The 57,671-nt window shown below is 41.4% G+C and carries 51 protein-coding genes, 4 tRNA genes and 1 pseudogene (1 of these 56 running past the window's edge); 29 read left to right on the top strand and 27 right to left on the bottom strand.

The genetic code is table 11. From position 1 onward, the window contains the following. On the bottom strand, positions 1 to 1,325 hold the 5' portion of the coding sequence (locus V7K55_RS01110; RefSeq protein ID WP_334827297.1) for an aminotransferase class I/II-fold pyridoxal phosphate-dependent enzyme. 142 nt of this gene lie to the left of the window's left edge; 1,325 of the gene's 1,467 nt are visible here — the first part of the coding sequence; it begins with the start codon at positions 1,323 to 1,325; its stop codon lies off the left edge, out of view. 109 nt (positions 1,326 to 1,434) lie between these two features. Here V7K55_RS01110 and V7K55_RS01105 point away from each other — a divergent pair, with 109 nt between their 5' ends. Beyond that, positions 1,435 to 2,142: a M15 family metallopeptidase gene (locus V7K55_RS01105; RefSeq protein WP_334827295.1), complete on the top strand. Its 708-nt coding sequence runs from the start codon at positions 1,435 to 1,437 to the stop codon at positions 2,140 to 2,142. A 73-nt stretch (positions 2,143 to 2,215) separates the two neighbouring features. Here V7K55_RS01105 and V7K55_RS01100 read toward each other — a convergent pair whose 3' ends face one another. Both V7K55_RS01100 and V7K55_RS01095 read right to left on the bottom strand, forming a co-directional pair. Next, positions 2,216 to 2,689 carry a TspO/MBR family protein gene (locus V7K55_RS01100; protein ID WP_334827293.1) on the bottom strand — a complete coding sequence of 158 codons (474 nt, stop codon included), beginning with the start codon at positions 2,687 to 2,689 and terminating at the stop codon, positions 2,216 to 2,218. Between the two features lie 383 nt (positions 2,690 to 3,072). Next, positions 3,073 to 3,513, bottom strand: a complete 441-nt coding sequence (locus tag V7K55_RS01095; RefSeq protein WP_334827291.1) for a hypothetical protein — start codon at positions 3,511 to 3,513, stop codon at positions 3,073 to 3,075. 328 nt (positions 3,514 to 3,841) lie between these two features. Between V7K55_RS01095 and V7K55_RS01090 the strand changes: the two genes are divergently transcribed. After that, on the top strand, positions 3,842 to 4,081 hold the full coding sequence (locus V7K55_RS01090; RefSeq protein WP_334827289.1) for a hypothetical protein: 240 nt from the start codon (positions 3,842 to 3,844) through the stop codon (positions 4,079 to 4,081). Between the two features lie 161 nt (positions 4,082 to 4,242). Here the strand turns inward: V7K55_RS01090 and V7K55_RS01085 are convergent, their stop codons facing one another. Then, entirely contained in the window at positions 4,243 to 4,920 is a 678-nt protein-coding gene (locus V7K55_RS01085; RefSeq protein WP_334827287.1) for a response regulator transcription factor, read from the bottom strand. A 94-nt stretch (positions 4,921 to 5,014) separates the two neighbouring features. After that, positions 5,015 to 5,989, bottom strand: a complete 975-nt coding sequence (gene era, locus V7K55_RS01080; RefSeq protein WP_334827284.1) for a GTPase Era — start codon at positions 5,987 to 5,989, stop codon at positions 5,015 to 5,017. A gap of 179 nt (positions 5,990 to 6,168) precedes the next feature. On the opposite strand from era, the pseudogene V7K55_RS01075 reads away from it, so the two are divergent. Then, a pseudogene (locus V7K55_RS01075) lies at positions 6,169 to 6,398 on the top strand (6-phosphofructokinase); the annotation flags it as partial. Here the strand turns inward: V7K55_RS01075 and V7K55_RS01070 are convergent. After that, entirely contained in the window at positions 6,390 to 7,529 is a 1,140-nt protein-coding gene (locus V7K55_RS01070; RefSeq protein WP_334827282.1) for a succinylglutamate desuccinylase/aspartoacylase family protein, read from the bottom strand. The pseudogene V7K55_RS01075 and the gene V7K55_RS01070 overlap by 9 nt on opposite strands. 254 nt (positions 7,530 to 7,783) lie before the next feature. Between V7K55_RS01070 and V7K55_RS01065 the strand changes: the two genes are divergently transcribed. From V7K55_RS01065 to V7K55_RS01055, 3 genes are all read left to right on the top strand, one after another. After that, positions 7,784 to 11,476, top strand: coding sequence for a tetratricopeptide repeat protein (locus V7K55_RS01065; protein WP_334827280.1), 3,693 nt, complete (start codon positions 7,784 to 7,786; stop codon positions 11,474 to 11,476). A gap of 342 nt (positions 11,477 to 11,818) precedes the next feature. Then, positions 11,819 to 11,980 carry a hypothetical protein gene (locus V7K55_RS01060; RefSeq protein ID WP_167315538.1) on the top strand — a complete coding sequence of 54 codons (162 nt, stop codon included), beginning with the start codon at positions 11,819 to 11,821 and terminating at the stop codon, positions 11,978 to 11,980. 46 nt (positions 11,981 to 12,026) lie between these two features. After that, entirely contained in the window at positions 12,027 to 12,485 is a 459-nt protein-coding gene (locus V7K55_RS01055) for a hypothetical protein (protein WP_334827276.1), read from the top strand. Between the two features lie 34 nt (positions 12,486 to 12,519). Here the strand turns inward: V7K55_RS01055 and V7K55_RS01050 are convergent, their stop codons facing one another. From V7K55_RS01050 to V7K55_RS01040, 3 genes are all read right to left on the bottom strand, one after another. Beyond that, positions 12,520 to 13,158 (bottom strand): histidine phosphatase family protein, encoded by a 639-nt coding sequence (locus V7K55_RS01050; protein WP_334827274.1) that lies wholly within the window; start codon positions 13,156 to 13,158, stop codon positions 12,520 to 12,522. A 632-nt stretch (positions 13,159 to 13,790) separates the two neighbouring features. Then, positions 13,791 to 13,973 (bottom strand): CsbD family protein, encoded by a 183-nt coding sequence (locus V7K55_RS01045; RefSeq protein WP_334827272.1) that lies wholly within the window; start codon positions 13,971 to 13,973, stop codon positions 13,791 to 13,793. A 328-nt stretch (positions 13,974 to 14,301) separates the two neighbouring features. After that, positions 14,302 to 14,763, bottom strand: coding sequence for a hypothetical protein (locus tag V7K55_RS01040; protein WP_334827270.1), 462 nt, complete (start codon positions 14,761 to 14,763; stop codon positions 14,302 to 14,304). 253 nt (positions 14,764 to 15,016) lie between these two features. Between V7K55_RS01040 and uvrB the strand changes: the two genes are divergently transcribed. From uvrB to V7K55_RS01025, 3 genes are all read left to right on the top strand, one after another. Continuing rightward, positions 15,017 to 17,014 carry an excinuclease ABC subunit UvrB gene (gene uvrB / locus V7K55_RS01035; RefSeq protein ID WP_334827268.1) on the top strand — a complete coding sequence of 666 codons (1,998 nt, stop codon included), beginning with the start codon at positions 15,017 to 15,019 and terminating at the stop codon, positions 17,012 to 17,014. Positions 17,015 to 17,024: 10 nt separating this feature from the next. After that, positions 17,025 to 17,585 (top strand): Uma2 family endonuclease, encoded by a 561-nt coding sequence (locus V7K55_RS01030; protein WP_334827266.1) that lies wholly within the window; start codon positions 17,025 to 17,027, stop codon positions 17,583 to 17,585. A gap of 84 nt (positions 17,586 to 17,669) precedes the next feature. Continuing rightward, positions 17,670 to 17,846 carry a hypothetical protein gene (locus V7K55_RS01025; RefSeq protein ID WP_334827264.1) on the top strand — a complete coding sequence of 59 codons (177 nt, stop codon included), beginning with the start codon at positions 17,670 to 17,672 and terminating at the stop codon, positions 17,844 to 17,846. 30 nt (positions 17,847 to 17,876) lie between these two features. Here V7K55_RS01025 and V7K55_RS01020 read toward each other — a convergent pair whose 3' ends face one another. From V7K55_RS01020 to V7K55_RS01005, 4 genes are all read right to left on the bottom strand, one after another. Continuing rightward, complete coding sequence (locus tag V7K55_RS01020; protein ID WP_334827262.1) at positions 17,877 to 19,355, bottom strand: ABC transporter ATP-binding protein/permease; 1,479 nt, start codon at positions 19,353 to 19,355, stop codon at positions 17,877 to 17,879. 36 nt (positions 19,356 to 19,391) lie between these two features. Then, positions 19,392 to 19,820: a hypothetical protein gene (locus V7K55_RS01015; RefSeq protein ID WP_334827261.1), complete on the bottom strand. Its 429-nt coding sequence runs from the start codon at positions 19,818 to 19,820 to the stop codon at positions 19,392 to 19,394. 63 nt (positions 19,821 to 19,883) lie between these two features. After that, entirely contained in the window at positions 19,884 to 20,396 is a 513-nt protein-coding gene (locus V7K55_RS01010; protein WP_334827259.1) for a hypothetical protein, read from the bottom strand. 302 nt (positions 20,397 to 20,698) lie between these two features. Continuing rightward, positions 20,699 to 21,319, bottom strand: a complete 621-nt coding sequence (locus V7K55_RS01005) for a tetratricopeptide repeat protein (RefSeq protein WP_334827257.1) — start codon at positions 21,317 to 21,319, stop codon at positions 20,699 to 20,701. Between the two features lie 137 nt (positions 21,320 to 21,456). Here V7K55_RS01005 and V7K55_RS01000 point away from each other — a divergent pair, with 137 nt between their 5' ends. From V7K55_RS01000 to V7K55_RS00990, 3 genes are all read left to right on the top strand, one after another. Continuing rightward, entirely contained in the window at positions 21,457 to 22,245 is a 789-nt protein-coding gene (locus tag V7K55_RS01000; protein WP_334827460.1) for an SDR family oxidoreductase, read from the top strand. A 93-nt stretch (positions 22,246 to 22,338) separates the two neighbouring features. Continuing rightward, positions 22,339 to 23,052 carry a rhomboid family intramembrane serine protease gene (locus V7K55_RS00995; protein WP_334827255.1) on the top strand — a complete coding sequence of 238 codons (714 nt, stop codon included), beginning with the start codon at positions 22,339 to 22,341 and terminating at the stop codon, positions 23,050 to 23,052. 114 nt (positions 23,053 to 23,166) lie between these two features. Continuing rightward, on the top strand, positions 23,167 to 23,838 hold the full coding sequence (locus V7K55_RS00990) for a rhomboid family intramembrane serine protease (protein ID WP_334827458.1): 672 nt from the start codon (positions 23,167 to 23,169) through the stop codon (positions 23,836 to 23,838). Between the two features lie 34 nt (positions 23,839 to 23,872). On the opposite strand, the gene V7K55_RS00985 is transcribed toward V7K55_RS00990, so the two are convergent. The 5 genes from V7K55_RS00985 to V7K55_RS00965 form a co-directional block, all read right to left on the bottom strand. Beyond that, positions 23,873 to 26,053 (bottom strand): GumC family protein, encoded by a 2,181-nt coding sequence (locus V7K55_RS00985; RefSeq protein ID WP_334827253.1) that lies wholly within the window; start codon positions 26,051 to 26,053, stop codon positions 23,873 to 23,875. A gap of 249 nt (positions 26,054 to 26,302) precedes the next feature. Next, the gene (locus tag V7K55_RS00980) at positions 26,303 to 27,664 is read right to left on the bottom strand and encodes a polysaccharide biosynthesis/export family protein (protein WP_334827251.1); all 1,362 of its coding nucleotides are present in this window, start codon (positions 27,662 to 27,664) and stop codon (positions 26,303 to 26,305) included. 310 nt (positions 27,665 to 27,974) lie between these two features. Continuing rightward, positions 27,975 to 28,697, bottom strand: coding sequence for a cyanoexosortase B system-associated protein (locus V7K55_RS00975; protein ID WP_334827249.1), 723 nt, complete (start codon positions 28,695 to 28,697; stop codon positions 27,975 to 27,977). Positions 28,698 to 28,833: 136 nt separating this feature from the next. After that, entirely contained in the window at positions 28,834 to 29,727 is an 894-nt protein-coding gene (gene crtB, locus V7K55_RS00970) for a cyanoexosortase B (RefSeq protein ID WP_334827247.1), read from the bottom strand. 115 nt (positions 29,728 to 29,842) lie between these two features. Beyond that, on the bottom strand, positions 29,843 to 31,036 hold the full coding sequence (locus V7K55_RS00965) for a DegT/DnrJ/EryC1/StrS family aminotransferase (protein WP_334827245.1): 1,194 nt from the start codon (positions 31,034 to 31,036) through the stop codon (positions 29,843 to 29,845). Between the two features lie 540 nt (positions 31,037 to 31,576). Here V7K55_RS00965 and V7K55_RS00960 point away from each other — a divergent pair. Together V7K55_RS00960 and V7K55_RS00955 are read left to right on the top strand one after the other, a co-directional pair. Next, positions 31,577 to 33,130: a GAF domain-containing sensor histidine kinase gene (locus V7K55_RS00960; protein WP_334827243.1), complete on the top strand. Its 1,554-nt coding sequence runs from the start codon at positions 31,577 to 31,579 to the stop codon at positions 33,128 to 33,130. Between the two features lie 236 nt (positions 33,131 to 33,366). After that, positions 33,367 to 34,785 carry an IctB family putative bicarbonate transporter gene (locus V7K55_RS00955; RefSeq protein ID WP_334827241.1) on the top strand — a complete coding sequence of 473 codons (1,419 nt, stop codon included), beginning with the start codon at positions 33,367 to 33,369 and terminating at the stop codon, positions 34,783 to 34,785. Positions 34,786 to 34,895: 110 nt separating this feature from the next. Here V7K55_RS00955 and V7K55_RS00950 read toward each other — a convergent pair. Further along, positions 34,896 to 34,968: transfer RNA gene (locus V7K55_RS00950), tRNA-Val, on the bottom strand. Between the two features lie 143 nt (positions 34,969 to 35,111). On the opposite strand from V7K55_RS00950, the gene V7K55_RS00945 reads away from it, so the two are divergent. From V7K55_RS00945 to V7K55_RS00935, 3 genes are all read left to right on the top strand, one after another. Continuing rightward, positions 35,112 to 35,732 carry a metal-binding protein gene (locus tag V7K55_RS00945; protein WP_334827239.1) on the top strand — a complete coding sequence of 207 codons (621 nt, stop codon included), beginning with the start codon at positions 35,112 to 35,114 and terminating at the stop codon, positions 35,730 to 35,732. A gap of 3 nt (positions 35,733 to 35,735) precedes the next feature. Continuing rightward, on the top strand, positions 35,736 to 36,563 hold the full coding sequence (gene mazG / locus V7K55_RS00940; RefSeq protein WP_334827237.1) for a nucleoside triphosphate pyrophosphohydrolase: 828 nt from the start codon (positions 35,736 to 35,738) through the stop codon (positions 36,561 to 36,563). 351 nt (positions 36,564 to 36,914) lie between these two features. Then, positions 36,915 to 39,200 carry a PAS domain-containing hybrid sensor histidine kinase/response regulator gene (locus V7K55_RS00935; RefSeq protein WP_334827234.1) on the top strand — a complete coding sequence of 762 codons (2,286 nt, stop codon included), beginning with the start codon at positions 36,915 to 36,917 and terminating at the stop codon, positions 39,198 to 39,200. A 193-nt stretch (positions 39,201 to 39,393) separates the two neighbouring features. Here the strand turns inward: V7K55_RS00935 and V7K55_RS00930 are convergent, their stop codons facing one another. Next, entirely contained in the window at positions 39,394 to 41,385 is a 1,992-nt protein-coding gene (locus tag V7K55_RS00930; RefSeq protein WP_334827232.1) for a zinc metalloprotease HtpX, read from the bottom strand. 411 nt (positions 41,386 to 41,796) lie between these two features. Between V7K55_RS00930 and V7K55_RS00925 the strand changes: the two genes are divergently transcribed. Both V7K55_RS00925 and V7K55_RS00920 read left to right on the top strand, forming a co-directional pair. Then, positions 41,797 to 43,104, top strand: coding sequence for a glutamate-5-semialdehyde dehydrogenase (locus V7K55_RS00925; protein WP_334827230.1), 1,308 nt, complete (start codon positions 41,797 to 41,799; stop codon positions 43,102 to 43,104). A 147-nt stretch (positions 43,105 to 43,251) separates the two neighbouring features. Beyond that, positions 43,252 to 44,202, top strand: coding sequence for an L-lactate dehydrogenase (locus V7K55_RS00920; RefSeq protein WP_334827228.1), 951 nt, complete (start codon positions 43,252 to 43,254; stop codon positions 44,200 to 44,202). A gap of 58 nt (positions 44,203 to 44,260) precedes the next feature. On the opposite strand, the gene V7K55_RS00915 is transcribed toward V7K55_RS00920, so the two are convergent. Then, positions 44,261 to 45,676 (bottom strand): isochorismate synthase, encoded by a 1,416-nt coding sequence (locus V7K55_RS00915; protein WP_334827226.1) that lies wholly within the window; start codon positions 45,674 to 45,676, stop codon positions 44,261 to 44,263. A gap of 309 nt (positions 45,677 to 45,985) precedes the next feature. Between V7K55_RS00915 and menA the strand changes: the two genes are divergently transcribed. The 3 genes from menA to V7K55_RS00900 are packed head-to-tail and all read left to right on the top strand — an operon-like array spanning position 45,986 to position 49,279. Continuing rightward, on the top strand, positions 45,986 to 46,882 hold the full coding sequence (menA, locus tag V7K55_RS00910; RefSeq protein ID WP_334827456.1) for a 2-carboxy-1,4-naphthoquinone phytyltransferase: 897 nt from the start codon (positions 45,986 to 45,988) through the stop codon (positions 46,880 to 46,882). Positions 46,883 to 46,922: 40 nt separating this feature from the next. Continuing rightward, entirely contained in the window at positions 46,923 to 47,906 is a 984-nt protein-coding gene (locus V7K55_RS00905; RefSeq protein WP_334827224.1) for an o-succinylbenzoate synthase, read from the top strand. Further along, positions 47,891 to 49,279, top strand: a complete 1,389-nt coding sequence (locus tag V7K55_RS00900; protein ID WP_334827222.1) for a 2-succinylbenzoate--CoA ligase — start codon at positions 47,891 to 47,893, stop codon at positions 49,277 to 49,279. The genes V7K55_RS00905 and V7K55_RS00900 overlap by 16 nt, the downstream gene beginning before the upstream one ends. 40 nt (positions 49,280 to 49,319) lie before the next feature. Here V7K55_RS00900 and V7K55_RS00895 read toward each other — a convergent pair whose 3' ends face one another. Genes V7K55_RS00895 through V7K55_RS00885 form a run of 3 tightly spaced genes read right to left on the bottom strand, consistent with a single transcriptional unit; the run spans position 49,320 to position 50,504 of the window. Next, positions 49,320 to 49,763, bottom strand: a complete 444-nt coding sequence (locus tag V7K55_RS00895; protein ID WP_334827220.1) for an acyl-CoA thioesterase — start codon at positions 49,761 to 49,763, stop codon at positions 49,320 to 49,322. A gap of 16 nt (positions 49,764 to 49,779) precedes the next feature. Further along, complete coding sequence (locus tag V7K55_RS00890) at positions 49,780 to 50,241, bottom strand: type II toxin-antitoxin system VapC family toxin (RefSeq protein WP_334827218.1); 462 nt, start codon at positions 50,239 to 50,241, stop codon at positions 49,780 to 49,782. Then, positions 50,238 to 50,504, bottom strand: coding sequence for a FitA-like ribbon-helix-helix domain-containing protein (locus V7K55_RS00885; RefSeq protein ID WP_334827216.1), 267 nt, complete (start codon positions 50,502 to 50,504; stop codon positions 50,238 to 50,240). The genes V7K55_RS00890 and V7K55_RS00885 overlap by 4 nt, the downstream gene beginning before the upstream one ends. Positions 50,505 to 50,683: 179 nt before the next feature. On the opposite strand from V7K55_RS00885, the gene V7K55_RS00880 reads away from it, so the two are divergent. The 3 genes from V7K55_RS00880 to V7K55_RS00870 are packed head-to-tail and all read left to right on the top strand — an operon-like array spanning position 50,684 to position 52,965. Beyond that, the gene (locus V7K55_RS00880) at positions 50,684 to 51,820 is read left to right on the top strand and encodes a hypothetical protein (protein WP_334827214.1); all 1,137 of its coding nucleotides are present in this window, start codon (positions 50,684 to 50,686) and stop codon (positions 51,818 to 51,820) included. A 4-nt stretch (positions 51,821 to 51,824) separates the two neighbouring features. After that, the gene (locus V7K55_RS00875) at positions 51,825 to 52,190 is read left to right on the top strand and encodes a hypothetical protein (protein WP_334827212.1); all 366 of its coding nucleotides are present in this window, start codon (positions 51,825 to 51,827) and stop codon (positions 52,188 to 52,190) included. Between the two features lie 7 nt (positions 52,191 to 52,197). Further along, positions 52,198 to 52,965 carry a hypothetical protein gene (locus V7K55_RS00870; RefSeq protein ID WP_334827210.1) on the top strand — a complete coding sequence of 256 codons (768 nt, stop codon included), beginning with the start codon at positions 52,198 to 52,200 and terminating at the stop codon, positions 52,963 to 52,965. Positions 52,966 to 53,038: 73 nt separating this feature from the next. Here V7K55_RS00870 and V7K55_RS00865 read toward each other — a convergent pair. Further along, positions 53,039 to 53,123 (bottom strand) — tRNA-Ser (locus tag V7K55_RS00865). Between the two features lie 100 nt (positions 53,124 to 53,223). Beyond that, complete coding sequence (locus tag V7K55_RS00860; protein ID WP_334827208.1) at positions 53,224 to 54,153, bottom strand: TIGR04168 family protein; 930 nt, start codon at positions 54,151 to 54,153, stop codon at positions 53,224 to 53,226. 149 nt (positions 54,154 to 54,302) lie between these two features. Here V7K55_RS00860 and nadA point away from each other — a divergent pair, with 149 nt between their 5' ends. The 4 genes from nadA (at position 54,303) to V7K55_RS00840 (ending at position 56,462) form a co-directional block, all read left to right on the top strand. After that, positions 54,303 to 55,277, top strand: a complete 975-nt coding sequence (gene nadA / locus V7K55_RS00855) for a quinolinate synthase NadA (RefSeq protein WP_334827206.1) — start codon at positions 54,303 to 54,305, stop codon at positions 55,275 to 55,277. 123 nt (positions 55,278 to 55,400) lie between these two features. After that, positions 55,401 to 55,486 (top strand) — tRNA-Tyr (locus V7K55_RS00850). Positions 55,487 to 55,574: 88 nt separating this feature from the next. Next, positions 55,575 to 55,646 (top strand) — tRNA-Thr (locus V7K55_RS00845). Positions 55,647 to 55,898: 252 nt separating this feature from the next. After that, positions 55,899 to 56,462 carry a PmeII family type II restriction endonuclease gene (locus V7K55_RS00840; RefSeq protein WP_334827204.1) on the top strand — a complete coding sequence of 188 codons (564 nt, stop codon included), beginning with the start codon at positions 55,899 to 55,901 and terminating at the stop codon, positions 56,460 to 56,462. A gap of 427 nt (positions 56,463 to 56,889) precedes the next feature. On the opposite strand, the gene V7K55_RS00835 is transcribed toward V7K55_RS00840, so the two are convergent. After that, the gene (locus tag V7K55_RS00835) at positions 56,890 to 57,150 is read right to left on the bottom strand and encodes a chlororespiratory reduction protein 7 (RefSeq protein WP_094331675.1); all 261 of its coding nucleotides are present in this window, start codon (positions 57,148 to 57,150) and stop codon (positions 56,890 to 56,892) included. Positions 57,151 to 57,671 lie beyond the last annotated feature (521 nt).

Below are 57,671 nucleotides of genomic sequence, written 5' to 3'. Positions count from 1 at the left end.
TAAGGACAGACGATTTCAGCACAGATGCGATCGCTTGTTTGTGCTAAAGGCAATGTTTCACTGACAGCAAAAAAGGCTTCACGGGGAGAAAAATGTAAAGTATAACCCTGTGTAGTTAAAATATTTTGCAAATTAGAACTTGTAACATTCAAATTGGTTCGTCGATATTCTTTAGCAAGAGTGGTAAAACTTTGTACTAATTGCTCAATATCGGCTGGGGTGTTGCCCAAACTAATGATAAAGGTGAGGTGTTGCAGTGAGGCGAATTCAGCAGTGACAGCAAATTTTTCATCTAGAATTTCCTCTGCCTCAAATCCGGTTAAGCCTAAACCAGAAACGGTTACTGTTAATCGCGTTTCGTCTAAAGTCACAAAGCCGGGAGATTCCCCCAACCCTACAAATAGTAAAGATAATCCAGGAATTTGACTGATTTTTGTTCTCGCTTCATTGGCAAGTTGCAATGTGCGAGACATCAGCATTTTTCCGTGGAGTGCCATTTGCTGACGCGCTGCATCTAAAGAAGCTAAAAGTAAATAACTAGGACTGGTAGATTGTACGAGTTGCAAAGCTTTACTGATGCGATCGCAATCTATCCTGTCACCTTGAATATGCAGCATCGATGCCTGTGTCATTGCACCGAGTACTTTGTGGATAGATTGTACAGTTAAATCAGCACCTGCGGCTAAAGCTGGAGTAGGTAATTCGGGATGAAAGGCAAAGTGTGCGCCGTGTGCCTCATCTACGAGTAAAGGAATATTGTATTGATGGGTGATATTGGCGATCGCACTCAAATCTCCGCAAACGCCGTAATATGTCGGGTAAACTATCAATACTGCTTTCGCATCGGGATGTTGTTGGAGTGCAGATTGTACAGCATTGGGCGTGATGCTGTGGGCAATATCTAAAACTGGATCGTATTCAGGATTGAGAAAAATTGGGATTGCACCAGAGAGAATTAAACCTGCGATCGCAGAAGAATGGACATTCCGAGGCAAAATGATTTTATCGCCTGTGCCACAGGTAGCGAGAATTGCCGCTTCAATCCCACAGGTAGAACCGTTGACAAGGAACCATGTTTGCGAAGCGCCAAATACCTCAGCCGCCAGTTGTTGCGCTGCTTGAATAACTCCTTGGGGTGAAAAGAGATTATCTAAATCTGCTAATTCTGTTAAATCAGCGCGAAAGATTTTTGTACCAAGTAAATCAGCCAAGGGTTGAGAAATTCCCTCACCTTGTTTATGCCCTGGAGTGTAAAAGGGAGCGTGAGAGCGGTCAGCACAAGCTTTTAAAGCATCTAATAAGGGTGTTTGGTTTTGATTGAGCATTTTTGGAGAAATAAACCGCAGAGGCGCAAAGGACACGGAGGAAGAAGAGACTCGTTACACAGAATGCTATGCTTGCGTTAAAATCCGTAAGTTCTATGTGGCTGACTAGATGAGACCTTATCATCAAATCCCGATATTTGAGTCTGGTGAACCCCTAATTAAGATTCCTTTAGAATTATTTGCAGTGGAATCTCCTCATCCTTATGAAAAATTAGGTGCGCCTTATGGCGAACACTCTCCTTATTATCTCCGTCAAAGGGTTATTGAAAATTTGAGCCAAGCGCAAAATTATCTTGATTTGTTGCATCCTAACTGGCATATCCAAATTTTTGATGCTTATCGCCCGATCGCAGTCCAGCAGTTTATGGTAGATTACAGCTTTGCTCAAGCAGTGCAAGACAGGGGATTAACTAACGTGGAGTTATCCCCAAACCAACGTCAAGAGGTTTGGGAAGCGGTTTATGCAATTTGGGCTGTACCAAGTTTTGATGAAAAAACTCCGCCTCCTCATAGTACAGGTGCGGCGGTGGATGTGACGCTAGTAGATGATGGTGGGCAAATAGTAAATATGGGTTCGCCCATTGATGAAATGTCAGAGCGATCGCATCCCGATTATTATGCCAATAGCGATCGCCCAGAAGCACAACAGTATCATGCTCACCGTCAGTTGTTGCGAGATGTAATGTTAAAAGTCGGCTTTCAACGCAATCCTAGAGAGTGGTGGCATTTTTCTGTTGGCGATCAAATGTGGGCTTGGCTAAATAATCAATCTAATCCAGCTAATCCTGTCACAGCAAGGTATGGGCGGATTGCATAGATGCGTTAAAGAGGCAGAAGAATTTTAGATTTTGGATTATTCAATCTAGTTGAATCATTCCTTGGTGCGAATCTTAGACATCTTGAGGATTGAGACTAGCCATCTGCCAAGTGGTATAAGTACCGATGGGACTCCAGAGCAAATAAGGAACTAATAGCAATGCTGCCCAACCAGAAAAACCTAAAACTGCAAGTATCAATAAAGCACTAATTATAAAACCTGTGCCACCGAGAATTGTGCCCACTTTCAGACTGCGAAGCCGAAACATTACAGGCGTATAGGCAATGGTCACAATTTCTAACAGCAAGTATAAACCCATGATTAACCAGGTTGAGTTGCTTCCTGGATCTTTTTCCCAGACAATATAAGCCGACCAAGCACCGCAAATAAATATTACAATCCAGATAATGGGAATTGCCCCCTCAAAAGTTAGCCATCTCGGTCGTTGTAAGCGCTTGAACCATTGGCGATCGCTAGGTGTAATCACGTTAGCGGCTAAAGCAACCAAGAAAGCCACGCCCCCAATCACCATCCAAGATTTAATCATGCCCGTTAGTCCTTTACAAGCGCTATCTATCGCTTAATATCACTCTTTATAGTGTGATTTTGTCAATTTAATTGCTAATTCTTCATCGTCCCTGAGTTTGAAACCTTTACATCGTTTGGCAGGATTTTAAATTTTGGGCATTGGGCATTGCTTATTTATTTCTCCCTTGTCTCCATTTATTCACCAATATATTGAGGTGATTATGTCTAGGGGTGGGGGTATGGGGCGAAGCGTAGAAATATTCTTGGCAGTAGAGGGATTAAGGTAATTTATATGCAAATAGAGTCAGAAGTGCGATCGCCTCTAAAACGGTAGCGATCGCACTACGATTTCTGAACCCTACCGGATCTTACTACAGCATAAAATTCGACACACTTCAGCTTTTATGAGCCAACAGTGACTGGGTAAGACAACAGAAAGGGCTTGAAATTAGCTCCAGGTTTTGGAGTACCGCTTAACTCCAAATCATAAGCTCCTACTTTGGGAAATACGATGTCGGCTCCAGGAATGCTTTTATATTGTTTGGTTGATACGCTATGTAAACTTGGCTTCAGCAATGGGGTATCAGTTTTGGCGTGAGGTTGAGGATAGACAGCCAACTGACAGTTACATTGTGTCAGGGGAATTATTCGCCCGCCTCTATGGGTGAGAATAATCCAAGCATGAGCGGTTTTGCCAGCTTGAGGATTGTCCTGGGGTTCAATATGCAGCATCCCGCCCACATCTTCTGATACCTTTTCGGTGTGGGCATTAACTGGTGTGGCAATCAAAACCGAAATTAATAATAGCCATCCTAAATTCTTCTCTAGGGTAAAGTGGTACATAGAGTTTTTTAGAGTAAGTGGAGTAGAGCAGATTAACTGGGGAAAGGCAATTAAAGGAAAATTAAAAAATATTTTTGATGCTATTTTCCACCAGATATTTAAGAACGATAATTTTAAAAGAATAGTTGCGTCAAAAGACAACCTGTCAAACTTTACCCAAAAATTCCTTACTAACTACTAAGACTCAATTCCAACTAAAAAGTCGTTGACTGCTGAACTTTTAACTAAATATCTAACTTAAAGCTATATCAGCTTATTACTTGTGATAGTTACTCAAACTCACTTGGATGAGTGAGAGTAAATATACTTAGTAACTGAGGTTCAAAGCATGAACTCAACAGTTGACGTTCAAACTGTGGATTCGTCCTGGTCTCTTCCACTGCCGTTGAAAGAGTATGCAATGAGCCGAGTAACTGTCTACTTTTATAGCGACAGATGGGTTCCGATTAAATATTGTTTTTTGGAAAAGGCTATTTTGCTTTACCATAAGGCTAATTTAGAAGGCAAGGAAATATTATTATTTCCTGATAATGTAGACCCTAATCAATTCTCAAACTCTTTTAACTAAAATGCATTGAGGTAGACTATTTTTCAAACATCTCGGCAACAAATAAATCTCTGATAAAGGCGTACTTTTGTACGCCTTTACTTATAAATGGGATTAAAATATTGACTCAAGTCATATTGTCTACGTCAAAGAGCGATCGCGTATTTTGCTGCATTTATTTTCTAAACCAACCCAGAACGCAGTGCCACAACGGCTGCTTGCACGCGATCGTCTACTGCTAATTTATTCATAATCCCCCGGACGTGAGTTTTGATGGTGTTGGGACTGAGATAGAGTTTTTCGGCAATCTCTGGGTTGCTCAACCCGTCTACCATGAGTTTCAAAACTTCTAATTCGCGCCCAGATAAGTTGGCGTTGTTGCTGGTGGGTGCTGGCGGTTTGAGATTATCAATTACTCGCCGCGCAATTTGAGGATCGAGATAGGCTGCACCATCAACTGCGGCTGCGATCGCACTTAACAATCGTTCTACACTTGCACCTTTAATACAATACGCATCTGCACCGCTAGATAGTGCCGCAATAATTTCTGTCTCTGTTTGATGAGATGTCAGCATTACTACATGAGTTGCTGGTAACGCCGCCTTAATTTGCTGTGTCGCGGCAATCCCATCCAATCGTGGCAACCCTATATCCATAACTACTAAGTCGGGCTTCAGTTGCAGCGCTGCTTGGACTCCCAAATAACCATCTTCGGCTTGTCCAACTATCTCTAACTGAGGATGAGCCATTAATGATTGCTCTAATCCCAATTGCATCATCGGATCGTCTTCGACAATTAACACGCGCAACGGCGGAGCATTGACAGGTAAATTTAAGGGATAGCGAATATCTAAAGACATTTTTATTTATTAAGAGTTATTTGTTATTTGTTATTTGTCATTAATCTTTGGTTTTTTTGCCTGCCAATAACCAATGACTAATGACAAATTTATTTTATTCTTCGACGCGATAGCCTAACTCTGCTAGACTAATCCGCGATTGTCTCCATTTTGGCTGAACTTTGACAAATAATTCTAAGTAAACTTTACCAGCGATTAACTTTTGGATTTGTTCGCGGGCTTCGCTGCCAATGGCTTTGAGCATTGCTCCGCCTTTGCCAATAAGTATGCCTTTTTGGGAATCGCGCTCGACGTTGATGGTAGCAAGTATACGGGTAATCGTGGGAGCTTCTTCTACTACGTCAATAGCGATCGCAACTGAATGGGGTACTTCTTCACGAGTCAATAATAAAATTTGTTCTCGGATTAATTCACCCATGATAAAGCGTTCTGGTTGGTCAGTTACCAAATCTGGCGGGTAGTATAAGGGCCCAATTTCTAAATGTTCAATTAATAATTCTTGAAGTTGCGGTAATCCTGCACTTGTCTTGGCAGAAAATTTCACGATTTCCCATTCATGGGACTGGGCCATCTGCGCGTAACTATCATCTAGAAACTGAGAATCGGATGGTTGTTGGTCGATTTTGTTCACGCCCAAAATCACTGGGGTTTTGCTGCGACTGAGCAATTCAGCAATGTAGCGATCGCCCGATCCACAAGCCACGGCTCCATCTACCACAAACAGTATTACATCTACCGATTCAATGGCAATTTTGGCATTTTGCACCAAGACTTCCCCCAATTGATGATGGGGCTTATGAATTCCTGGCGTATCTACAAAAATTAACTGCGCCTCTGGTGTAGTGAAAATGCCCCGCAAACGGTTACGTGTGGTTTGTGCTATGGGTGATGTAATGGCAATTTTTTGTCCTACTAACTGATTCATCAAAGTAGATTTACCGACATTTGGACGACCAACAATGCCGATAAAACCTGATTTAAATTCAGGAGGAGCCTGTGGGATTGTGACTTCTCCTGGAAAAGAGAAGTTGTAATTTTCAATACTAGTCACCTTTGGCTCCACCCTCATATTTTATAGCTGGGATAACTTGGTTTTTTCTTAGACACAAAACAGGCATAAAATTACCCTGGCATTTTTAGGTATTGCTTTTGCCGAGGTTTAATCTACTACTGGCTCTACACTTATATTTTACACCTGAGATAACTTTGTTTTGTTTTTAGATTCAAAACCAACATGAAATTATTCAGCACATTGGTGTAGAAACGCGAGTCACCGTTTTGGGACACATCCAACGGGGTGGAACAGCTTCGCCAATAGATAGATTAGTTACAACAGCTTTTGGTGTGGCGGCGGTTAAATTGCCGAGGAGAAATACGATCGCATGGTGACATGGCAAAATCGCCAAGTATTAAGTGTACCAATTACAGAGGCGATCGCTCAATATAGCGCTGTCGTTCTCAACTGGACTTTAGACTAAAGTCCAGAAAACAATCCCCAATACAAACTCGCCTTCATTTACAGCTTGATTTGTTGCGACATCATAAACCAATCCATCTTGTTGAGCGCAGACATCAATGACACTAGGTAAGTTACCTTCTTTATTAAAACTGAGAATTTGATACAATTTTTCTCCAGCTTTAAACCTACTACCTAATGCTATTCTGGATTGAATCATCCCACCTGCGATCGCATAATATTTTTTCCGGCTGCTGCTAGATGCGAAAGTCATCTCATAAGTTTTTGTGTCATCCGATAAATCAGGAATTTGCAGTACACCTTTTTGCGCTAAATAGTTTTTTACGCCCCTTACACCTTTAGCGACTGAATCAGGGTTCATTTGCATTCCTGAGCCTAATTCCAGTGTCCAAGCTTCCACATCAAACTTGATATCTCTACCAAACTCTTGAAAACAAGCTTCCAGTGCTAACCAAGGTTTGATAAAAGCTTCATCAAAAGCATCACCATCATATTTATTCAGCAAGATTCCAAAATCGAGCAAAAAGTATTTTACACTGTCTTCTCGATTTCGGAAGTAATAAACGTAGTCTAAAGCTTGATTTGTAGAACTATGTAAGTCAATTAAGTAGTCTGCATCTAAGCTCAGATTTTGTAGCTTGTAGGCAAAAAGCTCAGTGTAAGGAACACCACTAGAAGAATTAATCTTTTCTAAAATTTTCGCAAATTTTTGCTTAATTATAGTTAGATAATTTTGTCGAACAACCTCTAGTCCGATATGAAGTTGAGATTTAGTAAAAGCGACTAAATTATCAGCTTCTTTTTCGTAATCCCAAAATATGCGATTCCAGTCTTTGGCTTCATAAACGCAATATCGCCCAGGGGAAAAATGATGAGCGCGTTCATTCGTCCCCATCGGATTACAAACGGGAACTAGCCAAATTTCTCCAGTTAAATCTGTATCATTTATTGTTAATAAAAACTCAATTAGCTGGTGAATGACGGCATTACCAGCGATTTCTGCACCGTGCAGATTTGATTGAATGTATACCTTTTTACCAGGTTGAGCGCCGATAAATTTGTATATTTGTAAGTATAAGCGATCGCCCGAAGCCATTTGACGTAAAGGAATAGTCTCAACAACTGGCAGCATAAAATAATTCACTGAGAATTTGAGTACATTATCCCTGTATCTCTACTGAATTAAAATAGGACTTACGCAAATTATTTCTCAAACTCTGATTTCTCCGCGTCCTCTGTGCCTCTGTGGTTCGTTATTCCGTAACTCGTGCGTAAGTCCTATAAAACTCTAACCCAATAGAATTAGCTGATTTCATTTGCGTAATCAGCTAACCTCTGCGTGAATTACTAAGATAAGGTAGCATCTAACTAGTGTTGGCAATAGCTATGGCGCAGAATTGGTTGCGGATTACGCATCAAAACGACAAAATCCAACTTTCTTGGCAACGCGGATATGAAAATCCTCGCTTTGCGTCAGAAGTTGGCTTCCAGCAACCCTTCGATGAAGAAAACGCGGCTGAATTGCGCTGGTATTTAGAAGATTATTTAAAATTTCCTTACGGTATATTTCCTGATAACGCTGCAAAAATCGAGCAAAAATTACAGCACTGGGGACAACATTTATTTGAGCTAGTATTTCGCAGCACAGAAAAAGGAAGAGAGTTTTTTCAAGAAGCCACACGGGAAGGGCTTGATAAATGTGAACTGGGCATCATTTCCGATAACGCCGAAGTGCTGAACTTGCCTTGGGAGTTGCTATATTCCCCCGATTATCAATTTCTTGCACCTTCACTGGCGGGGATGTATCGCAGTCTCAGCAGTCAGGGCGTAAAAGCACCATTGCCAGAAATGCCCGATGACCAACTGAATATTTTACTAGTTATTGCCCGTCCTGACGATGAGCAAGATGTTGGGTTTAAAACCATTGCCCGTCCCCTGCTGGCGGCACTGCAACCGATACGACAGCGAGTCAATCTTAAGGTATTGCGTCCCCCTAGCTTGAAAGCATTTGAAGCAGAACTGCAAGCGCATAAGGGTTTTTATCATATCGTCCATTTTGATGGACATGGGAATTTTGACAGCGAGACTCAGGGAGTTTTAGTCTTTGAGGATGAACAGGGAAATGAGCAAGCTGTCAGTGCTAGAGAAATCGCCCAATATTTAACAGATTGCCGTGTGCCTATTTTTGTGCTGAATGCTTGCAAGTCTGGACAAGTAGGCGAAGAAGCTTTTTCTTCTGTGGCGGGACAGTTGGTGAAATTGGGGGCTAAGGGTGTGGTAGCGATGGCGTATTCAGTTTACGCCAAAGGTGCAGAACACTTTATTGGGCGGTTGTATGGAGAATTAGTCAGGGGAGAGTGTATCGCCACAGCAGTTGCAGCAGGGCGTAAGTCCATGTCTATTGACAAAATGCGCCCCAGTCCCAAAGGAAATTTACCTTTACAAGATTGGCTTGTGCCAGTGTTGTATCAGCAGGAACCCTATACGCCTTTTGTTCCTAAAAAGATAGCACCCAGTTTTGCCGATTTGATGGCGCAAACAGACAATACTCCAGAAAGCAGCAAAGCTGTGGGTTTACCTGATGAAAGTGCATTCGGTTTTATTGGGCGGGATTATGAGATTTTGCGTTTAGAGAGAGCATTTCGGCAAAATCATGTTGTGTTAGTACAGGGAATGGGCGGCGTTGGGAAGACTGAGTTAGCCGCAGGTTTCGCCCGATGGTTGGATGATACCCAAGGACGTACAGGCGGTATGTTTTTCACCTCCTTTGAACAGGGTGCGGGGTTGAGTCAGGTAATTAACCAAATTGGTAGGGCGTTAGGAGGTGAGAGATTTTCGCAAATGATGCCCGATAAGCAAGAAGATGTGGTGCAGCAATATCTGCAAACTAATCCTTGCTTGTTGATTTGGGATAACTTTGAACCTGTCAACGGTTTCCCGACGGGGAATGAACCATTATTGAGTGGGGAAGAAAGAAACAAGCTGAAGCGGTTTCTTAAGGAATTGCGGGGTGGTAAATCTTGGGTATTAATTACCAGTCGCCGCGAAGAACCTTGGTTGGATTGTGGGTATAGTTTAATCAACTTGCGGGGGTTGTCTGAAGCGGATGCCCAAGAGTTAGCCGCGAAGATTTTGCAAACGGTGGGCGTGGAGAGAAAGAACCTACCAGCAGAGTATTTGGAATTGTTGAAATTGTTGGGGGGACATCCGTTGTCCTTGCGGGTGGTGTTGCCGCATTTAAAGATGCAGACACCTGTGCAGTTAATTGAGGCGCTGCGGCGGGGGTTGGATACTTTTAGGGGACAAGAGGAAGAAGGGAGAGAAAAATCTCTTACTGTGTCGTTGGATTATTCTTTTGCTAAGTTGTCAGAACGAACACGCCAGCATTTACCATTTTTGGCGTTGTTTTCGGAACGGGTTGATGCAGATTGGCTGCATGGTTTTTCAAAAAATCCTGATAATGAATTTGGACAAGCATATCAAGCGGTGTTTGGGGAGAACTTGCAAAAACCAGATTGGTTGCAGATTCTCAATGAAGCCGCCACCACAGGTATTGTGGAATATTTGTTGGGTGAGAGTATCTACAAAATTCACCCAGCACTACCTTGGTATTTGCGCCAGCAGTTAAACACAATTACTTCCCAGGAGGTGATTAACGAACTCGAAAAAAAGTTGCTGATTTTCTACGCAGCGTTGGCTGACAACTACCGTAAGAAACTCATTAGCAATGCAGAACTAGCAACTTTTGTGCTTCGGGTGGAAGAACCAAATCTGTTGCAAAATCTGCGCCTTGCTGAACATCAGCAGGAATGGGCTTATGCACAATGGATTCTGCAAGCCTTGGGAGAAGTGTATGATCGCATAGGACGCAAACCCGAATTTAAGTCACTGCGACAACGGACGCTGAAGCATATTGGTATTCATTTGACAGATGCCAAAGCAAAGGGTAAAGATGCTCTAGATTTCTGGATGTATCTGCGGGGTACAGATGCCAATGAAGCCGCTCAAAGTGCTGACTTGGAAGGGGCAAGGAAAGTCCATCAAGAAATTCTGGATGAACTGATAGCTGTAAATGACTCCTCAGTGAATGACAAAATTGCTGTTGCTTATCACCAACTGGGCATCGTAGCCGAAGGGCAACGGCAGTTTGATGTGGCTGTTGATTACTATAAAAAGGCGCTGAAGATATTTGAAGATGCCGGGGATTTTTACAGTGCTGCTAGTGACTATCACCAACTGGGCACGGTAGCCAAAGAGCAACGGCAGTTTGATGTGGCTGTTGATTACTACAAAAAGGCGCTGAAGATATTTGAAGATGCCGGGGATTTGTACAGTGCTGCTAATCAATATCACCAACTGGGCATAGTAGCCGAAGAGCAACGGCAGTTTGATGTGGCTGTTGATTACTACAACAAGGCGCTGAAGATAAAAGAAGATGCCGGGTATTTGTACAGTGCTGCTAGTGACTATCACCAACTGGGCAGCGTAGCCGAAGAGCAACGGCAGTTTGATGTGGCTGTTGATTACTACAACAAGGCACTGAAGATATATGAAGATGCCGGGGATTTGTACAGTGCTGCTAGTGTCTATCACCACCTGGGCAGGGTAGCCCAAGAGCAACGGCTGTTTGATGTGGCTGTTGATTACTATAAAAAGGCGCTGAAGATAAAAGAAGATGCCGGGGATTTGTACAGTGCTGCTACTGTCTATCACCAACTGGGCAGGGTAGCCGAAGAGCAACGGCTGTTTGATGTGGCTGTTGATTATTATCAAAAAACCTATAAAGTTTTTGAACAATTCCGTGATTGGCGTAAGGCTTCAGCAACATTGGGTAAGTGGGGAAGGGTTTTAGAAGCTCAAGAAAATTATACTGAGGCTTTGCAAATTTACATTCGTGTTTTAGCCATTGACTTAGAGCATAATCAAGATTTGATTGGTTATCGTATCAATGCTTTAGCCCGTATGCTCCAGCAGTTAGGCGAAAGTCAGTTTCAACTTATTTGGCGTGAGGCGACGGGTGAAGAGTGCGCCAGAGAGGTGCGCGAGGCAATTTGGGCAGCGCGGGATAAGCTAGGTTGATTCAGATCCCCGACTTTTTGAAGAAGTCGGGGTTCTCGCAGCACCATAAGTTTTGCTTAAGTGTTGTTAGCGATCGCACAGATTACACTACCCTAAAGAGCGATCGCATAAGCTTTTGTCAAAAAGTTGTAACGTTAAGCCTTAATCTTATAATGCTGGTGATTAATGTTGTAACGTTAAGCCTTAAGGTTATAGCGTTAAGCCTTAAAGTTATAAGGTTAAGCCTTAAAGTTATAGCATTAAGCCTTAAAGTTATAGCGTTAAGACTTAATGTTGTAATGTTGGTGACGATAAGATATTCACTTATAACTGCTAACTGCGATCGTTGATTCAGGTACTATTTTGCAGCCAGTTCCATCCTTTGAGTCACAGCCAGAAAAGCCAAAGAGACAAACAAAAATCAAAGCTTTGCAAGGCTGGTTTGAAAAAACACAACCCACGCCTTCTGATTTTGACCCAGACCAAGCCAGATGGGAAGCTTTAAAGGAGAAACATAATCTGTGAAAATCTTGTTAGATACCAACATCATAAATAATTAAGTCAAATATATATGAATCCCCAATTAACCCCTGTCGAAATCCAAGAATTTCAGCAACTTCTTGTAAACGACACCCCAGCGCAACAAGCGCTTACTACCCTGCAACAACACAACGGCAATCTAGAAGCCAGTTTTGATGCACTTTGGCAAGAGAAAGTCGGCAAAACAGATTATAGTCGGGGCAAAAAATCTCTCTTGCAACTTACCCTCAATGAAATTAGCGCCGAAATCTGTGGTGATGATGGTTTACGGGGCAAAATTAAAGAATACACCAATAACCCTGGTAGTTCTTCTCTGCTCAATAGTATCATTGGTTCACTGGTGATTGTTGCTGCTGCACATGGAATTCCGATTGATGGTGCGATCGCAACAATTGTCGTATTATATATTCTAAAAATTGGGATAAATGTTTTCTGCAAATACACTGCACCAGATAGCGAAGCAGAACAAGGTAAAAATAATAATTCCTAACTCCTATACAGACAAAGATTTTTCGCGTCTCCCCTCACGTCCCCGGTAAATTTCGCAATCGGTCATCCAAATGACTACGGTCTGCCAAAACCTTTACCAATGGGCCATGTGAGGAAAATTCTACAATACTGACCGAAGCCACAGGGCATCCCAAACGAAAACGGAAACGTCCCACATCAATCCCCAATAAACTAGACAGAATAATTCTGATGGTTGCTTTGTGGGAAACCACTAACACATTGCCACTAGTGTAATTTTGCTTGATTTCTTCAATTACCTGCAAGGCGCGAGAAGCAATTGTAACTGCCATTTCTCCGCCAGTTGGGCCATTCCAAGCCGGATCTGCTGACCAGCGAATATAATCATCGTGATATTCACGGCTAATTACTTCTGGGGTTTTTCCTTCCCACTTACCATAGTTGATTTCCTTCAAACCATCTCTGAGTTGTGGTTCCATCCCTATTGCTTCAGATAAGGGTTTTGCTGTCAATACAGTTCGCCGCATAGGACTACAAAATATTGCTGTCCAATCCATAGAACTATATGCGTCTGCAAAAGCCTTTGCCATCTCCAAGCCTTCTGGAGTAAGTTCTGAGTCTATGGAACCGCAAAAGGAGTTATTGCGACTGCATTCTGTCTGTCCGTGACGGAGAAAATAAAGAGTTAGGCTCACGGTAATACTCTCATCGATTTGTAAATTTCTGAGCGCTAACAATCAGATGTAGCTGAAGATAGTTAATGCCCGTGCTATATTACTACAATTTGACGATATTTGGAATAATCTTCAGATTGGGAAAAGTTGCCGCAGCTACGTTCGTATTAGAAATTACCCTAGTTTACTAACATCATCAACAGTCATGTAGTTCGGGTTATGTGTAGAAAGTCCCAACTTTTGGTCTAGATGTTTATCATTATAAATTTAAAAGCTATTATTTTAAATCTGCTCAAACTAATTGATTGAGTTTTTAAATTCTAATTTTCAAGTTATAGCTAAATAAATTCCAAATAATCACTAAAGTTATTAGTTAATATAAACCTTTAAAACTGGCTTGGCAAAATAATGAATGATAGTTATATATAATATTTGAATTTAAACCTTTTTTGGCAATTTGGTAATTGTAGAGACGCGATTAATCTACGTCTCTACAAAAATTCTGTCAATCAAGCTGATCTTTTATTCTCTAACCCTTACCCAGGGAATACCACAAGAATTCAGCTTGGTTATCAAACAACTCACATTTCTCTGCAAAAATGGAATCCACCCCATTTGTATTCCTAGAGTTTCTGCAAAAAAATCATGAATTATTAGTCAATGTTCTTTTTGACATTATCTTTGACGTCTTCAATTCCATTACGTACTTCGCTTTCAGCTTGCTTTGCTTTACCTTTAGCTTTATCTTCTGGATCTCCAGTGATATTGCCTAATGCTTCTTGGGCTTTACCTTCAACATTTTTAGCAGCTGCCTTTGCGCGATCTTCAATGCTCATTTTGTACTCCTGATTTAATGAAAGATTCCTTTTAAAGCTATAAACTAACTTTGAAATCTTTTTGTTATTTACTCTTATACAGTAACTTAAAGTTTTTGCTAAAGCCTTCCACCACAAGACATATTCAATGATTCATAATTACGAAAGGTAATTGTAGTAAGGGTTCTGGATGTTGGCTGAATACAAAATAAAGTAATAGTAGTTTAGTTACCTATGCTAAAAGGCATAGAAAAAGTGCAGATATTGTAATTTATACTTTTAACTCTTTAACTAAAAACCCAGCTTCTCTACAAAACTGGGTTAATAAAGTTATGGGGATATTTTTTGTCTAATCTAGAAAACCCATCAGGCTTTCAGAATTATCAACTTCATTTGATGCTATGGGACGATTACCAAAGGTGGAATAGCTTTCATCAATTACCAATAAACTTGAGCCAATTGGACGAATCCCAGAGAGGTTGATACTTTCAACGACTTGGAATGTATTAGCACCAATTGGACGAATACCCATTGAGTTATAGGTTTCAACTACTTCCAAGGTACTGGTGCTAATGGGACGCACCCCAGCAATTGAGAGGTGTTCAGCAACTTCTAAATCACTAGCGCCTATGGGACGAATTCCAGAAATAGCAAGTGTCCCAGAAGCCCCCACTGGCAGTTCTTCCTCGACTTTATCAGCATTCAAGCTCTGGTCTTGTTGATTTTCAACTTCATCTGTATTATTATCCCCTGGAGACTTGGCAGGCTTTTGCCGAGAACTGGTTGCTTTGCCAGCGTTGCTAATAGTCATAAACGAAGACCTCTGGTTTGTTAATTGAATTTTACAATAATTAAGGAAAGATGAAATTTTTTTCCATATACTCTAGAGTTTAACCTTAAAAAACCTCATCTAGATATAAGAATCCTTAAAACTGATACATAAGTAAATTTTAATTATTAAGTTTTGTAAATAATTATTACTATTTAGTTGGTCTAATAGTCCCGCTAGAATGAATACAGGGCGGAATCGTCACCATGAGATAGGGTATTTCCAGCAAAACTGTATGACAGAATTTTGTCTTCAAGCTCCCTTTAGTCCGACAGGCGATCAACCACAAGCGATCGCACAATTAACTGCTAGTATCCAATCAGGCAATCGTTACCAAACTTTACTAGGAGCCACTGGAACTGGTAAGACATTTTCGGTAGCAGCAGTGATTGAGAAAATTGGCAAGCCTACTTTAGTACTGGCGCATAACAAAACTCTGGCTGCACAGCTTTGTAACGAGTTGCGGGATTTCTTCCCCAACAACGCAGTCGAGTATTTCGTCAGCTACTACGATTATTATCAGCCAGAAGCGTATATTCCCGTCACCGATACTTATATTGAAAAAACAGCGGCAATTAATGATGAAATAGATATGTTGCGGCATTCAGCGACGCGATCGCTGTTTGAACGTCGTGATGTCATTGTCGTTGCTTCCATCAGTTGCATCTACGGTTTAGGAATGCCAGCAGAATATCTGAAAGCTGCCATCCCTCTTCAGATAGGTATGGAAGTCAACCAACGCCAAATTTTACGAGATTTGGCAAATGTTCAATATAGCCGCAACGACATAGAAATGGGTCGAGGAAAATTTCGCGTCCGGGGTGATGTCTTAGAAATTGGCCCAGCTTATGAAGACCGAATTATTCGCGTCGAATTCTTTGGTGATGAAATTGACGCGATTCGCTATATCGATCCGGTGACAGGGGAAATTCTCAAAAGTTTGGAAGCGGTGAATGTTTACCCTGCGCGTCACTTTGTCACCCCAGAAGAACGCTTAGAAGGAGCTTGTAATGACATTGCAGCCGAGTTAAAACAGCAAAAACTAGACTTAGAACAAGCTGGGAAACTATTAGAAGCGCAACGCATAGATCAACGTACACGCTATGACCTAGAAATGCTGCGCGAAGTCGGTTATTGCAACGGCGTTGAGAATTATTCCCGTCATTTAGCAGGAAGACAAGCTGGAGAATCACCAGAATGTTTAATTGATTATTTTCCTAAAGATTGGCTATTAATTATCGATGAATCTCACGTGACAGTGCCACAAATTCGTGGTATGTATAACGGCGATCAAGCGAGAAAAAAAGTTTTAATTGAACATGGATTTCGACTTCCTAGTGCTGCTGATAATCGTCCTTTGAAAGCCGAGGAATTCTGGCAAAAGATGAATCAGTGTATTTTTGTTTCCGCCACTCCGGGAAATTGGGAAATAGAAGTTTCTGAAGACCATGTAGTTGAGCAAGTAATTCGACCAACTGGAGTGGTTGATCCAGAAATTTCTGTACGTCCCACAGAAGGACAAATTGATGATTTGTTAGGCGAAATTAAAGATAGAGCCGATCGCCATGAACGAGTGTTAATTACCACATTAACCAAACGCATGGCGGAAGATTTAACCGAATATTTGCAAGACCGCAGCATCAGGGTACGGTATTTACATTCCGAGATTACTTCTATTGAGCGCATTGAGATTTTGCAGAACTTGCGCGATGGGAAATTTGATGTATTAGTTGGCGTGAACTTGCTGCGGGAAGGTTTGGATTTACCCGAAGTTTCCTTAGTAGCAATTATGGATGCAGATAAAGAAGGTTTCTTGAGAACCGAGCGCTCTTTAATTCAAACTATTGGTAGAGCCGCGCGTCACGTCCAGGGACAAGCGATTTTATATGCCGATAATATGACAGGTAGCATGATTAAAGCCATTGATGAAACCGACAGGCGGCGTGGGATTCAAACCGCACATAATCGACTGCATGGGATTACACCGCAATCGATTGTAAAAAAATCAAGTAATGCGATTTTGTCTTTTTTAGATGTATCTCGGCGGTTAAATGCAACAGACTTGAAAGTAGTAGATGAACATATAGATGAACTGCCATTAGAACAGATTCCAGGGTTGATTACTCTGTTAGAAGCGCAGATGAAAGAGGCGGCGAAGAAACTGGAATTTGAAGAGGCAGGTAAATTGCGCGATCGCATTAAACATCTGCGAGATAGAATGCTAGGACGTTAACGTGAATCTTATGCTTACCAATATTCGCCTAATTAGTGTTCAAGAATATCACCAAATGGCGGAAACGGGAATTTTGCATCCTGAAGAACGCTTAGAATTAATCGCGGGACAAATCATCAGAATGTCAGCAAAAGGAACTGCTCACGAATCAGCAATTACCCGCACAGAAAGGTTATTACGTCAACGTTTGGGTGACAAAGTTTTATTAAGAATCCAGTCACCAGTGCAACTTGACGATTACTCGGAACCAGAGCCAGATATTTCGGTAGTGAAGCTGAATCCATTAGATTATGAGGATCACCATCCCAATGCTTCCGAAGTATTTTTACTGATTGAAATAGCTGATTCTAGTCTTAAATACGATCGCGAAGTAAAAGCGATGGCTTATGCTATGTCAGGGATTATTGAGTACTGGATTTTAGATGTCAATGGACGCAAGTTGTATATGTATCGTCTTCCCAGTCCAGACGGCTATCACAGTGAGAGCATATTTGCAGAGGATGTGACAATTTCACCTTTAGCCTTCCCTGATTGTGCGATCGCTATTCGGGAATTATTGCGAAAAATCTGAGAGGCGATCGCATTAACCAGCTACCAGATAAAATGCTAGAGGTTTAGATGCTTGTATAGTTAACTTAAATTAGAGTTAATTCAAATGTCAGCACTTGGAAACTTTTTCCTGATAGACCCTCAGCAATGGATGTTCTCCACGCATGGCGATATATTGCGGCTGGAATCGGTGAATGTAGAAATTGCGTTGGCGAAGCCCGCCGAAGGCATCGCTCATTTGTACCGAAAAGTGCAGTTTGAAACCGAAGTAACAGATGCGTAGCAAATAAGAGTCTACATAATCCTGTTGAAGCTATTGTACGGCGCGATCGCGTTGATAAGACCAAGCCGCCAATAAACCAAAAGCACCACAAGCCCAAAGTAGCCAAAGTAAATGTAAAATTAGGTGGTTATCGTGGTTCAAGTTAACCGCCGATAGAATTAACTGCCGAAAGTGGTAGAACGGCGAGAATGCAATTAAGTCTTGGACGATTTGCGGTACTGGAAGTGGAATTGAACCGCAAGCAACAGGAATAACAATTAGCGATAGGCTAAGAATAGAATCAGCACTTTTGGGGTTTAGCAAGTACCCCAATGCAAGACCGAGAATCGCAAAAGGGATAATTCCTAAGATTAGGCTTGATATCAGAGCTAACCCTTGAGTCAAATCCATTCTCATCTCAAGTTGCCAGCTTCCTAATCCGAAGATTAATAAAAGGCTCACAGTACAAATGAGAAGCGAGGTAGCAATCTTAGCCGCCATATATACTGCTGGTGGTAAAGGTGTGGCTCTCAAAAGCTTCAGCCATTTTTCCAATCGCTCTACTGCAATTCTTTTACCCAGTCGGTCGATGACAATCGTGAAAAGTATGATGCCAGACAGGTAAACGACTGTTTCTGTTGCCTGTTCTCCTTTCAATCCTTGCAATTTTAACAACGGGACGAATCCCACCAATGCGAGTGTTGCAATTAAAAAGACTGGAGTGCGAAGTAGTTGAAGGATTTCAAACCAGAATTGTTGTTGAAAAATACGTTGGATGTTTTGAGAAGAGTTTTCAGGTAAAATCTCTGTATTTATAGTATTTTCAAGCTGATCTAATAAAGCGTTATCTTCTAAATTTCTTAGCTCTTGAGTTAGCTGTCCTTCAGAGGGACTTTCAGTAATTTTATGGACAGTGACAAAGCGAGTTGCTAAGGTATTTAATTTATCCCTGTCGGATTGCTCATTTGTCACCATTAGAATAGTGACTCCTCGTTGACGGCAGAGTTTGATTTCCTGCCAAAATTTTTCACGTCCCGGTTCATCTAGACCTATAGTTGGTTCATCAAGGACGAGTAGCTCTGGATTGCCTGCTAGAGCAAGGGCAAAATTAAGCCGCTGTTTATGCCCACCATTTAATTTAATTGCCCAATCGTTTTCTCTATCTTTCAACTTAACTTTGTTCAATATTTCTTCAGTTGAAAGTGGATTAGGGTAGTAGCCTCTAAACAATTCAACAAGTTCCTTTACCTTCACATTTGTTGGAAACTGTACATCTTGGAAAGCTACTCCAACATGGATTTTTGAGTTAGCACTCTGTGGTGAAAGCCCCATTAGCTCAACTTCTCCACTACTGGGTTTGAGTAACCCTAAAATCAGATTCAGTAGAGTAGTCTTGCCAGCCCCATTTTCCCCGCGCAACCAGATGAATTCGCCTCGCTGCACAATCAGATTGATATCCTGTAAGATAGGTTTTTGCTGGAGTCCTTCGGGAACTACTTTGGAAACGTGCTTGAGTTCAATAATGTTCATAGCTTGTTTGAGGACAAATATAGATAAGATTTAGAGTTAATGGAGTGTCATTTGCATTAGAAACCAAACCGCAAAGGAAGCGGCAACAGCAGGCATTAACGAGACACCGAAAAAAGTGGTTAAAATTACGAGTGCTGCTGTTCCTCCTGCAAATCCCCAAAAGTTCATAGCAAGTGAGTTGGTGGAATCAATTGGTGGTACACAAGTGCTGAATAAGCAAAATTCACTTCCTTTCGTTATCAGAAAGAATGTGGCAAGGATTGCAACTCCTAAAACTCCTAAAACAACCCATTTATTCAGGTGTAATGGAAATCCTGAACCGAGAAGTTTTAAGGAAACGGCTGGAGTTTCTATAGGATTGGCATGAGATTGTATTTGTCCATCAGAACTTGGAACGACTTGCGGGTTGTTGGAGGAGGATTGCACAAGATCGGGAGATTCTTGAGGGTTGTTAGAAGGTTGCATTTTGGTTTATTACTCCTTTATTTCGTGAAATATTCGACAAAGTTGGAAATTAAGATAGTGTTACTAAGGCGCTGTCTTAATTGCAAGCCAGACTGCTGCACCAACTACTACGGCGGCAGCTAGAGGAACACCGCCAATAATAGCCACAAGAGTTGCAACTCCAATTCCAATAACACCGCCTGTGATCTCTGGACGCTCTTTTACCATCTTGAGAACATCTTCTATCTCTGGCGATTGAGGTAGTGGAGATATGCTAGGTGTTTGAGGTTGACGAGTAGTCCGGGGTTTAGGTGATAGACTACGATCGCTCTTTGCTATTTGTTTTTGTTCTTGAGAGCGATCGCGCCGAGTTTCAGGTTTTTTAGATGAACTAGAATTAAGTTGCAGCAGTTTAGGTTGGCACTCTGCCGGAAGTGTACCAGACCAGTGAATCATGGGATGACAAGAATGTTGAATCTGCAAAGTTTCTATGACTAGAAGTGCTGTCCAAAGTAAAAAACATACAACTAAGATTGTTTGGAATTGATAGCGAAGCCATCGGTCGATTAAACTGGGAAAGTTTGTGAAATTTTGCATGATTTAATTTGCGATGTTTTGCTTAAAGTGCGTTATTTACCTGCTCTACTGGAATATGCGATCGCATATATCTCTCCAGTTTCTTCTATCTTCCTCCTCCTAATTGGACTGAGAAATTTCAAGGGCTAATATTTGTATAATTCCCGAAAAAACTATCGAAGTAACAGTTTCAGATTTAAAATAAGATTAGTTCGGAGGATGTTTGTAAAGTCTAATTTATTACTCGTTGGACTACTAGGAGTCTCGGATACAGGATAGGAGATCGCCTAATTTGCTATACATCTGAAAAGCACTTAAGCAAATCAAAACCATCCTCGCAGAGTTTTATGTACCTGCGCCAAATACCACATATAATCATCAATTTTGTAATTATCAGCAGCTTTAACTATATATTCGTGAGCCAAATCAACATTATTCTCAACTTCGTAATACAATCCCAAGTAAAGATGACTGTAAAAATTTCCTTTTATTCCTTCTGATTGACCAACAGTTAAAACATCGTCTGGTGTACAATTACCCGCATAAAAATCATATACGCACTGCATAATCCGTCGAGGGTCATTTTTCACAGTTAGTAAAGAATTACGCGCCTCTTCAACACCTAACGAACGAGCTATGCAGAGATATCGCCATACTGTCTCTTCTACATCTTGAGCATTCACAATCAAATCTATTTCAAATTGTTGAGCGCCCTCAGCAAATTTTTCTGCGTAATAATACGATAATCCCCGTTGCCAGAGGTACGGTTTGATATGGTCATCCAATTGCTGTGCTATGTCGAAATCTTGAATAGATTCGTCAATCTTGCCCAGTTGAAAGTTAACCATACCCCGGCAAACGTAAGCATTGGGATTTTTCGGCTGATTGCGAATGGTTTCATTCCAGCGCTGGAGTTGATTTTCCAGAGAATTTGAAAAAAACATGGGTTTGATCAGCTATTGAGTTGGAATCAGATGCGGTAAATGGTTTAGGGATTGCGATCGCCTACATTACTATAAAAAGCGATCGCATCGGACACCTGCAAGATAAACTATTAAATAAAAAATCCGCAGAATTACAAATGAGCGATGCCTACCGGGGGCTACATCTACGCTGGACACTGACAGGAAAAAAAGCACTGATTACAGGTGCTACCAAAGGCATTGGACTAGCTGTTGCCAATGAGTTTTTATCTTTAGGTGCGGAAGTCGCAATTGTGGCACGGAATTCTCAAGATATTGAACAACAACTAATTATCTGGCAACAATCAGGATTACCTGCTTATGGGATTACCGCAGATGTTGCAACCCCAGATGGGCGACAAGCCATTTTTAAGCAGATTAGCAAAACCTGGGAGCAATTAGACATCCTGGTTAATAATGTGGGAACCAATATTAGCAAAAAAGTAGTAGACTACACGGCTGCTGAATATGAGTTCATCATCCAGACCAACCAGATATCAATTTTTGAGATGTGCCGTCTATTTTACCCTCTGCTGCAAAATGGGGAAAATAGCAGCATTGTGAATATAAGTTCTGTGGCGGGTTTAGTCTCGAACCGTACAGGCGCTCCTTATGGTATGACGAAAGCGGCTATAAATCAACTGACGCGATCGCTATCAGTTGAATGGGCTGGCGATTATATTAGGGTAAATACCGTAGCACCTTGGGCGATTCGCACTCCTCTAACCGACTCTGTACTCGATAACCAAGATTTTCTCAAATTAGTTTTATCACAAACACCTATGGGAAGGATTGGTCAACCAGAAGAAGTAGCGGGTTTAGTAGCATTTCTTTGTATGCCTGCGGCATCTTTCATCACTGGACAATGTATCGCTGTCGATGGTGGATTTTTGGCTTTTGGTTTTTAAGTGCCAAAGCGAAATCCATCCACGAGGTAGAAGAAACTACTTGCAAAATTCAGTATTGTTGAGTTTGTGCCTTAGAATCAGGAAAAAACGCCCGTGGTTCCAATTAGCGATAATAATCCGACCAAAATCACGCCTTATGTAACTTATGGGTTGATTGCTGCTAATATCCTCGCTTTTCTTTATGAAGCAAGTCTTCCCCCACAAGCATTAAATGGGTTTTTACACCTTGCGGCTGTAGTTCCACGAGAACTCACCTTAAGCTTTGGTGGTACTTCTCTACATCAACCAGTACCAGAGTGGGCAACTTTGATTACCTCGCAATTTTTGCATGGTGGTTTCTTGCACTTAGCAGGTAATATGCTGTTTCTCTGGATTTTTGGTAACAACGTTGAAGATAAGTTAGGCCATGCCAAATATTTACTGTTTTATTTATCTTGCGGTGTTTTGGCATCTTTAACACAGTGGTTCTTCGCTCAAGATTCTAGCATTCCTTCTTTGGGTGCGAGTGGTGCGATCGCAGGTGTCATGGGTGCATACATTCTCCGCTTTCCAAATGCCGAAGTTCTAGGTGTTGTACCTTTAGGATTTTTCTTCCCGACTTTCCGCGTTCCCGCCTATTTCTTTTTAGGATTCTGGTTTCTCGAACAAGCCTTTTACGGACTTGCTAGTTTTGAAACACGTACCAACATCGGCATGGAAAGCGGCGGTATTGCCTACTGGGCCCATGCAGGTGGGTTTATCTTTGGGGCAATTCTCGGCCCACTATTGGGTTTATTTAACGATAAATCACAGGAAGAATCTTGGTAATCGTAACACCCCTCAATTATACTGTTTGATTTAATAAGTGAAATTGCCTAACCTTCGCAACTGCTAGCCTTACAAGCTATATTGCAGTTAGTAAATAATTTAGGAAAAACACCTGTGTTTCCCCTCTACGACGAAAATCCGACGCGAACCACCCCGTATTTCACCTACGGGTTGATTGGCATGAATGTTTTAGTTTTTGTTCATGAGGTGAGCCTATCAAATGCACAATTGAGTCAGTTTTTAAGTCAGTATGCAGTAATACCTCAAGAGTTAACCACCAATTTGAGTGGAGAGTGGATAACGTTATTTACGTCGCAATTCTTACATGGTGGTTGGTGGCACTTAATCTCAAATATGTTGTTTCTCTGGATTTTTGGCAACAACATTGAAGACCGTTTAGGACATTTCAAATATTTAATTTTTTATTTGGCATGTGGTGCTTTAGCTGCCTCGTGCCAATGGTTTATTGCCATGAATTCTGAGATTCCTTCCTTGGGAGCAAGTGGTGCAATTTCTGGGGTTTTGGGTGCGTATATTATCCGCTTTCCGCACGCTAAAGTCATGACCTTAGTATTTTTGGGTTTTTTTATCACCACAATTAGAATTCCAGCATTAGTAATAATTGGACTTTTTGTGGTGCAGAATTTAATCTCCGGTCTTGCTACCCTGCAAACAGCCGCTAATATGACTGTGCAAACTGGTGGAGTTGCCTATTGGGCGCACATTGGTGGTTTTGCTTTTGGCGTAATTCTTGCTCCCCTATTTGGGTTGTTTAGACGTGACTAATGGATAATTGGGTATTGGTAATTCAATCTCGTTCTTATTTGGCACCTGCTGACACTTCTTCTGATTTTTCAACAGTTTCCGATTCTACCTCAGATGTCGTTGGTGATTGTAAGACTTGTTCAGGTAGAGAAACAATAATATCAGCGCCATTGATAATTGCTCCTAACAATCCTAGTTCCGATTCAACCAATTGATCGATAGCTTCACCTAGCATATTCTCTTGTGTATAGTGTGGTCGCGCCACTATTACCATGCCATCGCTATAAGGTTGAATTAACAGGGGATCATTGGATATGCTGAGGGGACTAGTGTCTAAAATAACTAAATCAAAACGTTCGCGGACATCCTCTATCAGCCGCCGCATTTCGCTAGACTCAAGAATAGCTGCTGATTGCCGCACAGGCCCAGGACTCGGAATAATATATAAATTTTCTACATCAGGAACTAAACGAATACATTCACTTAAGTTAGCGTAATAACGCAGGGGTTCAATAGTAGACTCGGTGTCAGGAATTACTTTCAGGGATGTACAACGAGAAGGCGATCGCAAATCTGTTTCGATAATCAAGGTTCTTTTGCCAGCCCGGGCAGAAGCTATACCCAAGTTATAAGCACTTGCGGTCTTGCCTTCTAAGCTACTGGTGCTAGTAATCAAAACCACTTTTAAGTTGTTACCACCAATTCGGCGCAGATTACTGCGGAACTTCTCATAAAATTCTAAATAAGGAGAATCGGCGGAAAGTACCACAGGCACAGTTTCTCGATCGAAATCATCAACAGGCATTAAAGGCAATTCTCCCAACACTGCCACATCCCTTTGCTTGAGGCTCTCGCGAATATCCTCCCTGGTTTTGAAAGTCCCTTCCAGCGATCCCAGTAAAAATATTACCCCGCCACCAATTACCACACCTAAGAAACCTCCCACAGCAAGGGTAATAGGTATACTCTTAGGGGGTTTGATGTCGGCAACAGCTGTGGGTGGTCTGGCAATGCTGAGGCTGCTGGTAGTTTCTGCCTCGGCGGTTTTAGCATCAGTTAGCTTCACCTGCATTTGGTCATAGATAGCTTTTTTGAGTCCAACCTCTTGTTCTAAACGCGATCGCTCTAATTGCTTATTGGGTATCAGAGAATACTCTTGCCGTAGTCGCGCTTCTTGTTGGGTTTCTTGAACTAGTTGTTGTTGCAGTGTCTCACGTTGGGTTTGCAAAGACACCATTTGGTTTGCCAATTGCTGGCGGGCTGGATCTAAACTACTTTGGGTGCGAATACCTGCAACGCTACCCTGAAGCGGAGCAGATGCACCATCACCACCTAACACCTCAGCAGCACGTTGTCGTAGCAATTCCTCAGCCGCTTGTTTCTGACGCTGCAACTGAATCATCGTTGGGTGTTCTGGTCGCAAATCTTTTCTGAGTACAGCAATTTGAGACTCGCTTTGATAAATTTGCGCTCGTAAATTCCCAATAATTGGATCGGCACTCAAAGCAGAAGAGATATAAGCTTGTGCGACTGTTAAGCCTAACTTACTTTGTAAGCTGCGAATTTGACCATCAAGCCCAGAAATGGTTAATTGCATTTGCCGTTGAAGATTTTGGCTGGCAGTAATGGCGCTTAACAAACTGCCATTTTCGGCTGCTAATATTGCCGTTCGCTCAACGCGATCGTACTGTTCTAACTTCTTTTCAGCAACTTGGAGTTCTCGTTTGGCTTGTGGTAAGCGATCGTTAATTTTTTGAATAATTGCTTGTAATCGCCCAGTATTGATGTCACTACTCAACTTAATCATTGATTGCATCAATTCTGCCAATACTTCTATACCTCTTTTGGGGTCACTATCTACATATTTCAGTTCAAAGATACTCGTTTCAAATTCTCCACTTCTGGCATTCTTTTTAGGTAAAGAAAGCACAATACTTGCACCGAGTTGTTTCGGTTTGAGATTTACTTTCTGTGCCACTGTGGCAATTATCTGGTTTGATAATAAAAGTTCTTCATTCAGTTCCTTTCCTTGCTGTTGGATTTGACTACCAGTTGTTGAGAAAGAAACTGGTGGGCCACCATAGGTAAGGGCGGAAGATGCTATGTAGTTAGTAGGTGGATCTGGCTGCATAGCCACCACCGTTGACCCCACTACAACTAAACCAAAACTAGCTAGTCCAATCCACTTGTATTTTTCAAAAGCAATAAGATAGCGCTTAACAATTGGTGGGGTCATGGTCGCTTCGCTCCAATTAAAAATTAAAAATGACGCTCGCAGACTCTCTAACGCTGCGCTAAAAAAATTAAAAACTAGGAAGAACCAAACTAAAGATAGTGACTTTTATATAAGGACGCTATCAACTTCCTAGTGTATATATCGGTTGATATCTCTAATATTTTTCCATTAACAAATTCAAAGATAAGTTGGAGATGTGGCTTCCTCCACTCCCAACTATTTACAAACTGTATCCTTCTTGTATACTGATTAATTTGAGCCACCGCCACCGAAGTTGTCAAAAAATCGCAGAAAAGATTGAACATTGAAGAAGGGTTGGGTAATAGTAGTCAGTAAATTAGTAATTCTACCGATGAGGTTCCGACCAACAACAAGAACATCATTATCTTGAAGTGCCACATTTTGAGACGCATCGCCTCCTAGAGCTTTTTTAGCATCAAGTTTCTGGGTAACAGTTTTACCTCGTTCAGGATCGAAGCGAACCAGAGCTATATCCCGAAGATTAGCAGTATCAAGATTTACTCCTCCTAAAGCATCTACAAATGTACTGCCGTTAGGCAGCGCTTGAACGGAAATACCTCCCGCAGCATAGTTTAAAACCCGGACTCTAATCTGTGGTGTAGCTAAGGATGAACGTGCTACCAAATTGCGGTCATAACCGTCATCATTACCAACTTCACGACGGGGGACGAGTATCGCATCTCCGTCTTGTAAGCGTAAATTAGGAATTGAACCGCCATTTTGCAGTGCTGCATATAAGTCAATAGTTTGTGAAATCACAGAACCATCGATTAACTTGCGGCGTACTTGTATTTGTCGGAGGTCTGCATTCAACGTTGAACCACCAGATATTAGCAAAGCATCAGCAACACGGGGTGTTGTTGAGTTAATCGGATAAATTCCTGGTCGAGATATTTCCCCGCTAATGGTAACTTGGACTGGTCGCGTCCCAACCAAGGATACTACTACGATTGGATCTGGGAAGATGCGACTCAAGCCTAAGCGAATTTTCTCTTGAGCTTCTTCCAAGGTTAAACCTTGTAATGACACCGTTCCTACTTGCGGTACTATGATGTTGCCTTCTGGACTAATTACAGCTTGAAAACTCAAGTCTTGACGCTGCGTTGCTAAGGCTAAAACTATTACCGGATCGACTACATAAAGATTTAAACCCAAGCGAATTTTTTCTTGAGCTTCTTTCAAAGTTAAACCTTGTAAGAAAACTGTTCCCAGTAACGGCACCACAATATTACCTTCTGGGTTGATTAAAGCTTGAAAGCTCAAATCTGGAAAGCGCTGAACTGAAACGCTAATTCCATCTCCTATGCCTAAGCGGTATGGCCCAGGAGGACGCTGAAGCACAATGCCAATTCCATCTCCTGGCCCCAACAGGTAGCGGCTGAGTTGTGGGGAAATTTCGTTATTTGCACCTGGAGGTACAAACTCAGTACCTGGCACAGGCGATGGGGGTTGTCTTGGTGATTGTCCTTGAGGAGAAAAAGGCTGGGCAACAACAAGTTGGATAGGTGTTATCAAGAAAACTCCTACTTGAAGACTGACAAAACACAGGGCGCTAAATCCACGCATATAATAACTGGGAGCTATGAACATCGGTGTAAAAATACTGATATAGAAATTAGTCGCGCCGAGTGGTTATTTTACTCTAAAAATGTCCTATATGTCTCTTGTATCTGCAAGTATTTACCAAGAAAAAGAGAATAATTTTGCTAAATTGAATTTCTAATATCAACTTTTTCGGAAGCTGCGGTAAGACAAGGGGCAAAATCCTTTTATTCCATGCAAACTCATAGATAATCGCTATAAATTGTATATTGTTAACATCTTTTAGCTGAGTTTTAGCCTGAATAAATTATAGAGATACTGTTGATCAATCTTTGCACAAATGCATGTGTCACTGACTCTACAAAGGGCCTGCCATCAATTCAGCTTGCACTGTTTCTCCGATAGACTGGGCTAAAGACCAAGATGTTTCTACTTGCCCTAAAGGTTCCATTGGGATCAGAATGCTTACACTTACCCAGGGAATGCGTTGCTTACGCCACTGGGCCAATTGATCTACCAAGAACCAGTGAAAAGGTGATGGATTCCCACCGTCTGGCATAGCGTACCATTGCAAGACAGCGAAGGTTTGCTGTGGTGTGACGGCGCGAAAAAACCTAGCTTCTACTTTAGTTACGACATTAGAAGCCGACTTTGCAGGCGATTTCACAGTAAATTCAGCAGAACGAAATTGAGCTACATCCCACTTTCCCCACCGTGACCTTCCCCAACCGTTAACATCTGTCCACTCTACTTCTGGTTGATCCATAGGCCCATTTTGCGGCAGCAAAAGCAGGATTGCCTGGGATTGAGAACCTTGTTTTTTAAGTAGTTGTAAAGACCATTTATGTTCGCCAATTTCCTGGTCTGCTTGTTCAATAGTTTGCCAACCAGGAAGGGTTAACCCAGTGTTACGGATCTCTTTTAACTCGTTGAGGGTAGTAATAGGTGGGGGCTGTTTCCATTGCCAGTGTCCTGTCAGGTATCCAGGAACCGCCCCTATTGCTAGTAGCAGTAGCAGTAATAAAAGTGCTGCTACTTGACTCAATTGGTTTTCCTTGAAAAACTTGGAGAAGGAAATCATCAGTAAAATTTGTAATACTTAGGCAGAATTTTACTTCATAAAATCACACCATGAGTTCAGTAATATTTATGAGTAGAGAATTAAGTGGGGGAGCAGGGAAAAAAAGAAATTAACCCATACCCCATGCTCAATAATTCTAACTTTCCGCTTCTTGCTGAGTTTCTTGAGATGCTGAAAAATAGCTATTAAGCCAATTCAGTAAGGGCACTAATGACACCAGCATACAAGCAGAGTAGACATCACCACCCCAACCCTCATGGAGCCATTTAAAAGCTGCTTCTTGACCTGTGCCGTGAAAGAAAGTCAGTAAAGTATTACGAATGATATTCGCAGTAATACTAACGATCGCAGCAAGAGATAAAAACGATATAGTTGTGCGGCGTGAAGACAAAGCATCTGTCCAATAAAGCAGCATCAAGCCTACGTAGAGAGTCGTGAACAACATTTTCAGCCCAGCACAATAGGGAGCAACTTCCACAATCCTTCCTCCCACATAGAGATTTACCTCGTTTACGGTTACATCCATACCAAATTGATTCAGGATGAAGCCTGCTGTACCAGCGATGAAGCTTTGAAGAGGCAAGGTATAGGGAGCAATCAAATATGGCATTGCTGTTGGGGTTGCCAAAAACACTAGTAGCAGGGGGAATCCTTGCGATCGCAAACCTGCTCTTCCTTTAAACCATAAGCATAATCCTACCAGGATAACGGGCAAGGAAAGGTTAACCCACTCTGTAACACCGCTAAGATAAAACACTGCCCCGAATAACAATACAACAGCGCTCAAAGGATGGATCGTATCTGGCAAACGTTTCCACTTTTTCCGGTTCATCCAGACTAGATAAGCCGCAAATGGTAAACCAATAATTCCGTGGCTGAAATATTCGTGTTCTGTACTGATATTTTTGTGCAGCCAACCATCGAACCAGTGTAGCAATATAGGAGCAAAAAGCAGCAGCAAAACGCCTATAGTAGCTAGATTTAATAAGTCTGAGGCGTTCCTATTTTTTATCTGTTGCTGGAGTGCCATGATTTTTATTAGTCATTGGTCATTGGTTATTGGTCATTTGCAAAGGACAACTGACAAAGGACAGATTTCTAATTGTTAGATGTACATATGATGTATATATAAGTATGAATTAACATCAGGCTACCACGCTGCCAAGGCCGGCAGTGGAGGCTTCATCTACCTTAGAAGTTGTTGAGACTGCATGAGCGATCGCAGCTACAACTTCTTTAACTTGGCTACTGCTCAAACCAGGATACATCGGTAATGATAAGATTTGCTGTGACAGTTTTTCTGATTCTGGAAAATCTCCAGGCTGGTAGCCTAAGTTAGTGAATGCCGGCTGGAGATGACAAGGAATTGGGTAGTGAATGCCAGTTTGAATTCCTACTGCTGTGAGTTTTTCCTGGAGTTGCTGGCGCTCTATCGGGCAAGAATCATCAATTTTAATCACATAAAGATGATAAACGTGTCCTGCACCACTTTGGTTTTCTATAGGGATAATACCAGTAGTTGCCAAAGGTGCTAGTTCGCTATCATACTGTTGGGCTATAGTTAAGCGATCGCGATTCCACTGTGGCAAATATGGTAATTTTTGGTGCAAAACTGCTGCTTGTAAAGTATCCAAGCGGCTATTCGTACCTGCTTCAGTATGAAAATACTTTTGCGATGCACCGTAATTTCGCAAGCGCACCATCTTCTGGGCTACATCTGCATCTCGTGTCAGCAGCATTCCTCCATCCCCAAATGCTCCCAAATTTTTGCTGGGATAGAAACTAAAAGCTGCTGCTATTCCTACTGAACCAGCATGATATCCGTCTCTTTCGGCGAGGTGTGCTTGGGCGGCATCTTCAAAAATTAGTAGTTTGTAGGTATCGGCAAAGTTTATTAGTTCGCGTGGTGATACCATTTGACCATAAAGATGCACAGGAATAATTGCTTTGGTATGAGGTGTAATTGCCTTTGCTGCTTTTCTTAAGTCAATTAAAGCTGTTTGGCGATCGCAATCTACCAGAATTGGCTTTGCGCCAGCCCGTATAACCCCAATTAAGGTAGCGATAAAAGTGTTGGCTGGTAAAATCACCTCATCACCAGCACCAATATTACACGCTTGCAATCCAAGAGCGATCGCATCTGTTCCTGATGCAACACCAACCCCATAAGCTGCCCCAGAAACTGCCGCAAATGCTGCTTCAAAATCTGAGAGAGCTTGCCCTAAAATAAAATCTCCCTGTTCCAATACAGATTGGATTGCATCTTGTAATTGCGTTTGAATTGGTTCGTGTTGTAACTTCAGGTCTACAAAAGGAACTCTAATGGTCATTTTATTCATTACCCATTGTCCTCAAAAAATATTTCCTAGGATGCAAAAATAGAAAAGCCTGCACAATTTTCAGCATGAAATTGTAATAGGTTTAATCTATTGAATCGAGACTTATATTAACTATCTAGGATTGTCAGCTACCGATGCTAGCTGTTATAAGTAGAAACTGCTATATAAATTACATGCATATATTTTTCATAAGTAAATTTACTTTGAATATCCCAGTCAGAATTTTTCCTTCTGTACATAAAGAATTACAGATCCTTTCTATTGTATTCTTAGCATTAGCTTACCCTCGTTGAATCCAAATCTAACGCAGTCTGACTGTAAAATCTTAAGCAACAAAGGCTACACCAGTTCTAAATAAAGAACATTCAGCACCAGTAGCTAGTAACTTGTAGATACCGTGTCGCCTGGGTAAAAAATTTTTGCCCCAAATTTGTTTGTCAGAGGCAAAATTAGGGAATGCTTAAAAATAGCAATTGATAACCTAGAAATAGAGCTTATATCAATTCACAGTATCGAGAAATTATTAAGGTAGCAGTGGCAATGATAGAGCCTGAAAACAAATTATTTGCCCTAAAGGATGGTTGGGATTCTCATGAATCAAGAGAACAACAACGCCTCAAAGCTTTGTCAGATTTAGGTTTGCGGCAACCAGAAACGATTCCGGTTTTTGAAGAAGCTACACAGACTGCTGCCCACTTTTTGGAAGCACCAATTTCCATATTGGGATTTGTAGATCAAGAACGTCACTGGTTCAAGTCATCGGTGGGCTTATCTAGGCTAGGGCTAATGAATCATTTAGCACAAAGCCGTCAACTGTCACGCCAGGAATCGTTCTGCACTCAGGTAGTAGAGAGTCTTCAAATATTTGTAATTAATGATACTCATAAACTTACAGACCCAGTACTCGCCGGCAGCAAATTGGTGCAGGATTATGGTATTCGTGCTTACTTAGGAGCGCCACTAATTGATGCTGAAGGGCATTGTTTGGGTGCATTGGCGGTGATGGATTTAGTGCCGCGCAATTTTACAAACCGAGATATTGAGTTTTTGCAAATCATAGCTCGTTGGAGCATGAGTGAATTTGAGCGTAACCGACTCCTGCAAGGGAAACTCGAATCAAGGACTGCTGCGATACCTCCTATATTTTCACTCAATGACGAACGGAACACAGAGATTAAAATCACCGCACCCACTAAAGATAGCGACTCTGTTTCTACCAAGCAACTGAAGTTAGAACTTTTAGGTCAGCTAACTCAGGAGTTACGCACGCCCTTAACATCTGTACTCGGTATGGCTGGCGTTTTAGGACGTGAGATTTATGGGCCTTTGACGACTAAGCAAAGAGAATATTTGGAAATTATCCAACACAGTGGTCGATATTTACTTTCCCTAGTAAATGAAATTACTGAACTAGGAGCTATGGATGACAACTCAACTGTACTTAATGTAGCTCCTGTGGATATCGAAATGCTGTGTCAACAAGCTATCAATACCTTAGAAGAAGTGGCTAATCGGCGCGAGCAAGATATTCGCCTCTCTATAGAACCGGGACGCAATCGCATTTGGCCTTTAGATAAAGACAAAGTGCGACAAATCCTTTATCACCTGGTTTTCAGTGTGATTCAACTTTCGGCTACAGGTAGCGTTGTTCGCATTCATGTATCTTACAAGGAAGATACACTCAACATTACTATTTGGGTTTCCCATCCCTGGTTAGGAGATGGCATAACAGAGGTTGATCCCTACTTCCGTCTCAATTCTTTGTCGCTGCTGGAGTTAACAGGCGAAGTTGCAACTTACAATACTCATACAGAAAGCCAGAAGCAACTAGATACTTCATCTGTTGCAGTGGACAATTCAAAAAACTTGAGTGATTCCCACTCAAATTTCTTTGCTGCTAGTGCAGGTATAAATTTAGCTAAATCAACTGGAACTCTCTCTCGTGAAAGCTTGGGGCTATTGCTAAGTTGTCAACTGGCAGAGTTGCATAGGGGACAAATTTTGATTCAAGGTTCACCCGAATCAGGATATCGTTATGTGCTTTCTTTGCCACTCCAACTGACAACTTCCTCACAAGCAATTAGCGATGTCTAATTATGGGGATTGGGAAAAAGGTATTTTCAACTATATTGTTGAGTACTAAGTACATGAATGGCTATCTTAATTTGATATTGGCTGAAGTGGTTTCGGATTAAAGGTAGTAGCTGATGGCTAAAAATAAGAGCGCCATAACGCGATGTGCAATCTCTGTTATTACCTTTTTATAGCCATAGGCATTATGATCTATTCCAAGTTCTGCCTCGGCAGGCTAATAGATCGCAATGTTTTTTATGAATTTAGTCTGGCAACGATTTACTTTATCATCTTTACCGCTCAAAGAATATCTTGCTACCAGTTACGTACATCGTTATCTGGTCGGACTGTTAAGTTCTTGGCGGCAAACCAGCATCTTACTTCAGTGGGGAGATGCGATAGCAGCTGCTTTACTCAGCTTAATATACGCCCTTGCACCTTTTGCTTCGAGTACATTGGTGGGTTTGTTGCTGGTGGCTTGTGTGGGATTTTGGTTGTTGTTAACTTTATCTGATGAAGTCACACCAGCAAATGTCTCGTCAGTCACTCCCATTCACCTGCTGGTATTGCTCTATTGGGGAATTGCTGTCATCGCAACAGCATTATCACCAGTGAAAAAGGCAGCACTTAACGACTTGGGAACGTTGACCTTGTATTTGCTACTATTTGCCCTTTGTGCCAGGGTACTAAGGTCGCCTCGTCTCCGGTCTTGGATTATTATTCTTTATCTGCACGTATCGTTAATTGTCAGTGTTTATGGATTGCGACAATGGTTTTTTGGAGCCACAGCACTGGCAACTTGGGTCGATCCTGAATCTCCTCTGTCTAAGACTACAAGGGTCTACAGTTATTTAGGAAATCCTAACTTATTGGCTGGATACCTGTTACCAGCAGTAATTTTTAGCTTAGTGGCAATTTTTGCATGGCAAAGCTGGCCTAAAAAGGCTCTAGCATTAACAATGCTAATTGTCAATACTGCTTGCCTGATCCTAACCTTTAGTCGTGGCGGTTGGATTGGACTAGTGGTAGCAGTTTTGGCTGTGATGGCATTGCTAGTTTATTGGAAAAGTCTGGAAATGCCTCCTTTTTGGCGTACTTGGTCGCTACCGATTGTCTTGGGGGGTTTAATCGGGGTATTACTGCTAGCAGTGATATTTATAGATCCAGTGCAGGTTCGGGTCTTGAGTATTTTTGCCGATCGCAAAGATAGTAGTAATAATTTTCGCCGAAATGTGTGGGATGCTGTCTTTGAGATGATTCGCGATCGCCCAATTTTTGGTATCGGCCCCGGTCACAACTCTTTTAATAAAGTTTATCCTCTCTACCAACGCCCTCGTTACACTGCTTTAAGTGCTTATTCGATTTTGTTTGAAGTGACTGTAGAAACTGGATTTGTTGGTTTAGCCTTCTTTCTTTGGTTAATAATCGTTACATTTAATACGGCGTTTTTGCAAGTCCAACGATTGCGACAACTCAGAAGTGGAGAGGGATTTTGGTTAATTGGGGCGATCGCTATTTTGTTGGGTATGCTAGCTCACGGCACTGTAGATACTGTCTGGTATCGTCCTGAAGTCAATACCCTCTGGTGGCTCATAGTTGCCTTAATTGCCAGTTACTGGAAACCTTTAGCTCAAAATCAGACAAATTCATCTAACTCTGAACCAGCATTAAACTAACCTAATTGAGGATGTCAGTTGTTCATTATAAAAACAACTGACAACTTTTGAACGCATTTAAAAAAGGCTAGAGACAACATTTAAGCTGTCTCTAGCCTTTTTTTACTTAGTGGGCAGTACCAGACTCGAACTGATGACGTCCTGCTTGTAAGGCAGGCGCTCTACCAACTGAGCTAACCGCCCGTTTGACTAATCCTTAACTAATATAGCAGACCACTTCGCATTGCGCTAGTAGTTTTGGGAAAATCTTTTTTTCTCTTATACTGGCTCAGTATTCAGTTATTCAGCACGGGCTAAACGCCCCACTATCGCTAACAGGAATTAGGATGCCCTCTGGTAGGACGCACGATCGCATTACTATGTATGCTCTGCCTTTCGTGGCGGGCGTTACTTTGTGGCAGACTCGCAGTAGCAATGCGACTTTGTTGGTTGCAGGCGGGTTTCTATTTGGAGGGCTGATGTTTGGCCCCGATTTAGATATTTACTCTGTGCAATTTCAACGCTGGGGTTTCTTGCGCTGGATTTGGCTACCTTATCAAAAAAGTCTGCGGCATCGTTCTTTTTTATCCCACGGGCCGATTATTGGCACAATTCTGCGGATACTTTATCTGGGGTGTTTGCTAGCAATCTTGGCAATTTTCGTTTTGGCAATTGCCCAGAGGTTATGGAATCTGAGTTTTACTTGGCAAGATTTGGGGGGAACTGTGGGGCGATCGCTCGTGGAATACGATACTGAATGTATTGCCCTATTTTTGGGATTAGAACTTGGTGCAATGAGTCATTCTCTTAGCGATTGGGGCGGTTCGGCATACAAGCGCTTTCAAAAACAGGGGATTCGGGGGTTGCTTCCTAGTGGCAAAATGAAGAAGCGGAAAGTTACAAGTCGCGGTAATCGTCGAGTTACAGTTAGCAGAAAGAGCAACGGAAGAACGACAAAGGACAAATGACAAATGACAAGTGACAAAGTTGATACTTTGGCGGCGTTGCAAGAATTGATTGAGGTAGTAGCAAAATTGCGATCGCCTGATGGGGGTTGTCCGTGGGATTTGGCGCAAACTCCCGAAACGCTAACCCCTTATGTGATTGAAGAAGCTTATGAGGTGGTGGATGCAATTAAGAGTGGAGATAAAAGTGCGATCGCAGAAGAGTTAGGCGATTTATTATTACAGGTGGTATTGCAAGCCCAAATTGCCAGCGAATCTGGACAATTTTCCCTCAAAGAAATAACTCAGGGGATTTCCCAAAAGTTGATTCGCCGTCATCCTCATGTCTTTGGTGATGTGTCGGTGACAAGTGTGGATGAGGTGCGGCAAAATTGGGAACAAATCAAGGCTGCGGAAAAAGGCGAACCATCCCCAGACGCGCAAAAACTTAGTGCTAAACTCGGTCGTTATGGGCGGACTCTTCCCCCATTGACAGCAGCGATGAAGATTTCTCAAAAGGCTGCGGCGATCGGGTTTGAATGGGAAAATATTCAAGGTGTTTGGGATAAGTTTCATGAAGAGTTAGGGGAGTTTCAACAGGCTTTAGCTGCGGAAACACCCGAACGACAACAAGCAGAATTAGGTGATTTACTGTTTGCGGTTATTCAACTAGCGCGTTGGCATAATCTCGATCCTAGCGCCGGTTTGCAAGGCACAAATCAGCGATTTGTCCAAAGGTTAGAAAAAATGGAGGCAGTTTGCGATCGCCCCCTTTCTGATTACAGTTTGGATGAGTTAGAAACTCTTTGGCAACAGGCAAAAGCCCAACTTGCTAATGAAAAGAGGAAGGAGTAGGGACTAGGGCAACACAGTTCAGTTAAGCCGAAAACTCTTGTTCTGCTACTGTTGTTGTAACCATCAGTCCATCCTTAAGCTGTAAAAAAATTTGCTTAAATCTACTTATTATGTTTCTAGCTCTACAGCACTCTAGGTAGATTTTTTTATTAACCTTTTAATATAACATAATGTTTAGAGGCTGAGATACAGCACTTTGTGTTTAATTGATTTTGTAGAACTCGTGTTGGCAAGACAAACCTCTATCTTTTGAGCAATAGTTTTGAGTTCAGCTTTGAGCGTACAGTTGAACTTGTATTTGCTTAATATTTTCTCTCACGTGCGCTTCTCAGTCTTAGCAAAGTGAGCAACATGAATGTAGACGATTTTAGTCAGCAAATAGAGACATTACGCTCACGGGTGACGATATTATTGCAAAGTACTGCAAGTGACCGGTACTCGCAACAAGAGCTAACAGCAGAAGCTTTTGAAGAACTGAAAATCGCTTTGGAGGAAATGAGAATTGCCTCCGAGGAACTACAAGCAACACGAATGATAGTAGAGAAGGAACGTCAGCGCTACCAAGAGTTATTTGATTTTGCGCCTGATGGTTACTTGGTAACTGATACTTATGGGAATATTCTCGAAGCTAACCAAGCTACTACTGTCTTACTTAATATCTCACAGCGATTTTTGATTCGTAAACCGTTGGTTAGTTTTATCGCCCAGTCAGATCGTCAAGCTTTTTTTAATTATCTGGCTCAGTTGCAGCATCTCGACCAGGGCGGAGAATGGGAAGTGTGCGTACAACCACGAGAAAAAGTCTGTTTTGATGTTGCTTTGACAGTAGTTACCGTCCGTAACGAAGAGGGTAAGCCAGTTGCTCTGCGCTGGCTAATGCGCGATATTACCAAGCGTAGGCGTTTAGAGTCCGAGCGAAAACTGTTATTTGCCAGCGAGCAAATTGCTCGGATTGCAGCCGAAGCGGCAGAGAGGCGCTCTAATTTTTTGGCTGAAGCAAGTCGTGTGCTGGCATCTTCTTTAGATTACCGCACAACTCTCACAAGTGTGGCACAACTAGCAGTGCCTACCCTTGCCGATTGTTGCATCGTAGATGTCGTTGAAAATAATTCGGTAGCCTTTACTAACCCAGTCATCGCTGCTTCGGAACCACAGAAAGAAGCACTAGTGCGAGAACTCCGACAACGCTATCCAATTCCTGTCGATGCTGATTATGGACTACCAAAGGTTTTACGGACTGGTAAGCCGGAACTGGTTACAGACATTCTTGAGTCTTCATTGCAGAAAAATACATGGAACCAGGAATATCTCAATTTACTGCAAGTTAAGTCTTATATGGTTGTGCCCTTGTTAGTGCGGAAACGCAAATTAGGGACAATTATATTTGCCTCTGCACAAGTAGGGCGCTATTACACGATTGTAGACCTAGCAATGGCTGAAGAAGTTGCCCAACGCGCAGCTTCCGCCATTGAAAATGCACAGCTTTATCGGCAAGCCCAAGAAGCTAACCGAATTAAAGACGAATTTTTAGCGATCGTTTCTCACGAACTTCGTACACCTCTCAACTCGATGCTGGGTTGGGTTCAAGTAATCCGTAATCGAAAATTGGATGAAGCAGTTACTTCTAAGGCACTGGAGACAATCGAACGAAATGCAAAACTTCAAAGGAAACTGATTGAAGATATCCTGGATATTTCACGGATTGTACAAGGTAAAATCCGCCTAAATCTCCGTAAAGTTGACCTGATAGTTGTAATTAACGCGGCGATTGAGTCCGTATATCCCACATCTGAGATTAAAGATATTCGAGTTGAATCTAAGCTTGACTCGTCAGTAGGTGAGGTTATGGGTGATGCAGAACGCCTCCAACAAATAGTCTGGAATTTGCTCTCTAACGCCGTCAAGTTTACACCTAGCGGAGGCCGAGTTGAAGTGTGTCTGGAGCAGGTAAACTCAAATGCGAAGATTTCTGTCTCTGACACAGGGAAGGGAATTAATGCTGACTTTCTACCTTATATATTTGAGCGCTTCCGTCAAGCTGATAGCACAACTACTAGAGCAGACAATGGTTTGGGGCTGGGACTGGCAATTGTAAACCACTTAGTAGAAATGCACTCAGGCACAGTTCATGCAGTTAGTGAAGGGGAAGAACGGGGAGCAACATTTACAGTCTTGTTGCCTCTAATAGAAGCGAAACCAGAGCAGTTAATCAAAGGTAATGAAGTAAAAGTCAATAATCTCTTAGCGCTTGAAGGGTTGCGAATACTCCTTGTAGATGATAATGCCGATACTCGTGAGTTAATTGCCTTCATTCTTCAACAGTCGGGAGCGCAGGTGACATCGGTTAGCTCAGTAGGTGAAGCCTTGGAAGCGCTGGTACGATCGAGACCAAATATTTTAGTCAGTGATATCGGAATGCCAGATGAGGATGGTTATTCGCTAATTCGCCAAGTGCGATCGCAAGAAGCCCTTAGTGGCGAGAAGATTCCAGCTGTAGCACTAACGGCATTTGCTAGAGATGAAGAACGCCGCCTGGCTCTGGAAGCCGGATTCCAAGTTCATCTATCTAAACCAATCGAGCCAGATAAGTTGGTGAAAGTACTGGCGAACCTAGTTAAAGGCAACCAACAAGTTTAACGTACAAGTCTTAAGGTTTTTTAGCACGTAATCAGCAATTGTGTGGGTGTAGCTAGTCGTAAATATTGCTGAATTAGCAAATGCTTAGGCGTAAGTAAGTTAGTCTTAAAAAAAGAGGCAGTTACTACCGCCTCTTTGCAAATTAAAGCTTGGATGGACTGAGAAATGCTTTGACAGCAGGCTAGAAACTCAGCTAGCGGCTCAAAAACATAATCAAGACCACTCCCAGGATAATCGATCCACCACCAAGGATAAATGACCAGAAGCGATGGTAACTGTTGACAATAGTGCCATTTTCACTTTGAAGTTGAATTAAATCCATCCAAGGTGCAATACCCCGACGGAACCAACCTACAGCCCCGACTTGTTCGCCAATTAAGCTTTTCACTCGTTTCATCCCAAACAAGAAATTACCGATGGGGCCAAAGCGTGAGGCGTAATGCAGATAAAGCATCCCGCTACGATCCTGAATTTTTAAATCAGAACCAAATTTATAACCAGCGTCGCCACGACCAATAAGTAGACCTTCTAGCTTTGCCGGTTGTCCGCGTAACGGACTGGCGTAGGGGTCTGACATCAGCGTGAGAATATCAGTTTCTGCTGCTTGCTTGTAGTCGGGGAACATAACCAAGGCTTTGACCACAATTCCTATGCCTAAGCCAATAAGTGGCGCACCAAATGCTAAACCTGTGTTTGGGGAACTTGACCACAGAATCACACCCATTACCAAGCCAACCAAGAAACCAATTGTTTCAGCGCCGTACAGCACAACATCTAAAAAGAAGTTGCCGTAAAGCTTACTCTTACTCAGAGTTTTGCCTTCTCCAATAACTCGCCCCATATCAAACTCAGTTGGTAAACCCAATTGTTCGGCATAAGTGCTTAATGCACGAACTCGCTTACCTGTCAATGGATGAGTTGAATTTAATTCCATCCACCAGCCCCAAGGGTTAAACATATCCCACAGAAAGACGCGACCAATTTTTTGGGTATCGGATGAAATGCGGTAAGCGGTTCCTGTAGAAGCGGCGGCTTTATGGTCGTAGATACCCAAGGCGCGAGTCCCTTCAATTAAACGGCTGGGTTCTTGTGTCCGCGAACCTTCTTCTAGGATGCCGTAGGCAATCTTTACCAAAGCGCGGGATAATCCATTGGGATTACCTGTACTTTCGGCTGCAAAATGGTCAGCAAAGTATTCCCGTGTCCGAGATAGGTACAGCAGTAGATAAGTACCAATGAGATAAAACACGTAGGCAACTAGGGCAGCAGTTTGCATTGCATCTTTAATTTTGCTATCGCCACCACGCCCAAATCTTCTGGCTGTGCTGTAAATCAGGTAGCAAATTTGTACTAAGGTGGAAGCTACTGTCATTACTGCAAAGTCCCAGTGGACGATGTGCCCCAATTCATGGGCGTAAACTGTAGCAATTTCATCGTCATCCAAATAAGTAAAAAGTCCTTGACTGACGACTAAGCGGGCGCTATTCGGCAATGAACCATAAGTAAAAGCTGTGGGGTTTTGGTCGTTAATAATTCCTAACCGTGGTGCTTTCAGCTTTTTCTGTTCGCAGACTTGGCGAATAACTTTAGCTGTCTCTGGACTAAGACTTTCAACTTCTGCTAACTCAACCCAGCGAGTTTGGTAAAGCCAGCTTTGAGTTAAGTCCATGAGAAATGGAGATAGGAAAAAGGCGGCGATATTAAAAACTAGGGTAATACCAATAGCGATCGCTAGCCCTTGGAGCGGATCGTTGCTACCCAAAATAAATACTAAGCTCAAACCTAAAGCAAACACCATGCCAAACAACAAGGTCATGGTGACAGCAGAAGCTAACGCCAAACTACCACCCACACCCCCCATTGCTAATTTCATCCCAGTAGTGGCGGCGCGACTAGCTTTTTGGCTGGCGTTAGATTGAGTTGCTGGCGTTTGGCGGAAAGATTGACTAGCTTGTTCTGCCCAACTGCGAGCCTGTGGGTTTTCACTCATCATTAACTTTTGACACAGGATTTTGGCTTTTTCGATTTCGCCTGTGGCTTGATAGGCTTTTATCAACCACATCTGTGCTGAAAGATAATCTGAGGAATCGTGTTCAGCGCAATCGCGGCAGAATTTTTCGAGTAATTTAACCGCTTCTTGATAACGCTTGTCTTTTAAGGCATCTAATCCAGATTGCAATGACATAGGATCTCCCTAGCAAAGGAGTGGTATTTAATCTATCAATACTCAATAGATCCAGCGATCGTCACTGCAATTTCGTAAAAGTTTAAATAATGGCAGTATAAATTATCTACTTAAGTAAAAGACTAGAGAAACATAAATTACGATGTCTCTCTAGTCTTGGGTACGCATAAATCATTTTTAAGGCTTTCAAATATTGCCTGTAATAATACTTAATTTATTTATATAGTGGTGAAGTTGTTACTGTTACTTCCTCTGTGTTTCATATTCACAGAATAAATGTTTTAAAGCAAGTTTTGCTTCACCCGATCAGAGTAATTATGGATTACCCAGATGGTTCACCCGATTGGGGGAAGACGATCGGCAACGATCGACTCAGATTGATAAGATGAAGAAAAAGTAAAGATTTCTGTTATGACTATTTTTGATATTGGTTCTCCCCTAATTGCGATCGCCCAAAAAACCCGCAAAGCCGCCAGTAAGCTGGCGATTCTCTCCACCGAGGCAAAAAATCAAGCAATTATTGCGATCGCGCAAGCTTTAGAATCGGCTAAAGATGAAATTTTACAAGCAAATGTTGCTGATTGTAAAGCTGCTACCGCCGAGGGAATTCCCCAACCGCTTTATAAACGCTTGCAGTTGGATGAACATAAATTAAGAGATGCGATCGCTGGAGTCCAAGATGTTGGTAAACTAGCAGATCCAATTGGTAAAATCCAAATTCACCGCGAACTTGATACTGGCCTAATTCTCAAACGAATTACTTGTCCTTTAGGTGTTTTGGGGATTATTTTTGAAGCGCGTCCAGAGGCGGCGATTCAAATTGCTTCCTTAGCAATCAAATCTGGAAATGGGGTAATTCTCAAATGCGGAAAGGAAGCGGTGCGTTCTTGCGAAGCGATCGTTAAAGCAATTAAACAAGGATTATCTGAAACTGCTGTTAACCCTGATGCGGTACAGTTATTAACAACAAGAGAAGAAACTTTAGAACTTTTGAAATTAGATAAATATGTAGATTTAATTATTCCTAGAGGTTCTAATTCTTTTGTGCAGTTTGTTCAAGAAAATACACGGATTCCTGTATTAGGTCACGCTGATGGAATTTGTCATCTCTATATAGATAAAGCTGCTGATATTTCTAAAGCAGTTCCGATTACCGTCGATGCGAAAGCTCAATATCCGGCTGTTTGTAATGCGATTGAAACTTTGCTAGTTCACCAATCGATTGCTACGGAGTTTTTACCCAAAGTTGCCGATGCTTTGCAAGAACGCCATGTAGAATTAAGAGGTGATAAACGCACCTTGGAACTTTTACCTAATATCGTACCTGCAACAGAGATAGATTGGGAAACAGAATACAGCGATTTTATTTTGTCGATAAAGATTGTAGACTCGATAGAAGCTGCGATCGCACATATTAACGAATACGGTTCTTGTCATACAGATGCGATTATTACTGAAGATTCAGCATCAGTAGAAACTTTCTTTGGACTAGTAAATTCAGCTAATATATTCCACAATTGTTCTACCAGATTTGCAGATGGTTTCCGCTATGGTTTCGGTGCAGAAGTAGGGATTAGTACGCAACAAATGCCTCCCCGCGGCCCCGTTGGTTTGGAAGGATTAGTGACATACAAATATCAAATGACTGGTGATGGTCATATTGTAGCTACTTACACCGGGGCAAATGCTAAAGCTTTTACTCATCAGGATTTAGTGTAAAGTATTCTCACATATAGGACTCATGTCTGATTTCTGAACAAAATTTAAAATGAAACCCAGAGCAAACTGGCTTTTCAGTCTCAATATGTTTTCAAAAATCAGATCGGAGTCCTATAGTAAAGCCAGTTACAAAAAAGTAGATTTCGTATGAGTAGCAAAATAGCCAAGGTCGGTATTATTGGTGCGGGTAATGTGGGTGCAAATGTAGCAAATGATTTAGTGCTACTTGGTAAATGTGTAACAGTCGTCCTTTTTGACCGAACTTTATCAAAAGCTGAGGGGCAAGCATGGGATATTGAAGACACCATTCCCCTACTTAAAGACATGGAGATTATACCATCAAATCAGTATGAAGATTTAGCGGATTCTGATATCATTGTTGTGACTGTTGGGGTGCAGCAAAAAGAAGGACAGACCCGATTAGATACGTTGAGCGACAATGCACAGATCATGCGTTCGACGATGAAAGAATTGGATCGAGTTGCACCAAATTCAATCGTACTTATCGTTAGCAATCCAGTCGATGTACTAACACGGATTGCGATCGCCAGTTCCACTAGAGCAGAAAACCTAATTTTCGGTTCAGGAACCGTTCTTGATACTGCTAGACTTAGATATCAACTTGGTAAGCGATTGAACGTTAGTAAAAAAGACGTTCATGTTTATGTGATTGGAGAGCATGGAGACAGTGAATTTGTCGTTTGGTCTCGTGCATTTATTGGGGGAATTTTGTTAGCTGAATTTCCCTTACCACAAGGAGCAACGCTGGAAGAAATTCAGCAAGAGTACGCAGAGTTAACCCGTAAGCGAGGTTATAAAATTTCTGAACGTAAAGGAAATACTAGTTATGGCATATCAATAGTAGTTTGTCAGTTAGTTGATGCTATCCTGCGAGATGAAAAGCAAATATTTCCAGTATCGGTGAGAGCAGATTCTAACTATGGAGTTGGTAGTGAAGTTGTTCTTGGACTTCCATGTATCATTAGCTCCCAAGGTATTGAGCGCCAACTGGTGTTACCAAGAAATCCTGATGAACAACGTTTATTAGAAGAGTCAGCCGCCAAACTCAATGAAGCCTACAATTCTTTGGATAATTAAAATCAACTCACATAGGTGGTAAATATCTTTAGCTGGCATACAAGATTAGTAATTAACTTTAAACTAACGCTTTCAATAACGCCTGAAGTTTCAGTTGCACCTCTGCAAACTCCTTATCAGGATCGGAGCCAGCAACGATACCAGCACCAGCATACAATCTCGCGCGATCGCCATCAATCAATGCTGAACGAATTCCCACAATAAACTCGCAGTTACCCTGAGAATCTATCCAACCTAAAGGTGCAGCATACAAACCTCTCTCAAAGCTTTCGTAACGACGAATTTCGGCACAGGCTACATCTCGTGCTGCACCTGCAACGGCTGGTGTAGGATGCAATTGTCCGACAATTTTTAATGGGTGGATGTTCGCTGGAACTGTAGCACTTATTGGTGTCCATAAATGCTGGATGTTCGATAATTGTCGCAGCCGTGGTGCTAATATTTGTGGTGACAAACCTAGTTGGCGTAGGCGTTGGGTAATAAAATCAAGTACTAGCGAATGCTCATGCTTTTCTTTTTCACTATTTAGTAAGCGATTGGCATTAGCTGCATCTTCAGCAGGGGTTTTACCTCGCGGTGCAGAACCAGCCAAAGCATCCGTAATTAACTGTTGATTATTAATACTAATTAATCTTTCTGGACTTGCACCAATAAAGTTTTGTCCTTTGCCATTACTTGTAGAAAATATATAACAATTAGGATGTATTCTCCTAAGATTATTTAAGGATTTAATTAAGTCAAAATGATTGCTTGATTTTACATCTAATATATCTGCTAAGACAATCTTACTTAAATGACTAGACCTAATTTGTTCCAAAACAGATACTACTGAACGTTTAAACTGAGTCGCATTTGTGACAGATTTCTTGTAGAAGTTTGCCGGAAAACAATCAATATTAGCAGAGTAATATTCTAAGGATTGGATAAATTCAATTTTATTTTGCAGATTCTCCAACAACCTTTGAATATTTGTATTTTCATTAATAATTATATTTGTTACTAATATACAACGCTGATTTTTAACGGCTACTTGCCAACGCGGAAGAAAAATGGTAGCAGATGGAAACGGATAATCGACTTGGGCATTTTTATCAAAAAAGCTGAAATAAGAAAAAAAGTGAGGCCCAGAAAAAGGTTGATTAGCGTTACCAAAATTAATTATATTTTTTAGACAAGATTTGATAAAATATTCGGCTTGAGCAAAACGATCTGCACCATCAATCTGTAATTTTGCTACAGAATCAATTGCTGCGATCGCTTCTCCTTTAGCTCTATCCTCAAAGTAAAAATTTATTTCATTTGCTTGTGTAAGTCGATCCAATACAAGTAAAGGATCGACTAAATCGATCTCTTGAGAGACACTGACAATTTGCTTGTCATTATTTTGGAGGCACTTTTCTTGGACTGATAGTAGAAATTGATATAAATCTTTGCGCTCTAAAAACAAGTTGCTACGACATGGTGAAACTGTCATGGATCTAACGATAGTAAATTTTTTTTAAGTTACTTCCTAAAGTGTAATTAATCGTGGTCGTATTTTTACAGGTAACATATTAAGTTGCCATTTCACCAGCGTAGGGTTTGTCTTATTCGTGGTGTTATCAGACTATGATAAGACAGTTTAAGCCTGAGATTGCAATGTGAGGGTGAGTGTTAACAACACAAGGCTAACAAGCCATAGTAAAAGTGGCAGTTGTTTGTATATTTTCCATATCTAGCGTCTCTTTAAATCATAAAATCTAAAGTGTGAGTAATATTCCGGTAATTTAATTAATCACAGATGATGACTACCAAGCAAATTTTATATCCCAACACTAAGTTATGGATGGCAGCGATTAAACCGCCAATGTATAGCGTTGCCATTATGCCCATTTGGGTAGGAACAGCAGTGGCATTTGCTGAAACTAAAACTTTCAATAGTGTAGTATTTTCTACTTTTGTAGCTGCGGCAATCTTAATTCTTGCCTGGGAAAATATCAGTAATGATGTCTTTGATTCCGAAACAGGTATCGATCAAAACAAGCACCATTCTCTGGTGAACTTAACAGGCAATAAGCCACTAATATTTTGGATAGGAAATTTGTGTTTAGGCTTGGGGTTGCTGGGCATATTAGCGATCGCATTTTGGCAACATGACCTAACTGTGATCGGCATCATTCTACTATGCTGTGGTTTAGGCTACACCTACCAAGGGCCTCCCTTTCGCTTAGGATATCAGGGTTTAGGCGAGATTATTTGCTTTTTTGCCTTTGGCCCCTTAGCAGTAGAGGCAGCATATTACAGTCAGACTCAAACTTGGTCAATGACAAGTTTAGCAGCCTCAGTGATTGTCGGGATTGCCACAACCTTAATTTTATTTTGCTCACACTTTCACCAAGTTAAGGATGACATAGCGGCAGGGAAGCGATCGCCTATCGTCCGTCTAGGAACCCAAAAAGGGGCGCAACTCCTAGTTTGGTTTACTGCTAGCATTTATCCCCTCACCTTGCTATTTGTACTATTGGGGATTTCTCCAGCTTGGACGTTACTTAGTTGGGTGAGTTTACCCTTTGCTGTCAAATTATGTCGCCACGTCCAAGAAAATCACAACCAGCCGGACAAAGTTAGTAACTGTAAATTCATCGCTGTAGCCGTGCATTTCTGGGCTTGCTCGTTGTTCGGCTTGGGATTTATTCTCTAGGGAATTGGGAATTGGGAGAATCACTAATAAATCTTGACTAATGACTTATGGGTTTCAATTTCGTCCCTATCGGCGAAGGTTTTTGCGATCGCTGACTACCAATCATGGTAAATGGGATATTCGTGAAGGTATTATTCTTTGCCTTACAGATGAATCAGGTAAAGTTAGCTGGGGAGAAATCGCCCCTATAAGTTGGTTTGGTTCCGAAACCCTAGAACAAGCCTTAGATTTTTGTCGCCAACTTCCAGAAAAAATCACAAACGAGATAATTTTCTCCATCCCAGATGAGTTACCAGCTTGTCAATTTGGCTTTGAGTCAGCCTGTGGGAGCGAATTCTTTTCAATGCCCTATGCCCTATGCCCTATGCCCCACGCCCAATCTTTCAGTGCCTTACTACCAGCCGGGGAAGCGGCTTTAAATCAATGGGAAACTCTATGGAAACAAGGATATCGCACATTTAAGTGGAAAATTGGTGTGGATGCGATCGCTGATGAACTAGAAATTTTTGAGTTACTGATACACACCTTACCAGCCTCTACCAAACTGCGATTAGATGCCAACGGTGGACTCAGCTATGAAGAAGCTAACTTATGGCTGTGGACTTGCGACAACCTCAAGGCAAATCCAGAACTAGCTGTAGAAATTGAATTTATCGAACAACCGTTACCCGTTGAGCAATTTCAGCAGATGTTGGAATTGAGTAAGAGTTATGAAACTGCGATCGCTTTAGATGAATCTGTCGCCACACTTGGACAACTCGCCGCCTGTTATCAACAAGGTTGGCGAGGGATTTTTGTCATAAAGCCTGGAATAGCCGGATCACCATCTCGTCTGAGAAAGTTTTGTCAACAGCATCAAATTGATACTGTATTTTCATCAGTATTTGAAACTGCGATCGCAAGACAGGCAGCACTCCAACTAGCAGCAGAATTATCCCGAAATAATCGGGCAATTGGTTTTGGCATCGACCATTTTTTTGAACAAGAAGAAACGTGGTTTCAAAGCTTATGGAACGACCTTTAGACTGTCTTAATAACCTGGCTCAAGATGATTGGCTTATCGGTTATGACAGCAATCATTTTAATCAAATAGCTCAAGAATTATATTTAGAACTAACACAATTATCAGCGTCTGGAACACCACCAAAAATCATCTTAGCTGAACGTGAACCATTACGGTTTTTAGCAAGTTTTATTGCCGCTTGTGCAGCTAATTGTCCAGTTTTTCTGTGTAACCACGATTGGGGAACACAAGAATGGCAACAAGTCTTTGATTTAGTACAGCCAGATGTTATTTTGGGAATAGGGAATAGGGAATGGGGAATAGGAATAGGGAATGGAAATAATTACCAATGCCCAATGCCCAATCACATCATGATTTCTACAGGTGGTTCATCGGGACAGATGAAATTTGCCATCCATACTTGGGAAACTCTCACAGCATCTGTACAAGGATTTAGCGACTACTTTCAAATAAAGCAAGTCAATTCTTTTTGCGTTTTACCGCTATATCACGTTAGCGGTTTAATGCAATTTATGCGTTCTTTTACTACCGCAGGTAAACTAGCTATTCAACCATTTAAAACCGTAGAATTCGGTAATATATTAAATATAAAACAATCAGAATATTTCATATCTTTAGTACCAACACAATTACAACGCGTTCTACAAAATCCAGAATTAACCGAATGGCTATCTCAATTTAATACTGTACTTTTGGGAGGTGCGCCAGCATGGAACGAACTACTAGAAAAAGCCAGATTTCATCGCATCCGGTTAGCACCTACCTATGGCATGACAGAAACCGCCTCTCAAATTGCCACCCTCAAACCAGATGATTTTCTCGGCGGTAAAATTAGCAGTGGTCAAATTCTTCCCCATGCAAAAATAACTATTTGCAATCAGCAAGGCGAAATTTTAAATCCCAATCAAATCGGAAATATTACCATTGACGCTCAATCTTTAGCGCTTGGTTACTATCCGATAACCAGAGAAAATCAAACTGATTTCCAAATAGATGATTTAGGCTTTTTAGACAATCAAGGTCATTTAAATATTGTCGGACGTAACAGCGACAAAATTATTACAGGTGGAGAAAATATTTATCCAGCAGAGATTGAATCAGCTATACAAGCTACTCAAATGGTTGCCGATATTTGTGTCATCGGCATTCCAGATAAACACTGGGGACAAGCCCTAACAGCGATTTACATTCCCAAACAATCAGATACCTCTGCCTTAAAAATCCAAACCCTACTCAAAGACAAACTCAGTAAATTTAAAATCCCAAAATATTGGATTCCCCAACAAAGTCTACCTCGCAACCCCCAAGGTAAGATTAACCGCCAACAATTACAACAAATAGCCATAGAATTCCTGCAAAACCCCATCACATAATCTCTCTCAACCTTCTTATCTCCGCGCCGCGCCAGTTGCTTCAAGTCGAGGAACCCGCCCAACGCACTGGCTTCTCTGCGTCTCTGCGGTTCGTCTCCAACCACTGAATAATCTCATCAGCTAATTCCCGCTTACTTCTACTACTCACATCAATACAAACATGGCGAGTAATAGCCTTAGCAACTACCACCTCACCCACTGCAATTTCATAATTAATTTCAAACTTCTCAACACCTATTTTTTGGGGAATTAAACTAATCAGCAACTTGTCCCCAACAAACATAGGGCGCAAAAAATCGACACTAGCATGAACAATCGGAAACCCCACAGACGGATTAGTAAAAAAATCTTTGAGATGAATACTTGATGCTTCTAAAGATTCCTCATAAGCTTCATGGCAAATACCCAAAACATTAGCAAAATAAACTACCCCAGCAGCATCAGTATCTTGAAAGCGAACCGTGCGGTTATAAGTAAAAGGCATTTTTGATAATTGAATATTAAATCGACTCCAACGGCGGAACCTCGAAGTCATTAAACGAGGAAACATTGTAAGACGAACCAGCTAAAGCCTTTACCAGCTTGCCATCTAGAGTCAGCAAAGTAGCACCTATCTGCTGTGAAAGTGCTACATAAGAGCCATCATAGGCGGAGATTCCATAATTTAATGCGATCGCAACTGCATCTGCCATCAAATCAGCCGTAGACACAACACGCAACGGGAAGCTTTTGAGAGTTGCTAAATCTGCTGGTACATCAGCAACAGCATAAAGTCTGGCGCGGACATACTTCCAAATGATGTTGCCACACTCAATGTAAAACAGGTCTGGGACAAAGATTGCAGTTTGGGGATTGGCAAGATGAGCAAACAGTTGATTAACTTTTGGAGTTAGTGGATCGTCTGGTATAAATTGTTTAATAGCTAGACTTGCGTCTACAACACACCTGAGAGGGATAGTCATCTGTCTCGGTCTTCTCGGATTAACGCAGTACTATCAGGCCATTCGACATCAGTCTGACGACTCTCACGGCGAAGACGAATTTCCTCTAAAAGTTTTGGGACATTTTTTCGCTTTTCGTCTTCTGCTTGCTGTGCTTCAGTCTTCAAAGCTTGCTCTAACAGAGTTATAACTTGGGCGTTAATGGAACGGTGTTCAGATGCCGCTAACTCTTGCAGCTTTGCATACAAATCATCGGGTAAATTTCTTACATAAAGGGTAGCCATCGCTTTACCTCCAAGCAGGATTTATCCTTATGCTAGCACGATGCAAGCAAAGAAGAGAGGAGCGATCGGTTTTGAAATAAATATCAAAAGTAAATACCTAGAATAGACGCTATCCTAGTATGCTCTGAGTGCTAATATCACTTCCACTTAGTAAAATTGACCTCCTAACAAAAAATTCTATGAGCATTAAAGCTTTTGTGGATTATGGCTTCCCTTCTGGCAAAGATTTTTGCGTACAATTTTTGTCTAGTTGGGAGTTTAAGGCTGCAACCCTCAGAGAAATTGCTCCGTCAGTTGCGAGTAAGGAGAACAAAGAAAAAATAGCTTTACACATAGCTAATTCCCTTGAAAAAGGTGAACTTACTACAGATGAAGTTTTACTAGCGTATGTCAAGCAGCCAAGGATGTGGTTGAGCATCAAGCAAGGACAGAGTGCTTGTACACCTAGTTTAAAGTCGCCTGCTTTGCTATTAACAGAATTTGGTGAAGAGGGCTGGTATGGCCCACTTCAAGAGACTACGGGACTACAGAAATGGTATATTCGCACCTATAAGATTCCTGATTATGTCCGCAGGAAGACTGGTGAAACTAGCCAGTTTGAGGAATGTAATATTCGGTGGTCTGTTATTGCTGAGGTCGGGCATAATTATGTTGCTTTATCATGGGAAGGCTTCTCATTTACTCCACGCACTGATGAACACACAGAGAAATCAACACAGTTTCCTTTCTGGTTATATATTCCACCATTCTTCGATCAATTAGCTGATTATCTGCAAGGTCAATGGGTTTACCCCAATCTTCCTCGTTTAGTTCTTCATGAAATGTGGAATAAATATCTCAATAAATCTATCAATGATTTTCACTATAAATGGCAGCACTTGCGGATAAGAGCAGAATCTGCGGGGGTTGCTCTGAATGCTCATAGTTCTGGAGTGCAAGAAATTGATGCGAGTGGGTTACAGGCACTATCTCGACAATTAGCTGAATCTGCACTAGAGACACTTGGCTTTACAGATGATATGGAGAAAATCAGTAATGTTGAAAATGCCCTTTTACGTACTCTGCTCAAAGAATGGGGCACTAAATCTTATGAATTCAGTCTAGACAGAGAAGTCAATTTGAGGGAAGCTGACACTGAAGGTTCAAAAACCAAAGCCCAATTAGAAAAGCTTTTCAAAGCACATTGTTATTTTGGACTCAAACCCGGTTCTAAAACCCAAGATTCTCTTCAGCACCTAAAGTGCCATTCAGGATACTATGGAGGGAGTACGGGTGTACTAAAGTTTCTTCTAAGGGAACTTGGACTTCGAGGCTAAGGCAATGGTCAGCGTGATTTGTAAAGGACGTTTAGATTTCCTATCTGGTGAGCAAAGGGCTGAACTGAGTAGGCACTTTCAGAAACCATCAAAAACGGCTATGCCACACCAGCTTGCCGTCAGATTGGGATTGGAATACTTTGAAGCGCTTGCAGTCATAGCTGTTCTCGAAGCTGAGGGACTCTGTGAAAATCAGCTTCTCATTTATCATAACTGTGAGCCAGATGTGCCAGCAGGGGCAATTCCCTATGGTCAAGGCTTTCCCAATTTGCCTTGGGTTTGTCCATTTTGCGAAAAGAGTGTTGAAGACTACAATGAATTGTCCTTTGATATTATGGCAAAGTCTATGGATTCAATCGAATTTCTCTAATTAAGGTATGCCCAGTCAAGAAGAGTTAGTTCAATCAGCTCTCGATACTCTGGCACTTCTTAACAGAGACGACCCAGCATCAGATAAGTTAGCATCTTTTTTGTACACCGTAAAAGACCCAAGACTTTCAAAATATTTAGAACAACTCAAAGAATTTACACAACTGAAAAATCCTACACTTCCACAAAGTAAACAAGCTGGTGAGTTGCTTGAGCAAATTGTCTGTCTTGTCTTTCGTGGACTTCAAGGAGCTACAAGCTTCAAGAGCTTTCAGTCAGCAGGGCCTCAATACGACTTTCTAGTTAGTGGAGATCAACTAGCCTGGTTATATGTTTGTAATCAGCTCTATCTTAAAGAGAATCAAAGAGGCATAGTTGTTGAAGCAAAAGCAACCAAAGATCGCTTGCCTGACAAACAGTTTGCGCGACTATGCAGTATCTTAGACTTAAATCTCTCAAGCACAGTCGGACTGGGAATATTTTTTACACTGAACGGAGCAGCAGGCTTTCCTCAATCAGGTGATACTAGACAGAGAGCAATCAGTGACTGTAGATTACGTCAAGTAATTTTTCATGCTAAGACCCAAAAAAGAATAGTTGTCTTAGACAAAAATGACATTTTTGAGTTAGGTAAAAACGGTTCTTTAATTCAGATACTTGTTAGAAAAATCCGAGATTTAGACGAACTGAGCGGTCTTCCAACTACATCAGTTGAGCAAACCCAGGAAATAGATTTACCTGATCACTTAAAGCACTTATATAAGGATGTGATATGAAATTTTGTATCAACTTCCTGCTTAACTAATAAGCAATAGCTATTAATCAATATCTAATTCTCAAACTATTCAACGGAGAGGGGGAGATTCGAACTCCCGGAGGTTTTAGCCTCATCCGATTTCAAGTCGGACGCAATCGACCACTCTGCCACCTCTCCAGTAAATCTGTCAAACTCGTGCTTATCCTAGTTTCAGACGCTATTCAGGCGCTTTTGTTGGTTAGCACTAAACTTGACAGATAATACTATACCTTATTATCTACGCAGATTGCACTACCGGATTTGATCGCTCATACAAAATTTCCTCCTTAGCCACCTGAAAGTCATTCCCCACCCAAACTAGGGAAACTTGCGAAACCACACCCGCCTCTAGGGAGACAATGGAAAAGTTACGCAACTTCTCGCTGTCATTTTCCACAATCCTGGGGACACTAGCCGCATTTAAGTAAATTGTCCCCTCTGGACTTCTAAAGATGGGTTTGCGCTGCACCTTCTTGGTATGGCGTAAATCTCGGTGCATGTGACCAAATGTCACCAGGGGAATGGTTTTACCAGCAGTTAAGGCTTGAGAAATCGCCTCGCCCAAATCTGGATCGCCAAAGTCGCCGCCAATTGGATGCCAGTCTTTGCCGCAGGGGTCTTCGGGGCGATCGCCTAATCCACTAGGCCCGTTGTGTCCCAAAAATATAATTGTCTCGTAAGCGGCGCTTTTGACTGCTTTGAAAATGCGATCGGCGGATTCTTCCAAACTCGTCACACCGTAACGTTCTTGACAGATTTCCGCGAATTTCCACTCTGGGCCACCCCAGGTAAAGGGACGACCCCCCACTACAGTTAAATTCCAAGCGGGAAAATCCAGCTTCCCGTAACCGACATGGGACGAGCCTAATAAATCGAGTTGTTCCTGTACCCAGTCTTCCTTAGATCGGTCATAAGGAGCCTTTTTGCGTCCCCATTCGGTGGCGGTGTACCAGGCATCGTGGTTGCCCATCACGGCTGCTTTGGGAATATCGAGAGATGCGATCGCTCTGACCACTTCCACTGACTCGTTGCCAAAATCCCCGACAAACAGCACTAAGTCAACACCCAAATGCTTGAGTGCAACGCCATCTTCCACTTCCCATTGGTCGTGAATATCTCCAACTACAGCAATTTTGAGGTTTATCGATTGAGTTTTCTGACTGGTCATGCCACTTTCCTTGCCGTCTATCTCCAGGATATGAAACTCAGCCCGATTTGGACACAACCCCAAAATATCAACCGTCCACTATTTTTGGTAAAAACTACTATAATTGAATCCACAGGACATAAATTTGCAACATAAAGCACCCCTAAACTGTGTTTACTACTGCATTAGCTCAACGAGAAAAAACCCAACTGGGTGAACTACCACTAGATTTGTTTGCCGCCATTGAGAGTCTCAAAAAAGAACTCAACGCAGTTATCCTGGCACATTATTATCAAGAGCCAGATATTCAGGATATTGCCGATTTTATTGGGGATTCATTACAACTGGCAAGAGCCGCCGAAAAAACCAATGCGGATGTGATCGTCTTTGCTGGTGTTCACTTCATGGCAGAAACAGCAAAGATACTTAATCCCGATAAATTAGTACTTTTACCAGATTTGAATGCTGGTTGTTCTTTAGCAGACAGTTGTCCACCAGAGGCGTTTGCAGCTTTTAAGGCAGCGCATCCGAATCATCTGGTGGTGTCTTACATCAACTGCTCTGCTGATATCAAGGCGATGAGCGATATTATTTGTACCAGTTCCAACGCTGTGAAAATTGTGCAGCAGATACCGAAAGAACAGCCGATTATTTTTGCCCCCGATCGGAACTTGGGGCGGTATGTGATGGAACAAACTGGACGAGATTTGGTGCTATGGCAAGGTAGCTGTGTTGTCCATGAAACTTTTTCGGAAAAGAAAATTGTCCAGTTAAAAATTGCCCATCCCGAAGCAGAGGCGATCGCACACCCAGAATGTGAAAGTAGTGTATTGCGCCACGCCAGCTTTATTGGCTCCACAGCCGCCTTACTCAAATATTGTCAAAGCAGCCCTACCAAGGAATTTATCGTGGCGACAGAGCCGGGAATAATTCACCAAATGCAAAAATTAGCTCCTGACAAGCGTTTTATTCCTGCACCGCCGATAAATAACTGTGCTTGTAACGAATGTCCGTTTATGCGGTTAAACACCCTAGAAAAGCTCTACTGGGCAATGAAAAATCGCACTCCCGAAATTACCATGTCAGAGGATATTCGCCTTGCTGCACTGCGACCAATGCAACGAATGCTGGAGATGAGCGTGTAACCAGTATTTTTATTCAGATGGTAGAGACGCAATTTTGTTGCCATCTCTACCCATAAGTTATTTTTTCTAATCACTTGCTATTTCTAAAAGGTGGTGCTAAGATTTTGAATCGTGAGACAAATCGGGTCGGTGTCCGAGTGGTTAATGGAGACGGACTGTAAATCCGTTGGCTAGCGCCTACGCTGGTTCAAATCCAGCCCGGCCCACCACTTACGAAGTTATAAGTTATAATGTCTGGGTAAGCATCAAAAACTCCCAGCATTATAATTTCTAGCTGAAAAATCAGAATGATATTTTGCCCGTGTGGCTCAGTGGTAGAGCACACCCTTGGTAAGGGTGAGGTCACGAGTTCAATCCTCGTCACGGGCTTTGATTATCGAAAATCAAAGTTTTTATTTAAAATTAACTTTGAAACATACTAATCTTTTTAATAGCTTACGAAACTTTGTTGCTTTATTTTTATGCATTGAGTCTAAAAATCATGCTATTAATAAGTTTCTAATATTTTGTATGTACTACAAAAATGAGTTTAAGTATTTCCCCAGAAATATCTACAATTTCAGACCCAAATGAATCTGCTCCAAATTTAGAGGAGTGGCGTAATAAAATTATCCTTGGTGATTGTTTGGATATTCTACAATCTATGTATCTCAATCTTTATATGGTGGTTTTAAATCTAATTTTAAAAGTGTAGATTTAGAATTTGAAAGAGATGGTATTTATTATATAGTAGGAATAAAATCTGGAATTAATTGGGCTAATTCTGACCAGATAGCCGCAATGAAAAGTAATTTTAAAATTGCAAAACAAAATTTAAGACAACAAGGTGTTACTAATGAGATTATTGCAGTAAATGGCTGCATGTATGGAAGAGAGACTGTGCATTTAAAAAATAATATAGATATTGAAAAAGTTTATTACAAATATGCTGGTCAAGATTTTTGGTATTTTATATCTAATGACGATAATCTTTATCAAGAAATAATTGTACCAATTGATGAAAAAGCAAAAGAGAGAGATGAAAAATTTAAATCTGCGTATGCTGCGAAAGTTAATGAAATGACTCAAGAATTTATACTCAATTTTATGACAAATAATCAAATTGATTGGGTTAAGCTGATTGATTATGTATCTAAACGAGGAAAATTTGAACTAGATAACTCTATACAAACTAGTTTATTTTAATTTAATGGTAAAATACAGGACTACTATTTGATTTTTGAACAGACACGTAGGTGCGTTAGCGACAACGTAACGCACCCTACAAATACTTAATTTTGTTCAAAAATCAAACCGGATTCCTATATTATCCTTCTTCTGTCACTCTCGGAAAACAAGAATCGAATCCAGAATCTTGAGCTTTAATTTAACCAAGATGCGAGGCTTTATTTCCCAACATAAATAAAAAATTTTAGGCGAACAGTGAAAAGCAAAGCTCCAAAAAGCTTTCAGCGATTTGTTTCTCACACTCTGAAAGAATAGTTCTATTAGGTAAGAAAGAATCTGGATACAAAGCTGCTTAAAAATCTATCAATCATTTCATCGCGGAAGTGGCTTACCTTAACACAAGCTTTTTTGATTTTATCAACAGCATCAAACATTGACTAAAAAGTTACTTTTCTAAACGAACTGCATACCATTGCAAATATTGCCCAGTACCGATATCTAATTCGCAACTTGTGTCTAGTAAATACTGTGCTTGAGCTTCAAAAGTGTCAAATTTTTGCACATCAGGTGGTAAGTCTTGACTTGTGAGCTTTTGGAGAGTTGTTTTAAGTTTCTCTAATAACTCTGGCTGTGTTAAAAACTGTTCTTGTTGATTTGTTTCTAGAACAACAAAATTATCTTGGTGATACATTAATGGATCTGGCATTTTTAAGGATTTGGTAAACGTAAATAGATTTTGATTGTTTTGTAAGAACTTATGGTTGTTGGCGGAGCAAAAAAAATGGCGATTTTATATAGTGTCTGTAAACTAGTTATAGTATCTAGTTGTTCAAGATATTAATCTGCATTTAGTATGTTTATCTAATTTTAGCTAATAAATTGCTGTTTTTAAGAATTAAAACCATATACAGCACTTCCTGCTCCTATGAGGTACAAATATTTTGAATGCTATTAGCACAGACAAACGGTAATTCGGTCAATTAGTGTACCTCCTAACTTCGGGAAGTGCTGTATAGGACTAATATTTGATTTTTGAAAAGATACGTAGGGTGTGTTAGCGTCAGCATAACGCACCAAAACCTTGGAATCAGGTGCGTTACGGCTTACGCCTAACACACGCTACATATACTTAGATTTTTGAAAAAGATTACGAGATAATAGGGATGAGTGTACAAGTGTAAGAACAGACAATGATAAATCAGCATCTACAAACGGCAACACTACCTG

It is taken from the genome of Nostoc sp. (assembly GCF_036919895.1).
In the GTDB taxonomy this organism is placed as follows: domain Bacteria; phylum Cyanobacteriota; class Cyanobacteriia; order Cyanobacteriales; family Nostocaceae; genus Nostoc.
This window is presented reverse-complemented; position numbering and strand designations above follow the sequence as displayed.

What these genes read in the sequence shown, in the direction of transcription:
- V7K55_RS01105 (WP_334827295.1), top strand. Translation starts at nt 1,435, where the DNA reads ATGAGACCTTATCATCAAATCCCGATATTTGAGTCTGGTGAACCCCTA.
- V7K55_RS01100 (WP_334827293.1), bottom strand. Translation starts at nt 2,689, where the DNA reads ATGATTAAATCTTGGATGGTGATTGGGGGCGTGGCTTTCTTGGTTGCT.
- V7K55_RS01095 (WP_334827291.1), bottom strand. Translation starts at nt 3,513, where the DNA reads ATGTACCACTTTACCCTAGAGAAGAATTTAGGATGGCTATTATTAATT.
- V7K55_RS01090 (WP_334827289.1), top strand. Translation starts at nt 3,842, where the DNA reads ATGAACTCAACAGTTGACGTTCAAACTGTGGATTCGTCCTGGTCTCTT.
- V7K55_RS01085 (WP_334827287.1), bottom strand. Translation starts at nt 4,920, where the DNA reads ATGTCTTTAGATATTCGCTATCCCTTAAATTTACCTGTCAATGCTCCG.
- era (WP_334827284.1), bottom strand. Translation starts at nt 5,989, where the DNA reads ATGAGGGTGGAGCCAAAGGTGACTAGTATTGAAAATTACAACTTCTCT.
- V7K55_RS01070 (WP_334827282.1), bottom strand. Translation starts at nt 7,529, where the DNA reads ATGCTGCCAGTTGTTGAGACTATTCCTTTACGTCAAATGGCTTCGGGC.
- V7K55_RS01065 (WP_334827280.1), top strand. Translation starts at nt 7,784, where the DNA reads ATGGCGCAGAATTGGTTGCGGATTACGCATCAAAACGACAAAATCCAA.
- V7K55_RS01055 (WP_334827276.1), top strand. Translation starts at nt 12,027, where the DNA reads ATGAATCCCCAATTAACCCCTGTCGAAATCCAAGAATTTCAGCAACTT.
- V7K55_RS01045 (WP_334827272.1), bottom strand. Translation starts at nt 13,973, where the DNA reads ATGAGCATTGAAGATCGCGCAAAGGCAGCTGCTAAAAATGTTGAAGGT.
- V7K55_RS01040 (WP_334827270.1), bottom strand. Translation starts at nt 14,763, where the DNA reads ATGACTATTAGCAACGCTGGCAAAGCAACCAGTTCTCGGCAAAAGCCT.
- uvrB (WP_334827268.1), top strand. Translation starts at nt 15,017, where the DNA reads ATGACAGAATTTTGTCTTCAAGCTCCCTTTAGTCCGACAGGCGATCAA.
- V7K55_RS01030 (WP_334827266.1), top strand. Translation starts at nt 17,025, where the DNA reads ATGCTTACCAATATTCGCCTAATTAGTGTTCAAGAATATCACCAAATG.
- V7K55_RS01025 (WP_334827264.1), top strand. Translation starts at nt 17,670, where the DNA reads ATGTCAGCACTTGGAAACTTTTTCCTGATAGACCCTCAGCAATGGATG.
- V7K55_RS01020 (WP_334827262.1), bottom strand. Translation starts at nt 19,355, where the DNA reads ATGAACATTATTGAACTCAAGCACGTTTCCAAAGTAGTTCCCGAAGGA.
- V7K55_RS01015 (WP_334827261.1), bottom strand. Translation starts at nt 19,820, where the DNA reads ATGCAACCTTCTAACAACCCTCAAGAATCTCCCGATCTTGTGCAATCC.
- V7K55_RS01010 (WP_334827259.1), bottom strand. Translation starts at nt 20,396, where the DNA reads ATGCAAAATTTCACAAACTTTCCCAGTTTAATCGACCGATGGCTTCGC.
- V7K55_RS01005 (WP_334827257.1), bottom strand. Translation starts at nt 21,319, where the DNA reads ATGTTTTTTTCAAATTCTCTGGAAAATCAACTCCAGCGCTGGAATGAA.
- V7K55_RS01000 (WP_334827460.1), top strand. Translation starts at nt 21,457, where the DNA reads ATGAGCGATGCCTACCGGGGGCTACATCTACGCTGGACACTGACAGGA.
- V7K55_RS00985 (WP_334827253.1), bottom strand. Translation starts at nt 26,053, where the DNA reads ATGACCCCACCAATTGTTAAGCGCTATCTTATTGCTTTTGAAAAATAC.
- V7K55_RS00980 (WP_334827251.1), bottom strand. Translation starts at nt 27,664, where the DNA reads ATGTTCATAGCTCCCAGTTATTATATGCGTGGATTTAGCGCCCTGTGT.
- V7K55_RS00975 (WP_334827249.1), bottom strand. Translation starts at nt 28,697, where the DNA reads ATGATTTCCTTCTCCAAGTTTTTCAAGGAAAACCAATTGAGTCAAGTA.
- crtB (WP_334827247.1), bottom strand. Translation starts at nt 29,727, where the DNA reads ATGGCACTCCAGCAACAGATAAAAAATAGGAACGCCTCAGACTTATTA.
- V7K55_RS00965 (WP_334827245.1), bottom strand. Translation starts at nt 31,036, where the DNA reads ATGAATAAAATGACCATTAGAGTTCCTTTTGTAGACCTGAAGTTACAA.
- V7K55_RS00960 (WP_334827243.1), top strand. Translation starts at nt 31,577, where the DNA reads ATGATAGAGCCTGAAAACAAATTATTTGCCCTAAAGGATGGTTGGGAT.
- V7K55_RS00955 (WP_334827241.1), top strand. Translation starts at nt 33,367, where the DNA reads ATGAATTTAGTCTGGCAACGATTTACTTTATCATCTTTACCGCTCAAA.
- V7K55_RS00945 (WP_334827239.1), top strand. Translation starts at nt 35,112, where the DNA reads ATGCCCTCTGGTAGGACGCACGATCGCATTACTATGTATGCTCTGCCT.
- mazG (WP_334827237.1), top strand. Translation starts at nt 35,736, where the DNA reads ATGACAAGTGACAAAGTTGATACTTTGGCGGCGTTGCAAGAATTGATT.
- V7K55_RS00935 (WP_334827234.1), top strand. Translation starts at nt 36,915, where the DNA reads ATGAATGTAGACGATTTTAGTCAGCAAATAGAGACATTACGCTCACGG.
- V7K55_RS00930 (WP_334827232.1), bottom strand. Translation starts at nt 41,385, where the DNA reads ATGTCATTGCAATCTGGATTAGATGCCTTAAAAGACAAGCGTTATCAA.
- V7K55_RS00925 (WP_334827230.1), top strand. Translation starts at nt 41,797, where the DNA reads ATGACTATTTTTGATATTGGTTCTCCCCTAATTGCGATCGCCCAAAAA.
- V7K55_RS00920 (WP_334827228.1), top strand. Translation starts at nt 43,252, where the DNA reads ATGAGTAGCAAAATAGCCAAGGTCGGTATTATTGGTGCGGGTAATGTG.
- V7K55_RS00915 (WP_334827226.1), bottom strand. Translation starts at nt 45,676, where the DNA reads ATGACAGTTTCACCATGTCGTAGCAACTTGTTTTTAGAGCGCAAAGAT.
- menA (WP_334827456.1), top strand. Translation starts at nt 45,986, where the DNA reads ATGACTACCAAGCAAATTTTATATCCCAACACTAAGTTATGGATGGCA.
- V7K55_RS00905 (WP_334827224.1), top strand. Translation starts at nt 46,923, where the DNA reads ATGACTTATGGGTTTCAATTTCGTCCCTATCGGCGAAGGTTTTTGCGA.
- V7K55_RS00900 (WP_334827222.1), top strand. Translation starts at nt 47,891, where the DNA reads ATGGAACGACCTTTAGACTGTCTTAATAACCTGGCTCAAGATGATTGG.
- V7K55_RS00895 (WP_334827220.1), bottom strand. Translation starts at nt 49,763, where the DNA reads ATGCCTTTTACTTATAACCGCACGGTTCGCTTTCAAGATACTGATGCT.
- V7K55_RS00890 (WP_334827218.1), bottom strand. Translation starts at nt 50,241, where the DNA reads ATGACTATCCCTCTCAGGTGTGTTGTAGACGCAAGTCTAGCTATTAAA.
- V7K55_RS00885 (WP_334827216.1), bottom strand. Translation starts at nt 50,504, where the DNA reads ATGGCTACCCTTTATGTAAGAAATTTACCCGATGATTTGTATGCAAAG.
- V7K55_RS00880 (WP_334827214.1), top strand. Translation starts at nt 50,684, where the DNA reads ATGAGCATTAAAGCTTTTGTGGATTATGGCTTCCCTTCTGGCAAAGAT.
- V7K55_RS00875 (WP_334827212.1), top strand. Translation starts at nt 51,825, where the DNA reads ATGGTCAGCGTGATTTGTAAAGGACGTTTAGATTTCCTATCTGGTGAG.
- V7K55_RS00870 (WP_334827210.1), top strand. Translation starts at nt 52,198, where the DNA reads ATGCCCAGTCAAGAAGAGTTAGTTCAATCAGCTCTCGATACTCTGGCA.
- V7K55_RS00860 (WP_334827208.1), bottom strand. Translation starts at nt 54,153, where the DNA reads ATGACCAGTCAGAAAACTCAATCGATAAACCTCAAAATTGCTGTAGTT.
- V7K55_RS00835 (WP_094331675.1), bottom strand. Translation starts at nt 57,150, where the DNA reads ATGCCAGATCCATTAATGTATCACCAAGATAATTTTGTTGTTCTAGAA.